This window comes from Candidatus Accumulibacter aalborgensis (genome assembly GCF_900089955.1).
GTDB lineage: Bacteria > Pseudomonadota > Gammaproteobacteria > Burkholderiales > Rhodocyclaceae > Accumulibacter > Accumulibacter aalborgensis.
Genome location: NZ_FLQX01000159.1, coordinates 1 through 57,671 on the forward strand (window position 1 = coordinate 1; position 57,671 = coordinate 57,671).

Below are 57,671 nucleotides of genomic sequence, written 5' to 3' on the forward strand. Positions count from 1 at the left end.
GCTACCCGCGATCTGACCGCTTCGGCGGCCAAAGCAGGCGTTACCGGCAAACGGGCCCGATTCCACTGGGTCATGCGTCAGGGCTGCGCGCGGGCGGTAAGGGTTTATCGCGAGGCTGATCTGGGCGACAATAGCGGCTTTCGTGCTGTCGGTTCCAGACCATCGGCGCGGGCTGGCCATGGCAATGGCGGATACCCGAGCGAGTATCAAGACAGCCTATCTGGAAACGGTCCCGCATAATCCGAATGGATGGACGCACCATGCTGCTGATGATCGATAACTACGACTCCTTTACCTACAATCTCGTCCAGTACTTTGGCGAACTGGGGCAGGAGGTCAGAGTGTTCCGCAATGATGCCATCACCGTCGCCGAGATCGCTCGCCTGAAGCCGGCCTTGCTGGTCATCTCACCCGGCCCCTGCGCGCCGGCACAGGCGGGCATCTCATTGGCGGCGATTCGCGAGTTTGCGGGCAGGATTCCGCTACTCGGAGTCTGCCTGGGCCATCAGGCGATCGGCGAGGCCTTCGGTGGCCGCGTCGTCCACGCCCGCAAGCTGATGCACGGCAAGGTGTCGCCGGTGCAGCACACCAACCAGGGAGTTTTCCGGGGGCTGCCCAATCCGCTGACTTGTACGCGTTACCATTCGCTGGCCGTCGAGCGCGACTCCTTGCCGGCATGCCTGGAGATCACCGCCTGGACCGATGATGGCGAGATCATGGCCTTGCGTCACCGTACGCTCGCTGTCGAGGGCCTTCAGTTCCATCCGGAATCTATCCTCACCGAATGCGGTCATGAGCTGTTGCAGAACTTCCTCGAGGAGCACGTCAAATGAAACCGCAGGACGCGCTGGCGCGGGTCATCGAACACCGCGAGATTTTTCATGACGAAATGGTTTCCCTGATGCGCCAGATCATGGGTGGCGAAGTGACGCCGGTGATGATCGCGGCGATCATCATTGGCCTGCGCGTCAAGAAGGAGACCATCGGCGAGATCGCCGCTGCGGCGCAGGTCATGCGCGAGCTGTCCACCAAGGTCGTGGTCAGCGACCGCGCGCACCTGGTCGACACCTGTGGCACCGGCGGTGATGGTGCGCAGACCTTCAACATCTCGACCGCTGCGATGTTTGTCGCCGCCGCTGCCGGAGCGCGTGTCGCCAAGCACGGTGGGCGCTCAGTATCTTCGCAATCGGGCAGCGCCGACGTTCTCGAAGCGCTTGGAGTCAATATCAACCTCACCCCGGAGCAGGTCGGACGGAGCGTGGACGAGGTCGGCATCGGCTTCATGTTTGCGCCCAATCACCACAGTGCGATGAAGCACGCCGCGCCGGTGCGCCGCGAACTGGGCGTTCGCACGCTGTTCAATATCCTCGGTCCGCTGACCAATCCGGCCAGCGCGGCCAATCAGGTGCTTGGCGTCTTCCATCCCGACCTGGTCGGCATCCAGGTGCGCGTCTTGCAGCGCTTGGGCAGCTCGCACGCACTGAGTGTTTTCGGCCGCGAAGGGCTCGACGAAATCTCGATCTCCGGCGATACCCTGGTCGGCGAGTTGAGGAATGGACGCGTCGCGGAATACACGCTCCACCCCGAGCAGTTCAACCTCGCAGTGCACGACCCACGGGTGTTGCGCGTCGCCAATGTCGAAGAATCGAAGGCCATGTTGCTGGCTGCACTGGAAAACCGGGGCGGCGCTGCGCGTGACATTGTCGCGCTCAACGCCGGCGCCAGCATCTACGTCAGCGGTCTGGCCGAAACCCTGGCCGATGGCGTCGATAATGCCTTCGAAGCGATCGCCTCGGGCGCTGCGCGCGCCAGGCTCGACGCGTTCGTGGCCTTTACACGCAGCTTTGTGGCTTGAGCGGTGGTTTCACCTTCGTTCGGGAGATAGCATATGGCATCGCTGCAGGTTGAAAAGCGCTTCGACGCGGCCGCGTATGTGGCCTGGGAGGAGACGCAGTCCGAGCGTCACGAATACCTCGCCGGCGACGTATTCGCCATGGTCGGCGTGCGCCAGGCGTACAATGTCGCGAGCGGAAATCTCTACAGCCGCTTGCGACGAGAACTCAAGGGCAGTCCGTGTCGTGTCTTCATCGAGTCGGTCAAGACGCACATTGAAGCTGCCGACTCCTTCTTCTATCCCGACGTCCTGGTCACCTGCGATCCGCGTGATCGCCTGACGCCGAACTACGTCAGCCATCCAGTGCTGGTCGCCGAAGTCCTCTCCGAATCGACTGCAGGATTCCATCGCGGCGGCAAGTTTGCTGCCTATCGCAAGCTCGACAGCCTGCAGGAGTATGTCTTGATCGACGTGGCGGCGCAGTGCATCGAGGTTTTTCGTCGCGATGCCGGGAATCATTGGGTGCTCTACGACTATGGCCCGGACGACGATGTCGAGTTCTCGTCTCTGGGGCTGCGCGTGCCGATTGAGGACCTGCTCGAAGACACCCGCGAAGACGGCACGGAGCAGCTTGTAGCAGCGGCTGAGCGGCCATGAGCGACATCCTGAAGCGGATTCTTGCCGTCAAGCGCGACGAAGTGGCTGCTTCCCAGGCCGCCGGCGCGCCTCTGGCCAGCGTGCGCGCAGCGGCCGAAAAGCAGCCTGCGGCACGCGATTTCCTCGGCGCACTGCAGAACACCATCGCCGCCGGGCGACCGGCGGTGATCGCCGAAATCAAGAAAGCCAGCCCGTCGAGGGGAGTCCTGCGCAGCGATTTTCGCCCAGCCGAAATCGCCGTCAGTTATGCGCGCCATGGCGCTGCGTGCCTGTCGGTGCTCACCGACCACCAGTTCTTCCAGGGGGCGCCGGCGTATCTGCAGGCAGCACGCGCCGCCTGTGCTCTGCCGGCGTTGCGCAAGGATTTCCTGGTCGACGCCTATCAGGTCCATGAAGCGCGCGCCATGGGTGCCGACGCCATCCTGCTGATCGCCGCGGCGCTCGACTTGCCGGCGATGCGCGACTTCGAAGCCATTGCCGATGCTCTTGGCATGGCCGTGCTGGTGGAAGTGCACAATGGCCACGAACTCGACCTCGCGCTGCAACTCGGCACACCGCTGGTCGGCATCAACAACCGTAACTTGCGCAGCTTCGAAGTCAGTCTGCAGACCACCCTCGAACTCCTGCCCTATATCCCGGCTGATCGCATCGTCGTCACCGAAAGCGGTATTCTCGCCACGCGGGACGTGCAGTTGATGCGCGACCGCGGCGTCAACGCCTTTCTCGTCGGCGAAGCCTTCATGCGCGCAGCGGAGCCGGGCGAGGCACTGGCCGAGCTGTTTCACTGACCTCCGAAGGGCGGTCGTACTTTCCGGGTCTTGAACAGGGATCGGTATAGCTTGGGTCTGTCGGTCGAGGCACTGTGGACCCTGCGCAACGGTTACGCGCAATGCACCCGTGCCGGGCTCGACGCGATCTCGGCATACGTAGCCTGGCGGAAGCCGGAGGAGGTCGATGCGCCGCGCGGCAAGCTGCGCGTTGGGGTCCATCGCAGAGATCAAAATGCACTATTCCGTGATCACTGAGCAGCAAGTCGCAGCCCGCTGGACAGTCCGCCTGAAAACCATGCGGCGCTGGCGGCACGACAAAGTTGGCCCGACGTGACACAAACTTTTGATACAGAGCGAGCCTCTCGCACAGCCAAGTTGCCGACGCGATCACTGAATCGATACGGCGCATCGGATACGGGAACTTCAAGAACCAGGTGGCCGAAGGTGACCGGCACGGCGCCTACTTTGACGTGTGGCGAGTTCCAGGGGGCTGAAATTTGCCTACCATCGACCTGCCGTCTTTGCAGAAAACAAAAAGCCAGATCATTTGACCTGGCTAACTGTTTGTTTTCCTGGTGGAGACAGGCGGGATCGAACCGCCGACCTTCTGATTGCGAATCTGAACTTCTAGGCATTTTTCGACGTTGAAGGGGATGCGCAGGAAGAAGAAAAAATAAACAAAAACAGTAAATTGATGCAAATAGGCGTGGCTTGACGTTGAATCGGATTGCCGTAAAATGGCTACATGGTGGCTACACGGAAAACCCGCTGCCACCTTCTGACTACAGCAAGGAGCCGACCAAATGAACCGCGAACGCCTGACGCCTGATCGAATTCGCCGCCTGACGCTACCCGAGGGCGCCGGGCAATCCTTCCTCTGGGACACCGACGCGCCCCGCCTTGCCGTTCGCGTGACCGCTGGCGCAAAGGCGTTCATCTTTGAATCCAAGCTGAACCGGCAAACTATCCGCGTGACCATCGGCGATGTTCGCACGTGGACACTCGCCGCCGCCCGCGACGAAGCGCGCCGGCTGCAAGCGATGACCGACCAAGGCACCGACCCGCGCCAGGAGAAGCGCGACCGCATCGCCGCTACCGAGGCCAAGCGCGCCGAAGACGAGGCCAAGCGGATCGAACTGGAGCGCACCGCCACGCCAGCAATGAAAGCCTGGCAGAAGTACATCGAAGCGCGCCGCCCGATCTGGAGTGCCCGCCACCTCCTCGAACACGAAGCCGTCATCAAGGAAGGAGGGAAGCGGCGCACCCAAGGACGCCGGCCCGGCGAGAGTGACAAGACGCTGCCGGGCATCCTGCGCCCGCTGCTGGTGCTTCCTCTTGAACAGATCGACGCCGACCGGGTACGCGTCTGGCTCAAGGACGAGGCGACGCACCGCCCGACCTATGCCCGCCTTTCCTTCGCCCTGATGCGCGCGTTCCTGAACTGGTGCAGCGACCGCCCCGAGTACCGCGATCAGGTACAGGCGGGCGCTTGCATCACCCGACTGGCAAAGGACGAACTGCCGAAGAAGATCGCCAAGGATGATTGCTTGCAGCGCGAGCAACTGCCGGCATGGTTCGCCGCCGTGCGCCAGATCGGTAACCCGGTCATCGCCGCCTATCTCCAAGCCGCCCTGCTGACTGGCGCGCGCCGCGAGGAAGTGGCCGGCATCCGGTGGGAAGACGTGGACTTCCAGTGGAAGGCCATGACGATCCGGGACAAGGTAGAAGGCACCCGGAATATCCCGCTGACACCCTACGTTGCCACGCTGCTGGCCGGCCTGCCGCGCCGTAACGATTGGGTATTCAGCAGCCCCGCCGCAGCATCTGGACGCCTGCAGGAGCCGCGCATCATGCACAACAAGGCCCTGACCGCTGCTGGCCTGCCTGCGCTGTCTATTCATGGCCTGCGCCGCTCGTTCGGCACCCTGGCCGAATGGGTAGAATGCCCCGCGGGAGTCTCGGCGCAAATCATGGGGCATAAGCCATCGGCGACCGCTGAGAAGCATTACCGCGTGCGCCCCCTCGATCTGCTGCGCCAGTGGCACACCAAGATTGAAGGCTGGATTCTCAACGAAGCCGGTATCGAGCAGCCTGCCGAAGATCGAGCGCCCGGCTTGCGAGTCGTCACCTGAACTGCGCTTTGCCCTCGTGCTGAACTTATGTAACATATACGTTACAAACCCATGTTTGAACTTCTCGATTATCAGACGGCAAGCGGACACGACCCGTTCAAGGAATGGCTGGCAGACCTTGCAGACAGGCAGGCGCGTGCAAAGGTGGCCGTCCGGGTGCAAAGGATGGCCGCCGGCAATTTCGGCGACCACAAGCCCTTGAGCGATGGCGTATGGGAATTGAGGATAGACCACGGCCCCGGCTACCGCGTGTATTACGCCCAAGCCGGCCAGCGAGTGCTGTTGTTGCTGATCGGTGGCGACAAGCGCCGCCAGCAAGCCGACATTGAAACCGCCGTCCGCTACTGGCAGGACTGGCAAAGGAGGAATGCACGATGAAAGCCGCTCGCTCCCACGATGACGCAATGGTGGAACTGCTGCGCGAAGACCCGGCTTTTGCCGATGAGTACCTCGCCGCAGCACTGGAGGAAGCAGAGGAACCCGGCGGCAGGCAAGCCCTGCTGCGCGCCTTGCGCCACGTCGCCCATGCCCAGGGAATGCAAGAGGTAGCGGCACGCGCCGGCCTGCGCCGTGAGAGCCTTTCCCGCGCCCTTTCGCCCAAGGGAAACCCGACACTCGAAACCTTGCTGGCCATTCTGTCGGCCGCCGGCCTGCGCCTGGCCGTGGCCCGACGAGAGGAACACCCGGCCTGACCAAGTTTCGCCGCGCCTATCTCGACGGGGAGAAAACCGGAATCCTTCACCGGCTGGCGCGGCACCCTACTTTGAAGATCGCAGAGAAGGAGCGACATGAACAATAGCCGTCGAAAAATCGACGCTTCCGATTTCAAAGAATTATGCAAGGTCAAGAACCTGACGAACTTCGGCGGGTTCCGCCTTGAGTGTGACGGCGTTTACCTGAACAGGCTTGACGACGCGACGTTGCAACTGCTGGGCGAGGAAGAAAAAAAGGCGGTCCAGGGATGGCACCCGACCGGCGGTTACCATGAGCCTGCGCTCCGCTTTCCTTGCGACGTGGACGAGTTTCTCAACTTTATTAATGAGTCTGGTTTTGCGGGCTGCATTCACGGCCCCACTCTCGTCGAATGGTTGCAACTAGCCGCCCCCGTCACAGACCCTTCTGGATCGCGAGAGGTAGCTCCGCCCGATGTAGAAATAATACGAAAGCGAAGCGCGCTCATTGCAGAGTTTGCGGGTATGTGGCCATCAATCGAGAACGACCTATACGAAGGTTCTGATAACGGCCTATCTGAGGCTGCCAGAACCAAGAAACACGGAATTTGGAATGTCTGCGAGGCGCTAAAGTGGGCAGTAGTGCAAGGGAAAATTCACCAAGAGAAAGCCGAGGCATTTGTTCAAGCCGAAGGGGATAGCGACCTATCCTTTTTCATCGGTGGCTTGCTCAAGCAAGGAAGAAAATAACCTTCCGGAATTACGGCAGTTCTTCGGCAGTTTTTCGCGCAATTTCGGAAGCCTGAATCTTCATTCGCCAGCGTTGATTAACCTAGCAAGTCGCGAGGAAATCAGGGCAGGTTCCTTTCAAGGAACAGCGAATGATGCAAATAACCCCCCAAGCCGCACCCAAGTCGAGCCGATCGGATTGGCAGAAAGCAGCGGAGTCAGTAGCCCGAAACTTCTCGACTGAAGAATTCGCCGCGCAGCTGAAAGTCAAGCCGCAGACCATCCGCGCCGCGTATTGCCGCGACGGCGTTTATCTCGGCGTGGCGCCGATCAAGTTGCCGAATCGCCGCCTGTTGTGGTCCGCTGACGAAGTTGCTGCCCTGATCGCTGGCCGGCCCGTGAAAGCCGACGCCGAGAAGATCGACGAGCACTTTGCACGCAAGGCCGCCGACGCATCGAAGGTTCTTCCGCACATCCGCGCCAAGGCCGAAGCGAAGGCTAAGCGCCTGGCCGCAGTGACCGCCGGTGAGGTGGCGTAATGACCGCAGCTTCCAATATCGTTGCTGTCGCCCACGGCGACCCCACCACCACATCCGTTCTCATCGCCGATCTTTTCGGCAGACCACACAAGAACGTCCTGCAATCGCTCGACGGACTGATCGTGGACGGCACGATAGATCGGCTAGATTTCAAGCCGATCTCCTACTTCGACGAGATGAACCGCGAGCAGCGCGCATATCAATTGAGCGAGCGCGCCGCGCTGATCTCCATGCCGTTCATTGGCGGAAAGAAATCACGCGAAGGCCAGCGCGTCCTGGTCGATGCATTCCTCGCCGCCCGCGACGAAATCAATCGCCTGCGCCGGATGCGCGCATCACCCGACTGGCAGCAGGCACGCATCGAAGGCCAGACCGCGAGGCGAGACGAAACCGACGCCATCAAGGCGTTCGTCGGCTACGCGCAGTCACAAGGCAGTCACAGCGCTGGCAAGTATTACCTCGCCATCACGAAAGCGACGAATCGAGCGTTGTTCTTCGTCAATGCAGCCGTCGGCAAGGATTTCAGGCAAGGACTTTCGGCGCAGCAATTAGCCGCGGTGGCGATGGCCGAGAGGATCTTGGAGCGCTCGCTGCTGGAGTCGATGAGCGCGAAGACCTACTACAAAGACGCCTACCGCGCCGCCGCCGAGCGCGTTCGCCAGTTCGCTACGCTGATCGGGCAGTCAGTACCGGGAAAAGCGCCGGCAATGCTGGAGGGCGGCAAATGAAAAACGCTCCCGATCGCAAAAAAGCAATCGAGAGCGCCTTGGAACCGCGCCCCGATTCTATCACCCCCGACACGCTGAAGGCCCGCCTTCAGGCCGGCGAGATCATCGCAGCACTCGACTACCCCGAAGCCGACCGCCCGCTGTTCTGGTCCGCCATCACCCTCGTTCTCGACGATCTGCCGCGCGTCCGCCAGGTCTGGCGCACGATCGCCGAGCAGCACGTCGACGGCATCCGGACTCGGCAGAGGATGTTCCGGATTTGTCCGCGCCAGCGAGGCGTTATTGACTCGACGTTGGCCGGGTGGATCGTCCTGGCCGTGACGTGCGCCGCGTTGCTGGCTGGAGGGTTGCCGGTATGAGCCGCTCGAACGAATGGGACGCCGCGCATCGCCTGGCCGGCGAGATTCCGACGTGCACAGGCCCCGCGAAGCATCGGGCAATCTCGGCACTGCTGGCCAAACTTCTCGACCTGCTGCGGACGGGGGCATCATGAACCGCGACCCTATCGCCGAACTCGAACGCGCCCGCTCTGCGCTTTGGAGTCTCGACGCCGGCACCGACCGCGAAACCTGGGTGAAGGTCGCCATGAGCGCGAAGGCTAACGGGCTGGCCTTCGAGGACTTCCACGAGTGGAGCGCGACCGCCGGCAACTACCGCAATGAGGCCGAATGCCGCTCTGTCTGGCAGAGCATCAAGGAGGGCGGCATCGGCGCCGGTTCGCTGTTCCATGCCGCTCGCGCCGCCGGCTGGACTGATGACGGAGAAGCGCCGGCCAGTCGCCCGCAATCGCACCAGGAACGGCCCCGGCAACCCGAGCAACCCAAGGCCCCGCCGCATGACCCGCGCGCCGTCTGGGACGCCTGTGAGCCGGCGACCGCCGACCAAGCGTACATCGCCCGCAAGGTGGGGCTGCCCGATGGCCTGCGCGTCTATCACGGTTCGCTGAAGATTGCCGGCATGGCCTGCGCCGGTTCGCTGGTGCTGCCGATCCGCACTCTGGCCGGCGAAGTCGTGGATCTTCAGCTCGTCATTCCCAAAGCCAACGTACTGCCGGGCAAGCAGGACAAGATGCTTTTGCCTGGCGTGCAGGTTTCACAGTGGCCGGACGCCTGCCTGACCATCGGCGGACCGCTCAAGCCCGAGAGCATCGTCTACATCGTTGAGGGAGTCGGGCAGGCATGGAGCGCGCATCAGGCGACGCGCCGGCCTGCGGTAGTGGCCTTCGGAGTCGGACGCATGGCATCGGTGGCCGCCGCCCTGCGCGAGCGTTACCCTGCCGCCCGGCTGGTGCTGGTGGCGGACGCCGGCAAGGAAAACCAGTGCGCCGCCATCGCCAAGTTCGTTTCTGGCGCCTGGGTGGAGATGCCCAAGGGCAGCCCGAGAAACTACGACTTGAACGACATCCACCAGGCCGAAGGACTCGCCGCCGTGCGTGATCTGCTGGAGGGCGTCAAGGAGCATCCGCAGCGCTTCAAATTTCAGGACGCCGAGCAGTTCGCCGAGCAGCCGCCCCTTGAATGGCTGGTGAAGGGATTGATCCCGCGCCGCGGTGTCGTGGCAGCCTACGGCCCGAGCGGATGCGGCAAGAGCTTTCTCGTTCTGGACCTGGTAGGCGCGATCGTCGAAGGCCGGGAATGGTTCGGCCGCCGCACGGTCCGCACGCCGGCGCTTTACATCTGTCTTGAGGGTTCAGCCGGGTTCGGCAAGCGGCTGGCCGCGTACCGGCGGGAAGTTGGCGGTCTGGCGGGAATGAAGGTACTCGCCGCGCAGTTCGTGCTGAACAGCCGGCAGGACGAGAACGACATCATCGACGCCATCGTCGGCCAAGGCATGAAGGGCGGAATCCTCGTCCTCGACACGCTGGCGCAGGCAACGCCCGGACTCGACGAGAACAGTGGCGAGGGCATGACCGCAATTATCGCCGCTTGCCAGCGGATTCAGAGAGCGACGGATACGGTGCTCCTGCTGATTCACCATTCCGGCAAGGATGTTGCCCGAGGGCTCAGGGGGCACAGTTCGTTAATCGGCGCCCTCGACGCCAGCATCGAAGTGTCAGGCGGGATCGACGGCGCCGCGCGCCAGTGGTCTGCGATCAAGGTCAAGGACGACGCGGCCGGCGAGGCGCATCCTTTCGACCTGCGCAGAGTGGTGCTGGGCACCGACGACGACGGCGACGATATCACCTCGTGCGTCGTCGATTTGGCAAGCCCTCCCGCCGAGGCATTCAAGAAAGCGCGCCTGCCCGGTGGCGGAAACATGAGGATCGCCTGGGACCGGCTCTGCGAGCTTTTGCGCACGGGCGGAATTTTCGGCAAAGCATCCGCGCCAGAAGGACGGCCATGCTTCAGCCTGGAAAGCGCTCTGACAGACATTGCCGGCCGCCTGACCTGCGACCAAAAGCGCCGCAGGGAACGTGCCGAGCAAGCGGTCACCTCGCTGGTCGCCCGCGGACTTGTGGTTCACGAGGAAGGTTGGCTATGGCTGCGCTGACCAACCCTTCCCGGCCTTTCCCGTTTCCCGCTCCCTGTATACAGGGAACGGGAAAAACGGGAAAACAAGAGGCCCCGAAATTCCCGCCACCGGGAAAAACGGGAAAAACGGGAAACCACGACAGAAGCATACTTTGGGTGCGCTGTATGGTTCTTTGGGACAACTTCGGCGATGGTGTGTGCAACGTTGAAGTGGTCCGGCATCCAGCGACCGTGAGGTATCAGCAAACCTTTTCAGATGGCGCCTGCTGGATAGATTGGTCGACCGGGAAGCGCCGACCAGCCGATCTGTTCGGAGCACTTCTGGCCCAAGGGTTCGCCAATGGTGCCGAGTTGCGCCGCACACTGGCGGAATTCGGCACAGTGACCGGTTGCGGATGGGCTGGCCGGATGCTGGCCGGGTTGAAAGCATGGGAGGGCGAAGCATGAGCGCCGCGACCTGCCACGAATGCGGTGACCGATTCGAGAAAGGCGCGCCGTGGAATAAACCTGCATGCTCTGCTGAAAGGAATCGAAGCGCGCCGAGCATGACGAGCTTCTGGAGTTGCGCGAGGAGGTCGCCGATCTGCGCCAGCGCCTGCGGGAAGCAACGGCCGCTTCAGCACCGGCAGCGATTCCAACCGAGATGCTGAAGCGCCTGATCAGCCTGGGCCATCCGGACAAGCACGGCAGCAGCGAGCCCAGCAACGTCGCCACCGCCGCCTGTCTGCTGCAGCAGCGCCAGGAGCGCCGATGACCCGCGCCGCCCGCCGCCCGCAGCAGGCCGCGTTGTTCCCCGACCTGCCGGCAGCGCCGCCGGCCTCTCGAGTCAATAACCGCCCCGAAGCCGCCGCCTTGGCCGAAGTGCTCCGGGCGTTACGCTGTAACCCGGCTGTGGCGTGGTGCGAACGGCAGAACAGCGGAGTCGCCGGCATCGGTGGCCGGTTCGTTCGCTTCGGCTGGCCGGGTTGCAGCGACATCATCGGCCAACTCAAGGGCGGTCGGCTGTTGGCGGTCGAGGTCAAGGGGCAGCACGGACGGCTACAGCCGGAGCAGCGGCAGTTCCTCGCCCTGGTGCACCGGTTCGGTGGCGTGGCCTTCCTGGCGCGTGACTGCCCACACGTACACCGATGGTTCAAATCCCTTCGTCTCCGCCAGGACACCGGCAGCAAACTGTCTGCACCAAAAACGAACACCCCGCACAACGCCTTGTTTTGCGGGGTTTTTCGTTTGAACCTCCTGACTTCGCTACCCCCACAAATGTCATATCTGACGAATTTTGGCGTCTTACGGGCCGTTTCTCTCGAAACCTCCTGACTTCGGGAATTTGGTACGGATTTTTCAAGCTGTTGTTTTTGCTTGAGAATTGCGGTGTGGTTGACGTGTTTCGCGATGGCGTGTGCTTTGGTTTCGTGAGGTACGCCATCGCGAAATTGCTGGTTGGTGAGGGGCAGTGGATAGCGCCGGGGCCATAGGCGCAATGCCTTAGCGAGGGTTCTCACAGACTCCACCAGGAAACGAAGGATGCGAATGGCGTTGGCCTGAGAAAGCGGGTACGGCAGGTTTGTCTGCTCAAATGCCTACTTTATCCAAGGAGCTCTCACGAAAAACTTGATCTCGATGTGCACCATGACGGCATATCAGCGTCAAGAGTCTGTTAGCCTTGTGGCCGATTCAGCCGGCCTCCCTCAACGAGCTTTCCTTCAATCGCCTTCGACGACGATCCATGACCCTCAAGACTCTTTGCAGTCCCCGTGCCTCGGTCTTTGCCGCTGACCGTCGGGCCACAGTTCTCAGCCTCGATACCTTCCTCAAAGCTCAGGTTCACGGTTCCGAATTCTTCGATGAGAACTACTTCACCAACGGCATGGTGACCCTGGTTGACCGTGCGTTTCGGCACCTTTCAGGCTCCGGGGCCGGTTCGTCGGTCTTTCTGCTGTCCCAGGCGATGGGGGGCGGCAAGACGCACAGCATGATCGGCCTTGGCTTGCTGGCGCGCGATCCACAGTTGCGCCGTCGCGTCCTGGGCGACCAGGACCCGGCTCCCAGGTTGGGACGCTGTCGTGTGGTGGGCTTCAATGGGCGCAACACCGACGCTGCCGGGGGAATCTGGGGTTCCATTGCCGAACAACTCGGCAAGGCGCTCCAATTTGCCCGCTATGTATCCCCGCTGCTCAGCGCCCCCGGCCCGGAAGCGTGGAAACAGTTGCTGGGCGGTGATCCATTGGTACTCTTCCTGGATGAGTTGCCGCCCTACCTCGAATACGCGGTGACGGTTCCGGTCGGCAATGGTGATCTGGCTGTGGTCACGACCACGGCACTCGGTAATCTTCTGGTCGCTGTAGCCGAGATGGACAACGTCTGCCTGGTTATCTCCGATCTTGCGGGAACCAATTTCAGTCTTGGCCAGGCGAGTTTGCAGGCGGCGTTCGAACGAGCCGTGCAAGGCATCACCGCAGAGTCTCGCCGTATCGCCGTCCCGATCACCCCGGTGAATCCAAATGGTGACGAGCTTTATCACATCCTTCGCAAGCGGCTATTTCAGAATGTCGCTCCTTCGGCGGAAATCGAGCGGGTTGCTGCTGCCTACCGGGAAGCGCTGCGCGAGGCGGTACGCATGAACCTGACTTCCACCACGCCGGAATCCCTCTATACCCGGGTGATCGATGCTTACCCGTTTCATCCCGATTTGCGTGAGCTTGTCGGCAAGTTCAAGGAGAACGAAGGTTTTCAGCAGACTCGTGGCGTTATCCGTCTGATGCAGATGGTGGTCTCCGATTTCTGGAATTCCGGGAAGGCTGCGGAAAAGGATCTGATCAGTCCCTACGATATCGATTTCAACGTCGACGAGATCGCTTCCGAGATTCGCACGATCAACCCTTCCCTGAGTGAAGCCATCGCGCACGACATCGCTCACGGTGGCGACTCCGAAGTTGAGCAGATCGACCTGGCCAATGGGAACGCCGACGCCTCCGAAGCCGCGCGAGTCATTCTTGTTGCCTCCCTCTCCAGCACGCCGGGCGCCATTCACGGGCTGCGCGAACATCAACTGGTCGATTGTCTCCAGCGGCCCGGCCGCGACCTCTCCACCTTCAAGGCCAACGTCCTCGACAAACTGGCGACGCGTGCCTGGTACCTCCACAATTCATCGGACGGCCGCCTGTTCTTCAAGAACCAGCAGAATCTAGCCGCCAAGCTGCGTTCAACGGCACTCTCGCTGCATGCCGAAACCGTTGACCGGATGCTTCGCGAACATCTGGAGTCCTGTTTTTCCGCTTCGCTCCGCGACTGTTACCAGATCATCAAAGTCCTGCCCCCGCCCGATGAAGTTCAGGTCGAGCAGGACAAGACCACTCTGGTCATCGTGAGGCCGGGTGGCCAGGCAAACCAGTTGCCCATCTCCGCTGACTGGCAGGCATGGTGGGGCCAGCAGCAGTACAAGAATCGCGTCCTCTTTCTCACCGGCTCGCGGGACACTTTCCAGAAGGTGCTCGATTCGGCGCGGCAGACGCGCGCGCTGCAAAGTATCGACGACGAACTCAGATCGGAGAATACGCCGGCGAACGATCCGCAGTGGCGGGCGCTCGATGTGCTCCGCGACCGCGTCGGTCTGCAATTCACCGCCGCCCTGAAGGAAGCCTTCGACCAGATCGTCTATCCCTCGATCGGCGCCGCATTGCGCGCCACAGGGACCGATCTGGCTTTCGCCGGCAACCAGAGTGGCGAAGCCACCATCCGCAAGACCCTTGAAGGCGCGCAGAAATTCACCACCAAGATCGACGACGAGAGCTTCCGCACGCGGGCGGAAGTCCGCCTGTTCGGTTCGGCACAGAGCAAAGTCGTTCTGTGGTCGGACTTCAAGCGTGCCGCGGCGGTCAACACCAACTGGCCTTTGCACAAAATCTCAGCGTTCGATGACCTCAAAGCGGAGTGTCTTCGCCGCGGCCTGTGGCGCGAAGAAGGCAATCACATCCGCCGCGGCCCGTTTCCCCCGCCGGTCCCCGAAGTTTCCGTTCGCGAACTCTCGGTGCAGGAAGACGGCGACGGCCACACCTACCTGAAAATCGAACCGCTGCATGCGCCGTCTCTCGTGTATGAGACCGGTGACTCGGACCCCACCAGCGCTTCCAGTCCGGTACCGACGCCAATGCGCTTTGCCGCAATCGGTCTGCGTTACCGTTTCCTCGCCTTCGATCCCGACGACATGGTCCGCGTCAGTGCGGTGAAGGAATGGACCGCGAAGCTGCGGCTCAAGTATCAGCTTCATAACCGCGGTAGTCATCACGAAGTCGAACTGCTGGCCCTGCCCAGAGCCAACGGGGTCACTATTCGCTACAGTACGGATGGTTCCTCGCCAGGCAGTGCGGGCGCGGCGACTTACGACGGCCCATTCCGCGTGCCGGGCAATTGCCGCGTGGTGTGCGCCATGGCGGTATCAGGGGCGTATGACCTGAACTCCGAGACGCTGCGCATCAACATCCCGCAGCGAGGAGCAGCGGTACGCCCGCCGATAGATCCCGGACTGCCGGCCCGCTGGATCCAGCAAACGAAGCTCGACGACGCCGGCGCGGTATGGGATTTCATCCAGCGACTGGCGTCCGCCAGCGGTGTCCGCGCCCATGACCTCAGCCTCACGGCAGAGAGCAGCGATGGCCAGCAGAACGTCGACTATTCGGGTGCGCTGGAGGACGGCTACGATGCGGCGGCAGCGAAATCGGTCGCCGAGAAGCTGCAGGAGATCGTCCAGGGCGGCAGCCTGCGCATGACGGCGGGCTCGCTCGCCTTTCCGACCGGGCAGGCGCTGCTCGACTGGCTGAAGACCACCAATCAGCCGTTCGACGTTGCCAGAGTGAGCCAATAACCGATGACCGGTGCTAGCGCATCATCCGCTCGTAAGGTCGTCGGTCTGGGCTTTCTCCCGGACGAAGCCCGCCACGGTTTCCTGATCGACATCCCGAGGGGCGGGGGCGCCAGTGAACTCGTCTGCATCAGCGAGTACCGCGGCAATGAGCTCGACCATCTCGGGGCGCGTGCCGTGGTCGCGCCGTCCCCCAACGACCCGTCGCTGCGCGTCGTCATCGACCGCGCGCGCTGGCTGGCGCTTGCCCCGGCCTTCTGGGAAGAGGCCAACCGCCGTCTGCGGGCCAACGGCCTGCCCGTCGCGAGGTTTCAGAAGAATTCCGTCAAGCCGGTGCCGGTGCATCCGTCGCTGGGCAAGGAACTCTGCATCCTCTGCTGGGCGGTCGAAGACGCCTCGCCCGATGACATCCCGAACGCGCTGCACAACTGGGAAGCGCTGGCCCCCGAAGAGCGCTGGTGGCTCTATACCATGACCGTCGCCACCACCGGTCAGGCGATGCAGAAGGGTGTCGGCTGGCGCAAGGCGCTGCGCGCCGCCATTGCGGACAACCCGTTCGTCAAAGGCGATGGCCTGTCGCCCAAGGCGCGCCGCGAGCTGCTCGGGCATTCCCAGCTTTCACTTTCCCTCTGAAATCCTTGATGACTCGCTGAAGCATTCCTCGATCTTCGGCTGACACTGCGACAAGAAGTAGCTATCATTGGTAATTACCTTTTTCGGAGCTTCACATGGATACCGCACGCCTTTTTCAATCGGGCCGCAGCCAGGCCGTTCGGCTACCCAAGGAATACCGGTTTGCCGGCACCGAAGTGGTGGTGCAGCATTTCGGCAATGGCGTCCTCCTGCTACCGGTGGATGACCCCTGGCAAACGCTGGAAACCGCGCTCTCGTCCTTCGAGCCTGGCTTTGTCATGACACGGGAGCAGCCGGCGGCGCAGGTTCGTGCCGAGATTACCGCATGATTCTGCTTGACACCAATATCTGCATTTACATCATCAACACCAGACCGCCCGAAGTGCTGGCGCGTTTTCATCAGTACCGACTGGGTGACATCGGGCTGTCGAGTGTGGTGGCTGCGGAACTTGCCTTTGGCGTTGCCAAAAGCGCCTCGGTGCGCAATCGCCAGGCGCTGGAAATGTTTCTGGCTCCGCTGGAAGTCCTCCCTTTTGATAGGGCGGCCATGTGGGCTTATGGTGATTTGCGCGCTGACCTGGAGCGCCGGGGGGAACCGATTGGCTCCCTGGACACCCTGATTGCTGCGCACGCACTGAGCGTCAATGCCGTGCTGGTCACCAACAACACTCGCGAGTTTTCCAAAGTCCGGGGCCTGCAACTGGAAAACTGGGCGGCTACCGAATGAGCACCTTCATTGAAACGCAGTTCCCCATCGCCCGCCTTTCGGCCGAGTCGTACAAGGAGCGCAAGGCAAATAATGGTCAGACGCTCACCCGTCTGGGTAAATGGTGGGGGCGCAAGCCGCTGATTCTCGTCCGGGCAGCCATTCTCGGCATGCTGATGCCGGCATCCAGCGATGCACGGAAAGACCGTGAGATCTTCCTCCGGATTCTCACCATGGACGACGAAGGCGTATGGGAGCGCCTCAAGGAAAAAGGGGCAGGTGTGCCGTGGCGCCACGAAGATCCCGACATAAGCCGGAGGAGCTTCGATGCGCTGTCCTACGCAGAGCGACTGCGTTACTGCGAACGGCCGGAGAACATCCCCGGTCCGACGCTGGCAGCCTGGAGGGAGATCAACGCCCACCTCGGCACCACCGCCACGAGCCTTGGCGAACTGGTCGAACAACTTGGTCAGCGTACGTTCGGCCACACGCCGCGCGTCGGAGACAGCTTCTGCGGCGGTGGCTCCATCCCTTTCGAGGCGGCGCGCATCGGATGCAATGCTTTCGGGTCCGACCTCAACCCCGTTGCCGGACTGCTCACCTGGGCCAGCCTCAACCTGCTCGGCGGTGGCAGGGAAGTGCAGGAAGATGTCATGCGCGTGCAGGCGGAGGCCCTGGCTGTTGCCGACCGCCAGGTTACGGAATGGGGCATCGAGCACAACGCACTGGGTGAACGGGCCGACGCCTACCTCTACTGCGTGGAGGTCAAGCCGGAGGGTTGCGATTACTTCATTCCGCTGGCGCCCAGTTGGCTCATTGGCGAGAAATCCAGGGTCGTGGCGCGCTGGATCCGTGTCGCCAACGCCGATTTTCTTGCGCCGGAGATCGCCGTGGTTTCAGATGCCGAACTGAAACGCTACAAGGAAAAGGAAGGGGCGACGGTGGCGGATAGCCGCGTCGTTGATCCCTTCGACGCCACCCGTACGTGGTCGGTGGAAGCCTTGCGCGGCCCGGAAGGTCTGCGACGCTGGAGCAACGACGACCTCGTGCCCCGCCCAGGTGATGTGTTTCAGGAACGGCTTTACTGCATTCGCTGGGTAAAGACGGTGATCAGGAATGGCCGGCCCAAAGAAATCCGCCGCTATGCCGCCCCCGATGCGGCCGACCTTGCCCGCGAAGCCAAAGTGCTCGAACTGCTGCGCGAACGATTTGCCGACTGGCAACGCGAGGGCTTCATCCCGTCCAGGGCGATTCCTGAAAGTGGCGCAGAAACCGACCGCCTTTTCCGCGAACGCGGCTGGACCCACTGGCATCACCTCTTCACGCCGCGGCAGTTGTTGACGCATGGATTGCTGGGGGAATCTAGCCAACGCCTAGCTGTCTCGAAGCAAGCTTGCGTCGCATGCCTGCTTGGCCTTGGACGCATGGCGGACTGGAACGCTCGGCTCAGTGCCTGGATGTTTCACGCCGGGAACGAGAAGGGTAATCAAGTATTCTATAACCAAGCTTTGAACTGTCATTTCAACTACGCTACAAGAGCGCTTAGCAAGTTGGGGGATACTTTTTCGATCCTTGCTGACGCCAGCGAAAACAACGTCGGTCTGCTTGGAAAGTTAACGCAAGCAGACGCCCGCGACCTCCGAGAAACCTGCGACCTGTGGATCACCGATCCGCCCTACGCCGACGCAGTCAATTACCACGAACTCGGCGACTTCTTCCTTGCCTGGTACGACAAGCAACTGGCCAGAGCCTTCCCCGAATGGACGCCCGATGCCCGCGCCGAACTCGCCGTGCGTGGTGATGGGGAGGACTTTCGTCGCTCAATGGTCGAAATTTACCGCAAACTCGCCCGCCACATGCCGGACAACGGCTTGCAGATGGTCATGTTCACCCATCAGAACCCGGCGGTCTGGGCCGATCTTGGCATGATCCTCTGGGCTGCTGGTCTCAAGGCTACCGCGGCCTGGACAATCAGCACCGAGACCGAAGCCGCCGGGATCAAGAAAGGCAACTACGTGCAAGGCACCGTCTGCCTGGTCCTGCGCAAGCGGATCGCCAGCGAGCCTGGTTTTCTCGACGAGGTCTATCCAATGGTCGAGGACGAAGTGAAACGCCAGATCGCGTCGATGCTGGCCCTCGACGAAGACGGCGAGCCCAACTTCAACGACGCCGACTACCAACTCGCGGCCTACGCCGCGGCGCTCAAGGTACTCACCCAATATGGCAACCTCGATGGCAAGGACGTGGAGCACGAAGTCTTTGCCGTGCGCGCCAGGAACGAGAAAAGCGACTTCCAGACCGTCATCGAGCGCGCTCTTGGCATCGCCTGCGACACCCTCGTCCCGCGCGGGCTGGACACCTCGTGGCGCGAGCTGTCGCTCGTCGAGCGCTACTATCTGCGGGCGCTGGACATCGAGAGCCGGGGAGAGCGCCGCAAGGGTATGTATGAAGAGCTGGCGCGCGGCTTCGGCGTCACCGACATCCGTCCCCTGCTGAAGAGCGACAAGGCCAACGGCACCCGTATGTTCACCCCCGCTGGCCTGGCAGCGAGCTTGCTTGCACCCGTCCTGGGAGCGGAGTCCAATCACGCGGCACTGCCGGCACGCCGTGGCCGCGTGGGTGCCGGCGCGCCCCACCCGTTTGCCGTTTCACCGCTGCGGCACCTGATGTTCGCCATCCGCGAAACCGCTGCCGCCGACAACAGCCCGGAGCCTGGCCGGCAATACCTACGCGATACCTTTGGGCAAGGCTACTGGGGCAAACGTGAAGGCTTCGTCGCGCTACTCGAATGGCTTGCTGCGCTGGCCCACGCCGAGGGAATGAACGAATGGACCGCCGACTCGGAAGCCGCCCGCATCCTTGCCGGACGCCTGCGTAATGACCACGCCTGATGTGACCCATCCCAGCCTGCTCAAAGGAGACCCACATGACGCAAGTAACCCTTGACCTGCCCGAATCGGCATTCGCCACCTTGCATCAAGCGCCCAAGGAATTTGCGCAGGAGATGCGCGTCGCCGCCGCCGTCAAATGGTATGAACTCGGCCGGCTTTCCCAAGGCCGCGCCGCCGAGATCGCGGGCCTGACTCGGGCGGGTTTCATTGATGCCCTCTCGCGCTATAAGGTCAGCCCTTTCCAATACACGGCGGAGGAAGTCAGCGAGGAACTGCGCGATGCGGATTGATGCGGTGGTGATCAACGCCTCACCGTTGATCACGCTGTTCCGTAGTGGCCAGGGTGGCTTGTTGCCGAGCTTGTTCAAGCACATCGTGGTGCCGGAAGCCGTATGGCGGGAAGTGGTCGTGCAGGGGCAGGGAGACCGCGCCGCGCGAGAGCTGAGTGAGCAATCCTGGCCAGTGCGTGCGGACGTTGTGAGTTCGCCTCGGGTTGCCGCATGGGATCTCGGCGCTGGCGAGACGGCGGTCTTGAGCCATGCGCTGGCAAACCCGCCGCTGCGCGCCGTGATTGATGATATGGACGCCCGGCGCTGTGCTCGGACGCTGGGAATTCCGATGCTGGGTACGGGCGGGTTGTTGGTACTCGCCAAACGTCGCGGTTTGCTGACTTCTGTCGGCGACGGAATCGAAAAACTGCGAAATTCGGGGTTGTGGCTTTCCGACGACATCGTTCGGATTCTGAAAACCCAGGCGGGCGAATAGGATGCGTCGACCTTGGCCTTCCATGACGGTTTGGCATTGACCTTCAGCCCTGCCTGTGCCAATGCTCACGCGCCATTCCAGCCGCCGTAGCCGGCTCGACCAGACGGTCCTGAACCAGCGTCTGGACGGGGCCGTTGCCTACGACCGCATCGCCGGTTACTTTCGCTCCAGCTTGTTCGAGGTGGCCGGGGAAGCCATCGCCAGTGTGGCGGGGCCGGTGCGCATCGTCTGCAACTCCGATCTCGATCCGCAAGACCTAATCACGGCGGCGGCGGCGCAAGCCGCGCTGCGCCGAAGCTGGTGTTCCGGCAAGCCAGAGGAAGCGCCACCCGCCGCACTGCCGCGTTACCGTGCCCTCTACGCAGCCCTGACCAGCAAGAAGGTTGAAGTGCGGGTGTTGCCCGATTCGGCGTTCGGCCTGATCCATGGCAAAGCCGGGGTCGTGCGGCGTGCTGACGGATCGGCGACGGCTTTCTTGGGCAGCGTCAACGAAAGTGCATCGGCTTGGAAGCTGAACTATGAGTTGCTGTGGGAAGACAGCGACCCGCAAACGATTGCGTGGGTGCAGGAGGAGTTCGATGCGCTGTGGAACGATGCCCGCGCCGTGGATCTCGCCTGTTGCCCGTTCATCGCGCAGGACGTACGGCGCATCATTGCACGGAAGGTCATCGAACCAGCGGACATCAAGGCTATCGCCGACCCCACCGGCGCCGCAGCCGCTGCTGCGGTGGAAACGCCGGTCTATCGTCGCGAACAAGGTCTCTGGCCGCACCAGAAGTATTTCGCCCACCTGGCCTTGGAACGGCACCGGCTAGGAGGTGCGCGTCTGGTTCTGGCCGATCAGGTCGGTCTGGGAAAAACCGTTCAGCTTGCGATGGCCGCGCTCCTGATGGCGCTCGACGAGCCTGACGGCGGCCCGATTCTGGTCCTTGCCCCCAAGCCGCTTCTTCAGCAGTGGCAGGATGAGTTGATGGAACTGCTCCTGCTGCCTTCGGCCCGCTGGAATGGCCGCGCCTGGGTTGACGAGAACGATCTGGAATACCCGTCTGAAGGGGCGAAGTCGCTCGGCAAATGCCCGCGTCGAATCGGTCTGGTTTCGCAGGGTCTGGTGGTGCGCGGTCTGCCGGAAGCGATCAATCAACTGCTCGGCCGGCGCTACACCTGTGTCATCGTCGATGAAGCCCACCGCGCTCGCCGCCGCAAGGTGCCGAAGGTAGACGCCGACGCCGATGAAGTCGACGAACGGGCCGACCCGAACAAGTTGATGGCGTTTCTGCGGCAGATCGGCCCGAAGACGAAAAGCATGCTGCTCGCCACCGCGACCCCGGTACAACTGCACCCGGTCGAGGCATGGGATCTGCTGCACGTTCTTTCCCACGGCAACGAGGGTGTGCTCGGCGGCTGGACGCATACCAGCCCCTGGTTTCAGCCGAGTCATTGCCTCGCCATCGCTACCGGCGATGCCGCAGTGCCAACGCGTGACGTGCGCGATGGCTGGCAATACGTTCGCGACCCGCTGCCGTCGCGGTTCGAAGATCCCGCATTCGACCGCATTCGCCGGAGCCTCGATGCCAGCGACACGCGCTGGCAATTCAGCCCCGAGAGTCTGGAAAAGCTGTCGCTCGCGATCCGCCGCGTCCAGCTTCAGAACCGCCTGCTCCCGCACTACGGCGAGAACTTCAATCCCTTGCTGCGCTGCATCGTGCGCCGAACCCGTGCCTATCTCGAAGCGACGATCAATCCGGCCACGGGCGCCTATCTCTTACCCAAGGTCGCGGTGAAGCTGTTTGGCGAGGAAGACCAGGGCGCTCTCGCTCTCGGTGGCTACCTGCGCGAAGCGTATCAGGAGGCGGAAGCGTTTTCGTTGCTCCTCCAGCAACGGGTCAAAGGGGCGGGTTTTTTCAAGACGCTGTTGTTGCGGCGCATGGGCAGCTCGATGGAAGCGGGGCGCCGCACCGTGAGCAAACTCCTTGGCGAAGAACCCGACACCCCCGATGACGAGGATGAAGATGATGCCGAAGAAGAAACGCCTGCTCAGGTTGGCCGACCACCTCAGGGCAGCAGCGATTTCAAGAACTTTACTGATGGGGAATTGAAATCGCTACGCCGCTGCCTCGACCTGCTGAAACAGGGCGGCAATAACGACCCGAAGTTGGAAGCACTGATCGGCTATCTTCGCGGTACCCATCCAGGTGTCACGCGTCGCTGGCTTGATCTCGGTTGCATCCTGTTCTCGCAGTATTACGACACGGTGCGCTGGATCGGCGATGAACTGGCAAGACGCGCCGAGTTTGCCGGGATGGAAATAGGGCTTTACGCGGGAAGCAACCGCTCAGGCGTCTGGCGCGAAGGCAGGTTCCAGCGCTGCGGGCGAGAAGTACTCAAGGCGCGTGTCAGGGCCGGAGAACTCAAGCTGCTGCTGGGAACGGATGCGGCTTCCGAGGGCTTGAATCTGCAACGACTCGGGACGCTGATCAATATCGACCTGCCGTGGAACCCGACGCGCCTGGAGCAGCGGAAGGGCCGTATCCAGCGCATCGGCCAGGCCCGTAGCGAAATCTGGATCGCCAATCTGCGTTACCGCGACTCCGTGGAAGACCGAGTGCATCAGGTGTTGGCCGACCGGCTGGAATCCATCCATCAACTCTTCGGCCAGATCCCTGACACATTGGAAGATGTGTGGGTCAAGATTGCGCTGGATGAGGAACAGGAAGCCCAGCAGCTTATCGATCGAGCCGCGGCTACCCGCAATCCGTTTGATGCGAAATACAGCAAGGTTGAGGATGCCGATTGGGAAAGCTGCTCTTTGGTTCTTGATCCTCAAGCGGTGAAGGAGCAGCTTTGTCGGGGGTGGTGATCTTGTGGTTACCATGATAACTTTACAAGATTCCCGCCACCATCGATGCGCAAACTGCGCTCGCTACCCCGACCACTCTACCGGAACTGCTGCTATCAAGTCTTTCAACATCAGATACGCCGGCTGGTTGCGCGCCAGTGTAACTTCCACGAGGTCTGCTCGTCGGATATGTCCTCGCCTTGCGTGGGCAAGCTGGTGAGCGAGCGTAAGTGGCAGAACAACAGATGCGCGCGATGTTCGCAGAGAGGTGAGGAATTGCTCAACACCTTCTTAGTTTTTTCGCCTAGCATGCTCTATCTTTTCACCTGCGAAAGCTTGTGCCATGCCATTGTCTGATGAGATCGAAACCCGACGACGCGCCATAAAGACTGATTCATATGCCATGTCGATCGGGGAGATCATGAATCTCTACAGTTCGAAAGAGCTGAATATTAATCCAAACTTCCAACGAATGTTCCGCTGGAAGCCTGAGCAGAAAACGCGCTTTATCGAATCAATCCTACTTGGCATCCCCATACCCTCGATCTTCGTTTCTCAGGGTGAAGATGGTGTTTGGGATCTCATCGACGGACTCCAGCGGCTGTCCACAGTCTTCGAGTTCGCGGGTATGTTGGTAGGTCTTGACAAACAGAATGCTCCACCGTCCAGACTCACGAAGGCGAAGTACCTACCGTCCCTAGAGAACAAAGTTTGGCAGAACGTCGACGATGAGAAAGATCCAGATAGCCTAACGCTTCGGCAGCGCATCGACATCAAGCGCGCCAAGATAGACATCAACATCATCATGCGCGAGAGCGACAGCGCCGCTAAGTATGATTTGTTCGAGAGGATAAATACAGGTGGCAGCAGACTATCGGAGCAAGAGGTTCGGAACTGCCTCCTGATCATGGCTAACGTCAAGTTTTTCAATGCCTTTGAAAAATTTGCCGAAAACCCTGACTTCGAAGAATGCATCGCTATCACGGACCGCGCGAAGGAGGAGCGTTACGACTTGGAACTCGTAGCACGCTTTATCACCCTTCGTACGGCCGACATGCAAGTGGTACGGAGTCAGATGTTTGACGTGGGCAACTTCCTCTCTGAGTCACTCGTCGAGATCGCCACAAGTACAATGGATCTCGCGCAGGAGCGCGAGGTGTTCGACCGTACCTTCAAGCTCATCAATGCGGCATTGGGAGCGAACGCCTTCCGCAGATACGATGCAGTTAAGGGTCGATTCCTGGGCATGTCGCAGGTCTCCGCTTTCGAGGCCATTGCTATCGGTCTCGGGCACAATATTTCTGCGTGGAACCCTGACGATCCCAATGAATATATCGAGTTTAAGCAACGCGTCGAAAGTATGTGGGAGAAGCAGGAGTTCAAGAACAAGCAGGGATCTGGAGTGCGCGGCACGGACCGCATCGTGAACATCATCCCGTTCGCTCGAACCCATTTCCAGCGATGACCAAGTATGTGACTGCGGAGCAGTGTCTGGACGCCATCCAGTCAGACAGCGCATGGCGAAAGAAAGAGATTTCTTCATTCAAGCAACGAGTGGCAGGATCCGATGGTGAGGCGCGCGCGATTATGATGCGCGCGGGGATCTTGATCCTGTATGCGCATTGGGAAGGGTTTGTAAAGTTTTCCTCAGAAACCTACATTACCCACATTAACGAAAGAATCGCTCGCTTTAACGCTCCCCTGAACGAGCACTACCAGACACTGCGCATGTGGCGCTGCATTCAGCGCAAAGGGGATTATCCTCACTCGAAAACGCCGGTGGGCTTTCTAGACGTGATGCAAGCCTGGAAAAGCAGGCCGGACAAGAAACTTTCGGATGATATGATCGACGCAGAGTCAAATCTGAATTCTATCGTGCTCAGAAAGATTCTCCGCATTATCGACATTCCCTTTGGCGACTTTGAGTCGAAGCAGAATCTGATTGACGAGAAACTGCTCGGGCGCCGGAATCCCATCGCGCACGGCGAGAAAATGGTAATTAATTTTGACGAATACAACGAAGCCGACCGAGAAGTTCGCATGCTTCTCGAAACCTTCCAGCAGAAAATCGAGGGTTGCATCCAGAATAGTTCTTTCGTAGAAAAGTAAGGCCCCGCGACACAGGGAAGGACCGAAGGAACTGCCCAAGGCTGGCGTATTGAGCGAGAAGGGCCAGAATAGAGACATCTACCGTAATTTCATGTCAAGGAAATATCCAAGGCAGGAAAAGGTCATATGGGTCGTCTCTATTAGGCAATGAATTGCTCTTTTATGATGTACCCATTGGGATTTCGAGCGTCAAGCATTTCTTTAGCCAGCTATCCGAACCGACGGCAGGATTATCTCACCATCCCAAACACCGTCCGCTGCCCCGCCCACTCCACCGGAAACGGCGCCATCAGATCCTTCAAGGTCAGGGATGCCGGCTGCTTGCCCGCCAGGATCGCTTCCACGATGTCCGGTGCCAGCAGCGCCAGCCGCACCACACGGCTGACGAACGACGCACCGATCTTCTCCGCCCTAGCGATCTCTTCCAGGCACCCGTAGGTCCCGTTCTCCAGCAACTTCTGCCACCGAAAAGCCCGAGCAATCGCCTTGATCATCGTGTTGTCGATGGTCGCCATCGGCGCCGGGCTGCCCTCGATTGCCACTGAGCACCGCGCGCAGGTGCTACCCTTGTGGAAACCTTGCTATGCCCGACTCCCTGCGAGGAAAGCGCGACATCCTAAAATAGGATGCGGCGCGCAAGAAAGGGAGGGAGTGGAACCGAGCGACCCGCGTTCGGGCGGACCTTCCCGGAGCCCTTGAGGTAAGTCGTTGATTAATTGAAAGAAATCCGAAAATCGGCAAAAATGTAGGCATGTAAATAGAATAATAGTGCTTGACAAACAATTGGATAAGTGCTTTTATTGTCGGCATGTACATCGCCCGCGTCCCCAACCGCAAATCCAGGCCGGCCATCCTGCTTCGCGAGTCCTATCGCGAGGGCGGCAAAGTCTGCACACGAACCATCGCCAATCTGACGAACTGGGCACCGGAACGAGTCGTGGCCATGGAACGTCTGGTGAAGGGCGAATTCGACGACTGGTCGGGAGAGATGACCAGCGGCGAGATTTTTGGGGTGCTGTTGGCCCTCAAGCAGTTGGCCGACCAAGTGGGCATCACGCGGGTGCTGGGTAGCGCTGCGGAAAGCAAGCTCAACCTGTTCCTGATTCTCGCGCGTATCGCGCATGGGGGGTCGCGGTTGTCGGCGGTACGCTGGGCGAAACAGCACACGGTGGCCGATGTGTTGGGGGTGGAGGGCTTTGATGAGGACGACCTCTATGCCGCGCTGGACTGGCTGGCGAGCCAGCAGGAGCGCATCGAGCGAGAACTGTACCAGGCCTACGTCAAGGAGCAGGGCCAACCACCGGTCCTGGTGCTGTACGACGTGACCTCCAGCTATTTCGAAGGGGAATGCAACGAGCTGGGGCAATACGGCTACAACCGCGACGGCAAGCGCGGCAAGCAGCAAATTGTCATCGGTTTGTTGACCGCCGAGGACGGCGAGCCTCTCGCGGTGCGCGTCTTCGAAGGCAACACCGCGGACCCGACGACGGTGGCCAGCCAGATCACGATCCTGAAGGAGCAGTTCGGGATTGCCGAGGTGGTGATGGTGGGCGATCGGGGAATGATCAAGGCCAAGGGGAAGGCCGCGCTGTCGGCGGAGGGCTTCCGTTATATCACGGCCTTGACTGACGCTCAGATACGCACCTTCCTCAAGGAGGGCGTGTTGCAGACGGATCTGTTCGATACCCATCTGTGCGAGGTGGAGCACGACGACAAGCGCCTGATCGTGCGCCGGAACGAAACCGTGCGGGTGCGCGAGAGGCGGCGGCGAGAGGACAAGTTGGCGCAGTTGCAAGCGAAGATCGCCGAACGTAACGCCTTCGTCAAGAACTCCAGGCGCGCCAGCGCGGCGGCAGGCCTGGCCACCTTGCAGCGCTGGGCCAAGAGCCACAAGCTCAGCGCGTTTGTCACCCTGACGCTGAAAGAACGCGCCATTGTCTGTACCCTCGACGAGGAGGCCAAAGCGCAAGACGCCCTGCTCGACGGCTGCTATCTGCTGGAAACCGATGTGCCGCTGACCTTGATGGACGCGAAGACGGTCGATGCGCGTTATCGCGATCTGCAAAAAGTCGAGCGCAACTTCCGTACCGTGAAAACCACCTTCCTGGAGATTCGCCCGATCTTCCTGCGCAAGGCCGAGCGGACCAAGGCGCATGTCTTCGTGGCGATGCTCGCCTTGAAGATCACGCGGCGGTTTGAAGCCGATCTGCACCGGACCTTCGGCAGCACCGAAGACGACCCCGCAGCCATCACTCCGGACGACGCCCTGGTGGCGCTCGGACGATTGACCTATCTCTACAGCACCGACCGCAACGGTCAGCGTCACCCTCACCTGCCACGCCCGGACGAACAACAGGCCAAAATCCTCGAGGCCATCGGCCTGTCCTTCCCGCTCAAGCCAAAAGCCGACAAGCGTGCCGTGTAGGCAGACGCCGCTTTTGCAGCATTGGCTATTTTTTTAACAAAAACAGATAGTTCTAGCATAACTGCGCTTGCTGGCTGGGGGAAGATCCGTCGGGGGGCACGATGGCGCCGACCAAACCGAATTGTTTAGGTCTTTTAGGTCCGGCATATGGGGTATTGGAAAAAATACAGGCCCTCGAATGAGCCTGAAGGGCTTGACCTGCACCTGTGCCCCGAGTCCATGAACCTGCGCGGCTTCGATGACCAGGGCGGCGGCTGCCTGACTGCGGGATGGAGCGACTGACGACCAAGGCGGTGCTGTCGTACCTGAACGTCGGCGCTCCCCTATTCCGCAGGCCGGCGGCGGGGGCCACTGAAACAGTCGGCGAGGCGTCCGGCGATGGTTGCAGGCAGGTATCCACTGACGGGTGTTGCCGGCGGTGCAAACCCGCACAAATTTGGCGGCAGAAATGCTCAGTTTGCATGGCAGTAAGCGCGATACTGCCGCACTTACTGCCACGCATCAGCATATCGCCCCTACGCCGCGTAAAGGGTGCGCTACGCCAGGCTGCATAAGGCCGCAGCCTGCCCTTGACCCGGCTACGGGACGCCGCTTCCGTGCAGCGCAAAAGCAATTCTTGCGCCTGGGAAAAGTTCGACGCCAGAATTCCACGTTTTTTGACCGCCACCGACAACGGGCCATGGTCGCGGACGGCGCGATGGTGTCCGTCACTGCCGCGCTTTCCGGGCCGATGTTTTCCAGCCTACGGGGCCGGAGTGAGCCGGGGGTATGGGGATCAGCCGGTCAGCTTGATCGTTCGCTGTGGCGCGTTCCTGTGGCCTTGTTGGGGGCATCCGGGCCGCTGCACAGGGCAAGGGTATCGGAATATAGGATGAAATAGGATGCCATTTGGGACAACCCCTCGATGGGCGAGGATGGTGAGGTTTTGGCTAGGGCGCGGGCAGGCGATAGCAACGTTTCAGCAAGGGTGCGGGGGTTACCGCGTAACCGGCAACACGACCAGACCGACCCGGCACCGCGCCGGGTTTTTCTTTGGCGACGTTGAAGCGGATTGCCCGTATTTGGCTACATGGTGGCTACATGAAGGCCAGACAACAAAAAGGCCACCCTAAAGAGTGGCCTAAGTGCTTGATTTCTTGGTGGAGACAGGCGGGATCGAACCGCCGACCTTCTGATTGCGAACCAGACGCTCTCCCAGCTGAGCTATGCCCCCCAAACCGCATGGATTCTACGCGTCGTGCGTTCACGCGTCAATCCCGAGGGTCGGGCGCATGTCTGCCCGCCGCTCGAAAGGCCTGGGCTACTTCTTCGCCTTGGCGTGCGCCGGTACGACAGAGACGGCAACGGCTTCGGCAAAAACGCCCTCGACCTGGTCACCCTTCTTGATCAGCTTGAGTTGCTCGAGGTCGTTGATCTTCAAACGAACGATCCTCGTTGCACCACGCAAGGTGATGGTCTGATGCTTGAGGTCAACCTGCTGCACATCAGCGACGAAGGTCACTTCTTTCACTTCGTAACCAGCAGGCTTTTCACCCTTCGCTGCGGAGCCCGTCTCCGAGCTGTCGATCCGCTCGCGAAGTGCGCCGCCGCCCTTCTTGAGCGTCATCACCAGTCCCTGGGTATAGGTGACGACGAGATTGTCGCCGACCTTGATCTGGTCGAAATTCTTGACTTTGTCGCTGGCAACGACCTTCGTCGTCTCGCCCTTGGCATTCCTGAGGACCACGCTACGCGTCGCCTTGTCGATCGAGTCGACCACCAGGGTGCCCCGGGCTTGGATCATGCCGGCAAACTTGCCGGGGGCGACTGCGGTCAGGCCTTCGCTCATCGGGGCTTGTTGTGCCGATGCGGCAAGTGGCAAGAGGACAAGCGCTGCGGTTGCAAGCGCGATACGAATACGCATGGGTAACTCCGATCTAGAGGGTTTTGGCTACAGGATGTGGATTGACGGCGAGGAAGAAAAGGCATTGGTCATGGCCGAGTGTTCCTCGGTTGCTGCGGGGAGACTTTACTCGCTTTTGGCAGAAACCCTCGCCTTGAAGGTTGCTCCGGCGGCAAACTTTGGCACGGTCGTCTCGGGGATCTGGATTTTTTCGCCGGTTTTCGGATTCTTTCCTTCGCGGGACGCGCGTGCGCTGGCCTTGAAGGAGCCGAACCCGACCAGGGTCACGGTTTCACCCTGAGCCACACGGTCAACGATCGTCTCGATGACTGCGTCCAGTGCTTTTGCCGAGGCGGCCTTGGAGAGTTCGCTGCGGGCGGCGATCGCGTCGATCATTTCAGACTTGTTCATGGTAGCTCCTATGGTGGTTGAAGGCCTTCCTCGATCTGAATTCGGGCATTTCGAGGGCGTATAGGGAAAGGGGCGATGATGCCTGTAAAAAGCTGGATTCTGTCATGGATTTCCTCGTCGCCAAACAACTTTTTGCCCTTGGTGGGCTTCGCGTACCCAGCCTGGTCGCCATCCAGGGGTGTTCAGCCGTCGGGGCCGGTTTTCTCCCGCGGCGAGAGGACGGCAGCCTGTGCTCCGCCCTGGCGTGCCAGCAGAGGAGCCAGGAAGCGTCCGCTGTGACTTTCCGCCACTTCCGCGATTCGTTCCGGGGTTCCGGCGGCCAGGATGCGGCCGCCGCCAGCGCCACCCTCGGGCCCAAGGTCCAGCAGCCAGTCAGCCGTCTTGATGACGTCAAGATTGTGTTCGATCACCACCACGGTATTGCCGTGGTCGGCGAGACGGTGCAGTACGGTGAGCAGCATCTCGATATCCTGGAAATGCAGTCCGGTCGTCGGCTCGTCGAGGATGTACAGTGTTCTGCCGGTGTCGCGTTTCGACAGTTCGAGTGCCAGCTTGACGCGCTGTGCTTCGCCACCCGAGAGGGTGGTCGCCGCCTGGCCAAGTGTGATGTAGCTTAGGCCCACGTCCACCAGTGTCTGCAGCTTGCGCGCCACGACCGGCACGGGGTCGAAGAATTGACGTGCGAGCTCGACGGTCATCTGCAGAATCTCGTGAATGTTCTTGCTCTTGTACTGGACTTCGAGAGTCTCCCGGTTGTAACGCTTGCCGTGGCAAACGTCGCAGGGTACGTAGATATCGGGCAGAAAGTGCATCTCGACCTTGATCACGCCGTCGCCCTGGCAGGCCTCGCAGCGACCCCCCTTGACGTTGAACGAGAAGCGGCCGGGGCCGTAGCCGCGTGAGCGGGATTCGGGAACGCCCGAGAACAATTCACGGATCGGCGTCAGCAGCCCGGTGTAAGTGGCCGGATTGGAGCGCGGCGTGCGGCCGATCGGGCTCTGGTCGACGTTGATCACCTTGTCGAAGTGATCGAGGCCGACGATCCGGTCGTGCTCGGCGGCCTCGGCGCTTGCCCCGTAGAGGTGCCTGGCCGCCGCCGTATAGAGCGTGTCGTTGATCAGCGTTGACTTGCCCGATCCGGAAACGCCGGTGACGCAGGTCAACAGCCCGAGCGGGATGTCGACCGAGACGTTCCTCAGGTTATTGCCGCGCGCGCCCATGATCCGCAGCCATCGTTCGGGGCTCGGCTGGCGTCTCTCGCTGCGCATGCCGATGCGCCGGCGGCCGGCCAGGTAGTCGCCGGTCAGCGAAGCGGGGTTGTCGATGATCGCCTCGCAGGTGCCCTCGGCGACGATGAAGCCGCCGTGAACGCCGGCGCCGGGGCCGATGTCGACCACGTAATCGGCGCTGCGTATGGCTTCCTCGTCGTGTTCGACGACGATCACGGTATTGCCGATGTCGCGCAGTTGTTTCAGCGTCTGCAGCAGCCGCTCGTTGTCGCGCTGATGCAGACCGATAGACGGCTCGTCGAGCACGTACATGACGCCGGTCAGCCCCGAGCCGATCTGCGAGGCCAGACGGATGCGCTGCGCCTCGCCGCCGGACAGCGTTTCCGCCGAGCGGTCGAGTGACAGGTAGTCGAGGCCGACGTTGATCAGGAACTGCAGGCGGCTGACGATTTCCTTGAGCACCTTCTCGGCGACCTGCGCCTTGTTGCCGGGGAGTCGCAGCGCGAGAAAATAATCGCGTGCTTCGGCGAGTGGCTGACGACTGATTTCGTGCAGCGTGCGCGCCTCTGCACGCGTGCCGACGCGCACATTGCGTGCCTCTTCGCGCAGGCGACTGCCGTGGCAGGACGGGCAGGTCTTGTTGCTGATCAGACGGGCCAGTTCCTCGCGAACGGCGTTCGAGTCGGTTTCCTTGTAGCGACGTTCGAGATTGACGACGATGCCTTCGAAAGCATGCTGGCGAACGGTAGCCCGGCCACGTTCGTTGGCATAGCTGAAGGCTAGCTCCTCGCGCCCGGAACCGTAGAGGACGATGTGCCGGACGCTGTCCGGGAGTTCGCTGAATGGGGTGTCAAGTGCGAAGCCGTAGTGCGCTGCCAGCGAGCAAAGCATTTGAAAGTAGAAGGGGTTGCGCCGGTCCCAGCCGCGGATCGCGCCGGCAGCCAGCGAAAGCTCCGGCCGCGCGACGATGCGCTTCGGGTCGAAGAACTGGATCACGCCGAGACCGTCGCATTTCTGGCAGGCACCCATCGGACTGTTGAAGGAAAAAATCCGCGGCTCCAGCTCCTGTATCGAGTACGAGCATACCGGGCAGGCAAACCTGGCGGAAAAGAAATGCTCGCGCTCGCTGTCCATTTCGCAGGCGATGGCGCGCCCGTCGGCGTGGCGCAGCGCCGTTTCGAACGATTCGGCGAGGCGTTGGCGCAGGTCTTCGCGCACTTTCAGCCGGTCAACGACGACGTCGATGGTGTGCTTGTGCGTCTTGGCAAGCTTCGGCAGAGCGTCGATCTCATGGACCTGGCCGTCGACCCGCAATCTGGCAAAACCCTGCGCCCGAAGTTCGGCAAAGAGGTCGATCTGCTCGCCCTTGCGGTTGGCGACCACGGGCGCCAGAATCATCAGCCGGGTGCCTTCCGGCAGCGCCAGGACATGATCGACCATCTGCGAAACCGTCTGCGCTTCAAGTGCCTGTTGGTGTTCAGGGCAGTACGGTGTGCCTGCGCGCGCGAAAAGCAGGCGCAGGTAATCGTGGATTTCGGTGACCGTACCGACGGTCGACCGCGGGTTGTGGCTGGTCGCCTTCTGCTCAATGGAAATGGCTGGTGACAGCCCCTCGATCAAATCGACGTCAGGCTTCTCCATGCGCTGCAGGAACTGCCGGGCGTAGGCGGACAAGGACTCGACATAGCGGCGCTGCCCCTCGGCGTACAGCGTGTCGAAGGCGAGTGAAGACTTGCCGGAACCTGAAAGGCCGGTGATCACGATCAGCCGGTTGCGCGGCAGGTCGAGATCGATGTTCTTCAGATTGTGCGTGCGCGCACCGCGGATGCGTATGGTTCGTATCTCTTCCATTGGCTGCAGGCCAGGGGGCCTTGGGCAAACCTGCTAATATACGCAATTCCGCAGTCCGCTACCAAATTCCATGTCCGACTCAAGCACCGACCGTATGAGCAGCGAAGAAAAACGCTCAGGAATCGGCCTGTCCGCCGTATTTGCCTTGCGCATGCTGGGCCTGTTCCTGATCCTGCCGGTCTTTTCGATCTATGCCAGGGAATTGCCATCCGGCAATGATGTGGCGCTGGTCGGGATCGCGCTGGGTGCCTACGGATTGACCCAAGCCTGCCTGCAGATTGCCTACGGCGCCGCTTCGGATCGTTTTGGCAGGAAGCCGGTGATCGTTTTCGGGCTCGTTCTGTTTATCGCCGGCAGCTTCGTTGCCGCCTTTGCCGACGACATCTACGTCGTCATCGCCGGTCGTGTGCTGCAGGGTGCCGGAGCCATTTCGGCGGCGGTCACCGCGCTCGCCGCCGACCTCACGCGCGAGCAACACCTGACCAAGGTGATGGCGATGATCGGCTCGTCGATCGGTCTGGTTTTTGCCATCTCGATGGTCGGCGCGCCGCTGCTCTATGTCACCATCGGCATGCCCGGAATCTTCGCGCTGACCGGGGTGCTGGCCATGCTGGCCATCTTCGTCGTGCTCAAGGTCGTCCCGGCAGCACCCGCGGTTCCGCGCCAACCCACCTGGCGGAGCTTTGTCGAAGTCCTGTCGGATCGCCAGTTGCTGCGCCTGAACTTCGGTGTCTTTGCCCTGCACCTGATGCTGACCGCGATGTGGGTCTTGCTGCCGGCACAACTGATCAGCACCGGCGGTCTGCCGGTCGCCGAACACTGGAAGGTCTACCTGCCTGCACTACTGCTGTCGTTCGTCATCATGGTGCCAGCGATCGTTCTTGCCGAGCGATTTGCGCGCATGAAACTGGTCTTCAATGCCGCCATCGTCGTCCTGCTGGTCGTTCAGGCCGGTTTCGGCCTGTTTTCCGCCGGGCTCTACGCGCTGTCCTTGTGGCTGATGCTGTTCTTCGTTGCCTTCAACATCCTCGAAGCGACGCAACCATCGCTGATTTCACGGATGGCCCCAGCGCACGCCAAGGGCGCAGCACTCGGCGTGTACAACACGACGCAAGCGCTGGGACTCTTTCTTGGCGGCGTATTCGGTGGCGTGCTGGCCAAGTATGCCGGCCCGGGTGCCGTCTGGGCCGGCGGCGCCGTGCTGACCATCGTCTGGCTGATGCTGGGGCTGACGATGACCATGCCGCCCCTGCGAAGCCGGCAACAGAAGGCATAAGCCCCTTATAATCGCGCTCATCTCTTCTCGCATACCATTAAGGGAGGCAACATGGCTTCGGTCAATAAAGTGATTCTCGTCGGCAACCTCGGTGCTGACCCGGAAACCCGCTACCTGCCGAGCGGCGACGCCGTCTGCAACATCAGGATGGCGACCACCGATCGTATTCGCGACAAGGCGTCGGGCGAGTACAAGGAGAGTACCGAGTGGCACCGGGTCGTCTTCTTCGGCAAACTGGCCGAAACCGCTGGCCAATACCTGAAGAAAGGACGTCAGGTCTACGTCGAAGGGCGCATCAGGACCAACAAGTGGCAGGACAAGGACGGTAACGAACGCTATACCACCGAAATCATCGGCAACGAAATGAAGATGCTCGGCAGCCGTGAGGGGATGGGCTCGCCGGCCAGCGGCGAAAGCGAATACGGAGGCAGCATGCCGTCGTCGTCGGCCGGGTCCGGAACCGGCGCCGCGCGCCCGGCACCGGCCAAGAAGACGCCGAGTTTCGACGACATGGACGACGATATTCCGTTCTAACGTGGTGAGGAGGCGATGATGAACTGGCCAATTTTTCTCCGGGGCTGGATTTTTCGCTGTATCAGCCTCTGTTTGATCGGTGTTTCGCTCGGTGTCGGCGCGAAGCCCTTGCCAGAAGACCCCTTGCAACGGCGCTGCTGGCTGAAATATACCGTGGAGAGAACCTCGCTCAGCCTGGTTCCTGACTCGACCCCGGTGACATTTTCCAACCTGGCCAACGGCTATACGGTGCGCAGCCCCTTGTGGGTCGAGTTTGGCATTCGCGGCATGGGAGTGATGCCGGCCGGCAACCAGAAGGACAACACCGGCCATCATCACCTGTTGATCGATACGCCGTTGCCGGCGGCTGTTGCTGATCCGCTTCCCTTCTCGGATACGCATCGGCATTTTGGTAAAGGACAGACCGGTACGGTGCTCGATTTGTCGCCTGGGGAACACACGCTACGCCTGCTGTTTGCCGACCATCAGCACCGCCCGTATTTCGTTTTCAGCCCGGAAATAAAAATCACCGTTGCCGGCAAGCGTGACCAGGCGCCGGCACCGCAGATCGACGCCGATCGCTTCGACAACACCTGCAGCAAGTGGTATCAGGACGAAATCACGACCCCGCCAGGCACCGGCAAGGCTGTTTATGTAAAGAACATCCGCAGCGGCGAGCCGGTAGGGACACCGCTGCTGGTGAAACTGGGCGTCATTGGTTTCGGCGTTGCGCCGGCCGGGAGTCCGGTCAAGGACGCCGGCTATTTTGTCCTGAATGTGAGCAAGAACAAGGTTCCCGTGAGCACCGTTGCGCTCAAGGATGGCGAGACGGAAACCGTCGTCGATCTGCCTCTGGGTGACTACGAGCTTGAAGTCGTTTTTATGGCGGTGGATGGCAAGCGCTTGTTGAAAGACGAATTGGCGATCTCGGTAGTCAGGAAACAAAGGGAAACCGTCGGGAACAGTCGCAGCAAGGCGCCGAAATGAGCGCAGCAGCGTGGTCCTGGGTGGCTTGGCTCGTGCCGCCGGCGAGGCGTTTCCGTTGCACGCGCTTGGCATTGCGCTTCTGCGCCCGCTCGGCGGCTGCGGCGGTGTCGCAACGGGTTTCGGCGATTTCGGAAAGGGTGCTATAGTCCTTGAAGACTTCCTTCAGGCCGAGCGATTCGTGGATCGGGGGGACGAAGAATCTTTCGCGCAGTCGAAATTTTTTTGGCATTCGCCCGCGACCGGGGGGTGTCTAAACTTCAGTTAAATGGAATTGGCAATGGCACTTGACCCGGTCATCCTGTCGCGAATTCAGTTCGCGTTTGTCATCAGCTTCCACATCATCTTCCCGGCCTTCACCATCGGGCTGGCGGCGTGGTTGGCGACCATCGAAGGCGCGCGGCTATTTACCGGCAACACCCTGTACCGGCGCGTGTTCGACTTCTGGCTCAAGGTCTTCGCGGTATCCTTCGGCATGGGCGTGGTCACCGGCATCGTCATGGCCTTCCAGTTCGGCACCAACTGGAGCGTGCTGGCGGCGAAGACCGGTTCGATCCAGGGGCCGCTGCTCGGCTACGAAGGTTTCACCGCCTTCCTGCTCGAAGCCACCTTCTTCGGCGTGATGCTGCTCGGGCGTGAGCGTGTGTCGCCGCGCTTCTACTTCTTCGCCTGCTGCATGGTCTCGCTGGGCACCATGTTCTCGTCGTTCTGGATTCTGGCCAACAACAGCTGGATGCAGGTGCCGCTGGGCCACACCATCGTCGAAGGCAAGATCATTCCCGCCGACTGGCAGCAGATCGTGCTCGGCCCAGTGATGATGGTGCGCTGGCCGCACATGCTGCTCGCCGCCTTCCTGACCACCGGAATGTGCGTCGCTGCCTCCGGCGCCTGGTACACACTGCGCGACGTGCATCGCGATGAAGGCCGGGTGATGCTGCATTGGGGTCTCGCGCTGGTGGCGCTGATCATTCCGGTGCAACTGTATTTCGGGCACCTGACCGGTCTCTATGTTCTGAAGCACCAGCCGGCCAAGTTCGCCGCCATCGAGGCGCGCTGGGAAAACGAGCAACCGGCCAGCGAGGTGCTGCTTGCCATTCCCGACGAAGCCAGTGAGCGCAACCTGTTCGCCATCACCGTTCCCAAGCTCGGCAGCATGATCGCCTCGGGCAACTGGACCGCGGCCGAAGTCGGGCTTGAATCCTTCCCCAAGGAAGATCGTCCGCCGGTGGTGATCCCGTTCTTCGGTTTTCGCATCATGGTCGGCATGGGCCTGGTGATGCTCGCCGTGTCGTGGTTCGGCAACCTTCTGCGCTGGCGCGGAACGCTCGAAACGAAGCGCTGGTTTCTTTGGGGCACCTTCCTGTCGTTCCCGAGCGGCTTCGTCGCCGTGCTCACCGGCTGGTTCACCGCCGAGGTCGGCCGCCAGCCCTGGGTGGTCTATGGCTTGCTGCGCACCAAGGACGCGGTCACCCCGTCGCTGACCACCGGTGACGTGGCGTTCTCGCTGGCCGGCTATATGGTGGTCTATGCGGTGGTATACAGTTTCGGGCTGCACTACATCTACTGCTTGCTGCGTGACGGCCCCGGCGCGGACGCCAAGCCAGGCAGCGGCGTCACCGGCGCCACCGGCAAGCGGCCACTGGCCTTTGCCGGCCATCCCGACACCGCCACCGGCGGCAGCCGGAGACAAGAGCCATGAGCGAGCTGCAAGCCAGCGACCTGGCGCTGTTCTGGGCCGGCGTGATCGCCTTGGCGATCATGGTCTATGTGATCCTCGACGGCTTCGACCTGGGCGTCGGAATTCTGTTTGGTAGCACCGCCGACGAGGCCAAGCGCGTGTCGATGATGAACACCATCGCGCCGTTCTGGGACGGCAACGAGACCTGGCTGGTGATCGTCGGCGCCGGCCTTTTCGCGACCTTCCCGACGGTCTATGCGGTCTTCCTGAGCGCCTTCTACATCCCGGTGCTGTTGCTGCTTTTCGGTCTGATCTTCCGCGGCGTCGCCTTCGAGTTCCGCTACCGTAGCCAGCGCATGCGCTGGCTGTGGGACTGGGGTTTCTTCATCGGCTCGGTCGTTGTCGCCTTCGTGCAGGGCGCGGCCGTGGGCGCGATGATGCGCGGTATCCGCGTCGCCGACGGTCAATATGTCGGCGGCTCGTTCGACTGGCTGCACCCGTTCGCGGTGCTCACCGGCGTCGGCCTGGTTTTTGGCTATGCGCTGCTCGGCGCCGGCTGGCTCGTCCTCAAGAGCGACGGCGCGCTGCGCGACTGGGCCTATACGCGCATCGGCTGGCTGGTGGCAATCGTCTTCGTGATCATCGCCGCGGCCTTCGCCACCGTGCTGAGTGTCGATACCGGTGCACTGGCACAGGGCCACCTGGCCGATCGAGCCTGGGGCTGGGTCTTTCCGCTGCTCGGCGTGGCCGCATTAATGTCGGCGGCATGGGCTGCGCGGGCGCGGCGCGACGCCTTGCCGTTTGCGTGCACCGCTCTGTTTTTCGTCGCCGCGTTCCTCACCCTGGGGGTGATGTTCTGGCCGTACATGGTGCCCTATGCCCTTACCGTGGCTAACGCCGCCGCACCGGACGTCTCGCTGCGCTTCCTGTTCTATGGCGGCGTAGTGGTGCTGCCGGTGGTCGCCATCTACACCATCGGCGTGTACTGGGTGTTCCGCGGCAAGGTGCGCGGCGGCTACGGTTGATCGGGAAAGCGGACCATGATCCAGACTGATCCACCGCCAGGAGCGACAACAATGCCCGCTGAAAAGCAACGCCTTGCCGACGACAAGGCGGGCCGGACCGACTGGCGTCACTGGGGTCCCTACGTTTCCGAGCGGCAATGGGGTACCGTCCGCGAAGATTACAGTCCCGACGGCAACGCATGGAGCTACCTGCCGCACGAGCATGCGCGCAGCCGGGCCTATCGCTGGGGCGAGGATGGCATTGCCGGCTTCAGCGACGACCGGCAATATCTCTGTTTCTCGCTGGCCCTGTGGAACGGCCACGACCCGCTGCTCAAAGAACGACTGTTCGGCCTGACCAACAGCGAGGGCAATCACGGCGAGGACGTCAAGGAGCTGTACTACTACCTCGACGCGACGCCGACGCATTCCTACCTGAAGATGCTGTACAAGTATCCGCAGGCGGAATTCCCTTACGCCCGCCTGCTGCAGGAGAACCAGCAGCGCGGCGCGGAGCAAGCCGAGTTCGAGTTGCTCGACACCGGTTTGTTTGACGACGATGCGTACTTCGACGTCTTTGTCGAATACGCGAAGGCCGCCGCCGACGACATCCTGATACAGGTGAGCGTGCACAATCGCGGCGCCGAGACGGCGCCGCTGTCGCTGCTGCCGCAACTGTGCTGCCGCAATACCTGGTCATGGCGCGCGAAGCCCGAGAAGCCCACGCTCTCGGCCGCTTCCGGCGGCGTCAATATCGACCATCCGGAGCTGGGCAAATACCGCCTGGACTGCGAGGCTGATGGCGATGGCGTACCCACTCTGCTCTTTTGCGAGAACGAAACCAATGCCCGGCGGCACTTTGACCAGCCCGACGCGACAGGGTTTTTCAAGGACGCCTTTCACGAGTACGTCGTCGAGGGCAACACGTCGGCGGTCAATCCCGCACAAACCGGAAGCAAGGCGGGCGCGCTTTACTCGCTGAGCGTGCCAGCGGGCGGCAGCGTGCGTGTGCGGCTGCGACTAGCCCGTACCGCAACAGCCGGGAAACCCGCGCAGCCCTTTGCCAACTTCGATGCGCTATTCGCCCGCCGCCACAGCGAAGCAGATCATTTCTATGCCGACTTGCAGCGCGAGATCGCCGATGCCGACGAGCGCCTGGTACAGCGCCAGGCCTTCGCCGGGATGATCTGGAGCAAGCAGTTCTTTCACTACGATGTCCACAAGTGGCTTGACGGCGACTCCGGCGAGCCGCAGCCTCCGGCGGCGCGAAAACGGGGCCGCAATCGCGACTGGAAGCATTTCGCCGCCGCCGAGGTGTTGTCGATGCCGGACAAGTGGGAGTATCCGTGGTTCGCCGCCTGGGACCTCGCATTCCACTGCCTGCCGCTGGCGGTGATCGACGCCGAGTTCGCCAAGTCGCAACTGATTTTGTTGACCCGCGAGTGGTACATGCATCCCAACGGTCAGCTACCTGCGTACGAGTGGGAGTTCAGCGACGTTAATCCGCCGGTGCACGCCTGGGCGGCATTTCGCGTCTTCCAGATCGATCGCCGGCAGCGCCGCGAGGCGGACCATGGTGACCCATCCGATCCCGGCGACCTGGTGTTTCTCGAACGCGTCTTTCAGAAGCTGCTGCTCAACTTCACTTGGTGGGTCAATCGCAAGGACGAACAGGGACGCAACATTTTCCAGGGTGGCTTCCTCGGACTCGATAACATTGGCTGCTTCGACCGCAGCAAGCCCTTGCCGACCGGCGGCTTCATCAACCAGGCAGACGGGACCAGCTGGATGGCGATGTTCTGCCTCAACCTGTTGCGCATCGCGGTCGAGCTGGCGGTCCATAACCACGTCTACGAAGACCTCGCGAGCAAGTTCTTCGAGCATTTCCTCGCTATCGCGGGCGCCATCAACGGCGTTGAAGACGAATCGTCAGGCCTCTGGGACGAGACCGACCAGTTTTACTATGACCACCTGAGTCTTCCCGACGGACGCAGCATCCCCTTGCGTGTGCATTCCATCGTCGGCCTGATTCCGCTGTTTGCCGTGCAGCCTGCGGACGTCGAACTGGTCGCGCAACTGCCCGAATTCTCCGTACGCATGCAATGGTACCTGGAGCATCGTCCGGCACTGGCCGCCCTGATCTCGAACTGGCGTGTCCCTGGCTGCGCCAATCGCATTCTGCTTTCGCTGCTGCGCGGCCACCGCACCAAGGCCTTGCTGCGTCGGATGCTCAACGAGAGTGACTTCCTTTCTCCCTACGGCGTGCGCGCGCTTTCGAAGTTCCACGAGCGCGAACCCTTCCGCGTCGACGTCGGCGGTGCGAACTACGAGGTCGACTACTGGCCGGGCGAGTCGCGCAGCGGTCTGTTCGGAGGCAACTCGAATTGGCGCGGACCCGTCTGGATGCCGATCAACTATCTGATCATCGAGTCGCTGCAGCAGTTTCACCACTACTACGGCGATGATTTCAAGGTCGAGTGTCCGACCGGGTCCGGGAAGTTTATGACGCTCAAGCAGGTGGCGGATGAATTGAGCCGTCGCCTGACATGCCTGTTCCTCAAGGGCGAAGATGGTCAGCGACCGGTGCTCAAATCGCATCCCAAGCTGGCGACCGACCCGCATTTTCGCGACTACATCCTGTTTCACGAGTATTTTCATGGCGACAATGGCTGCGGTCTGGGTGCGTCGCACCAGACTGGCTGGACGGGCCTGGTTGCGAAACTTCTGCAACCCGGCAGCGGGCCGGCGGAGCAACTGCCGGCCGCCCAAGCAACAGCAAAGCCGGCGCTGCCGAGCGAGGACAAGCCATGAGCAACGACTACGACGTTATCATCATCGGCAGTGGCGCGGGCGGCGGCACGCTGGCGCTCAAGCTCGCGCCATCGGGTAAACGAGTTCTCATCCTTGAACGGGGTGACTATCTGCCGCGCGAAAAACAGAACTGGGACGTGAACGAGGTCTTTGTCAGGAGCCGTTACGTTTCCAGCGACACGTGGCATGACCTGAACGACAAGCCGTTCCAGCCGGGAGTCCATTATTTCGTCGGCGGCGCGACCAAGATGTACGGTGCGGCGCTGTTCCGCCTGCGTGAGAACGACTTCACCGCGCACCGAACGGCCGACGGCATGACTGCCGATTGGCCGATCGGCTACCGGGAGTTTGAGCCGTATTACACGCAGGCCGAGCAGCTGTATCAGGTGCACGGCCAACGGGGCGACGATCCGACCGATCCGCCGGCCAGCGCGCCTTACCCGTTTCCGCCGGTCAGCCACGAGCCGCGCATCGCGGAAATCGCCGATGGCCTGCGCCGCGCCGGTTATCACCCGTCGTATGCGCCGAGCGCGATCATGCTCGACGAGGCCGACCGGCCGAACAGCCGCTGCATTCGTTGTGACTCCTGCGATGGCTACCCCTGCCTGGTTCACGCCAAGGCCGATGCCGAGATCATCGCCGTTCGTCCCGCGCTGAAGTATCCGAACGTGACGCTGCTGACCAAGGCGCACGTCCACCGCCTGGAGACCAGCGCCAGCGGCCGCGAGGTCAGCAAGGTGATCGTCGATCGCGACGGCCGGCGCGAGGAATTCACCGCCGGCTTAGTCGTCGTTTCCTGCGGCGCGGCCAACTCGGCGCGGCTGCTGTTGATGTCGGCTGACAGCAAACATCCGCGCGGCCTGGCCAACGGCTCGGATAGGGTCGGCCGTCATTACATGTTTCACAACGCCATTGCGCTGGTCGCGCTTTCCCGGCGCGAGAACACCACCGAGTTCCAGAAAACGCTGACCGTCAACGATTTCTATCTCGGCGCCACCGACTACGAGTTTCCTCTCGGCAACATCCAGATGCTCGGCAAGTCCAAGGGGCCGATGTTCCGGGACGACGCACATGGTTTCGCGCCGGGTTTCACGCTCGATCAGATGGCCAAACACGCGGTGGACTTCTGGCTGACCAGCGAAGACCTGGGCCTGCCACAGAACCGCGTGACGCTGACTGCACAGGGCGAGATCAAGCTGCATTACGAGTTCAGCAACCTCGAACCACTCGATCGTTTGCGCCACAAGCTGCAGTCCATGCTCGAGCACATGGACATGCACCCGCACCTTGTCCCGAACAATCTCTACCTCGGGAAACACATCCCGATCGCCGGTGTTGCCCATCAGGCGGGTACCTGCCGGTTCGGTGCCGACCCCGCCACCTCGGTGCTCGACGTGAACTGCAAAGCGCACGAAGTCGATAACCTCTATGTCGTGGACACCAGCTTCTTTCCCAGCATCGGCGCCGTCAATCCGTCGCTGACGGCGATCGCCAACGCGTTGCGCGTCGGCGACCACCTGCTCGAGCGCCTGCGCTGAGGTACGACTGCGATGGTACAACGCAGCGAAATCGCGGCCGTCTATCTGGCGGGCGTCGTGCAGGGCGTCGCGCTGGTGACCTTCCCGGCGGCCAGCGCGGTGTTCACCGGCGCCGGTGAATACGGGCTGTCGAGTACCGAGTACGGCGGCATGTTCGTGCCGCAGGCGATCACCGCCATTAGCGCCTCGCTGCTCGGTGCCGGCCTGGCGCGCCGGCTCGGCGCCAAGCGCATTTACCTGCTTGGCCTGGTCGCCAACTTGCTGGCGATGTCACTGCTGATCGTCAGCAGCCTGGTCATGCGCCAGCACGCCCTGGCCTACGGCCTGCTCTTGGCCGCGACGGCGTCTCTGGGTGTGGGCTTCGGGTTTACGGTGCCGACGCTGAACACCTTTGCCGCGGCCTTTTTTCCACAACGAGTCGACCGAGCTGTGCTCGGACTGAACGCGCTGCTCGGGCTGGGTACCGCGCTGGCGCCCCTGTTCGTCGCGCTATTCGTCGGGCTGGGAATCTGGTGGGGCCTGCCGGTACTGGTTACGGCTTTGATCGTCGGGCTGTTGCTTTTCAGTCGGCGCTTGCCCTTAAGCGAGGGTGCACCGGCGCTCGCCGAGGGCGGGCAGGAGGCGCGAAACGGGCTGCCGGCGCGCTTCTGGCTGTTCGCTGCCTTCGCACTCGTGTACGGTATCTGCGAAACGATCAATGCCAACTGGGCGACGGTGTATATGACCCGCGAGCTTGGCGCGAGCGCGACCATGGCGTCGCTCGCGCTGACCGTATTCTGGGGCTCGGTAACCGTCGGGCGCATGATTATCGCGGCCATCGAGAAGTACCTGTCGCCGCAGCGAACGTGCCAACTCCTGCCCTGGCTGGTCGCTGGCGCACTGGCCGGCACCGCCTTGCTGCCGAAGGGCGACCCGCTGTTGGGCATTGCGATTTTCGCGCTTGCCGGCCTTGGCTGCTCGGCGCTGTTGCCGCTGGCGATCAGCTTCGGCCAGCAGCAACTGCCGACCATCGCCAGTTCGGTGGCCGGCGGGCTGATTGCTTTCTACCAGATCGGTTACGGGATCGCGGCATTCGGCGTCGGACCGCTGCAAACCCGGGCCGGCCTCGACCTGAACGTCATCTATGGCACGACGACGTTGGTCGCGCTGAGCATGGCGGTGCTGGCTGTCTTTGTCGTCCGGAGCCCGCAACGCTTGCCGACCGGGCCGTAAAACGTCGAGCGCGCTGCTCATGGAATTCCGGATTTCGACACTTCGTACAAACAATGACCATCATCAGAAAAGGAAGACGAGCATGAACCTCAAAGGAAAAGTCGCCATAGTCACTGGCGGCAACAGCGGTATCGGCATGGCCATCGTCCTCGAACTCGCTCGCCAGGGCGCCAACATCGTCATCGACTACGTGGCCAATCCGGAGGCCACCGACGCGCTGGAGGAGCAGGTCCGCGCCCTCGGTGACCAGGCCATCGGCGTGCACGCCGACGTCAGTCAGGTGGCCGAGCTGGAAACGCTGATCGCCGCCGCAGTCAAGGCCTTCGGTCGCGTCGACATCATGGTCAATAATGCCGGCATCGAGACGCGCACTTCAGTGCTCGAAACGACGGAAGAGCAGTACGAAAAGGTGCTTTCGATCAATCTGAAGAGCGCCTTTTTCGGCACCCAACTCGCCGCGCGGCAGATGATCAAACAGGGCGGCGGCGGCAGCATCATCAACATCACTTCCGTTCACGAAGACTGGCCGATGCCCAATAACACGCCCTACTGCGTTTCCAAAGGCGGCATGCGCATGCTCACGCGCACGGCGGCGGTCGAACTCGCGCCGCACAACATCCGGGTCGTCGGTGTTGGCCCCGGCGCAATCGCCACGCCGATCAATACCGCCACGATGAACGATCCCGCACTGCTCAAGAAACTCGACGATGCAATTCCCATGGGGCGTATGGCGCAGCCCGCCGAGATCGGCACCGTCGTAGCCTTCCTTGCCAGCGAAGGAGCCAGCTATATCACGGCGACCACCATTTTCGCCGACGGCGGCATCATGCAAGGAAGCCCCGGGCTGTGATGGCAAGCGGGGCAGGGCTGGATCTGCCGGTGGCTGCCGGGAGGAAGCGTATTCTCATTCTCGGCGGTGGATTTGCTGGCGCCTACGCGGCCTTGCATCTCGAAAAGCAGCTCGGCGGCGCGCCGGACTTCGAAGTGGCGGTGGTGTCAAAAGAGAATTTTGTACTCTTCACCCCCATGCTGCACGAGGTGGCAGGTAGCGATCTGGGGGTGACCGACATCGTGCAGCCACTCCGCAAAATGTTGCGTCATACGCGCATTGCGATTGCCAATATCGAGGCCATCGACCCGACAAGAAAACAGGTGCGTGTTCGCCACCCCGATCTGCCGGAAGCGTATGACGTAGTTTATGATCATCTCGTGCTGGCGCTCGGGGCAGTGACGAACTTTTATCACACACCCGGTCTCGAGGAGCACGCTTTCACGATGAAGACTCTGGGCGACGCGATCCGCGTACGCAACGGCGTCATCAATGCACTTGAGTTGGCGGACAATCAGTCTGATGAAACCCGGCGTCGAACAACGCTGACAGCGGTAGTGGCGGGTGGTGGATTCGCCGGGACGGAAACCGTCGGCGCCATCAATGATTTCATGCGCGAAGGATTGCAACTGTATCCCCATCTCACGGAAGACATGATCCGCGTGGTGCTGGTGCATCCCGGTGCCGTCATCCTGCCGGAATTGGGTGAAAGTCTTGGGCGTTATGCGCAAAAAAAACTCGGCGAACGAGGCGTGGAGATTCTGCTGAACAGCAAAGTTTCCAGTTTTGACGGCGAAACGGTGACCTTGGGCGATGGCACGACGATCAGCTCGCGCATGCTGATCTGGACAGCCGGCACTACCCCGGCACCGTTGATCGCCAACCTGCCCTGTGCGCTTGAGCGGGGGCGCGTGGTGGTCAATGAGTATCTGGAAGTGCCGGACTTTCCGGGCGTCTGGGCGCTCGGTGATTGTGCGCTCGTGCCCGACCCATTGCATCCCGGCAAGTTTTATCCGCCGACCGCGCAGCACGCCGTTCGTCAAGCCGATGTGCTCGCGAAGAACGTCGTGGCGACCTTGCGCGGCGAACAGCGGCAGCCTTTCAAATTCAAGGTCATCGGCTTGCTGGCGTCAATCGGGCGACGTTGCGGTGTCGCGGAAATTCTGGGAATGAGATTCTCGGGAATCATCGCCTGGTGGCTATGGCGCGGGATCTACCTCAGCAAGCTTCCCGGGTTTCCCAAAAAAGTCCGCGTGGCACTCGACTGGACGCTCGATTTATTCTTCTCGAAGAATATCGTCCAGTTGCCAACGCTGACTTCGCCAACAATTTCGGTAACGGAAAAGACATCGGCTGCCACGAGATCTTCGGCCCCGGAGGCGAAAGCGTCGCCGAAATCCTGAGCGGAACAAATTTCGATAGCGAATTCTTGAATCAGCGCTGCCGGAACCACCGCCGCAGCGGGGCAGCAAGATCCGGGTCCTGGGGAAGGTCCTGGCGGCCAAGGGTATTCAACCCGCACTGGCCGAAATATGTCATGACTGTAGCCCCCGCAGGGCTGGCGTCCCCGTTCAGCCACGAATCTTCCTCTTCAAGGCTCCGAACAAGCCGCCTTTCAGTTGCGGTTGCGCTCCCGGTTCTGCCTCGGCGAGGGTTTGCGGCGCGGCTACGGCTGCCGTGCCGGTCGAGGCACTCTGGGCCTTGTCTTTCGCCATCTGCCGTTCCTCGCAAACGGCTGCCAGTTGGGCAAGGGTCTGGAACATGATTTCGCGCGGGTTGAGGACGATGCCGTAAGCGGACTTGAGGCGAGCGATGACGTCCATCAGCAGCAGCGAGTCGCCGCCCAGATCGAAGAAGTTGTCCTGCACCTCGATGTCACTGACACCCAGCGCGCTTCTCCAGATGCCGGCAATCGCGGCCTGCATTTCGCTGGCGTAGGCGACGCCGGGTGCGATGCCCGTGGTCGCCTGCGGGCTGGACGCGGCGCGCGGTTTGCGCTTGACCCACTGGGCGATGCGGGTGGATAGATCGGTGGTGGACACGATGATCTGTTGTCCCGCGTCGGCGGCGAGCATCCGGCGAAAGGCATCGACACCCTCCTCGGATGACAGGGCAAGATCGCTGACGATCGCTCCCATGCTGCGCTGGTCGGTGCGGGTGGCCGCCGGGATCCACGCGTCCCAGCCGATGGTCAACCACGCCGGACCGGGCTGGCCGGATTGATGGGCTTGATGGGATTGGTGGGCAGCGTAGGCGTCCAGGTAAGCGTTGGCGGCCGCGTAGGCGGCGTAGCCCAGGCCGCCCAGTACTGACGAAATGGACGACAGGAGAACGTAGAAGTCGGGCGGCTCGGCACGCAGCAGGTCGTGGAGGACCAGCAGCCCTTCCACTTTTGGCCGGAAGTGTTCGCCGCAGTGCTCCGGCCGGGTGTCCTGAACGGCGAGGAAAGCTTCCTCGGCGATGATGCCGGCGCCGTGGATGACCCCGTCGATACGCCCGAAGCGGCTCCTGGCCTGGTTGACCGCCCTGGCCATGGCGCCGGCATCGGCAACGTCGGCGGCGACGACCAGCACTTTCGCGCCAAGGGCCTGCAATGCGCGCACGCGGGCGATTCGCTGGCTGCCGGGGTCACTGCTGGCGTGCGTGGCGATCCAGTGATCCCACTCGCCGGGATCGGGCAGGGCGCTGCGGCCGGTCAGGATCAGGCGGGCTTGCACGCTGCGGGCGAGTTCCTCGGCGAGGGCGTAGCCGATCGCACCGAGGCCGCCGGTGATGAGGTAGACGCCCTGCTGGCGCAAGCGACCCGGGGTGCCAGCCAAAGGTTCCAGGTGCAGCGGACGGTAGTCCTGAACCCAGCGTATGTTGTCGCGGTAGGCGACCATCGCATCGGCGGCATCGCTGCCCATCTCGATCCGGATCTGGTGACCGAGCCACTGCTCGGCCGCAGAACCGGCGGCGGGTGGCAGCAGGTCGAAGCAGCGGGTGTCGAGAGACGCGTATTCCTGCGCGATGACGATGCACGCAGCGATCAGTGTGCTCCGTTCGGGGAGAGGCAGTTCGGTCGCTGTCAGCGCGTGGATGGCGGTGCCGAGCACGCCGATCCGCAACGGTTCGCTATGGTTGCGGCTGCCCAGCGCCTGCGCCAGGTAGAGCAGGCTGTTGAAACCGAGATCCTGGGCGCGGGCAAAGTCTTCCGGATTCGGAGAGTGGTCGGGTGGCGGCGTCAGGTTCCAGGTATGCAGCGCGCTGTGCGGCAGCTTGCCGGCGCCAGCCAGGGCCTCGACCAGGGCGTCGTAGTCGGCACGCCGGGCCGGGTTGACGGTGAAGCAGCGCGCGCTGCTCCAGCCCGCCTGGCTGCCTGGCAGGACGCGGATCACGTTGTCGCCGGCCTGCTCCAGCTCGCCGGCCAGGTATTCGCCAAAGCCATCGCCAAGAGTGAACACCAGCCACGGCCCGCTGGCTGCCGGGCCACCGTCGCGCAGCGGGGTCTGCTGCCAGAACGGCTGATAGAACCAGTCGGCCAGGGGGCGTTTGCTGGCTGCGGCGCGGGGCGCGGGGCGATCATCGGTGACCGCCTGGGCCAGCAGTCGGCCAGGCTCGACCCAGTGCCGCTGACGTTCGAAGGGATAGCCCGGCAGGGGCACGCGGCGGCGTTTTTCATCGGCGTAGAAACCGGCCCAGTCCACCGTCACACCGGCCAGCCAGAGCTTGCCGAGGGTGGCCAGGAGCATGGCCTGGTCGGGTTCCTCTTGCTGCGGGTGGCGCATCGACCACAGCGCGCCCTTGGCGCCGGACGTCGCGCTACAGAGTTGGGCGAGGGTGCCGAGAGTCCGGCCGGGGCCGACCTCGAGCAACAGCGGGTCGCCGTCGGCGATGACGGTGGCGATGCCGTCGGCAAAGCGCACGGTACGGCGCAGGTGCTGGACGTAATAGGCAGGATCAGTGGCCTGGGCGGCAGTGAGCCAGGTTCCGCTGAGGTTGGAGACGACCGGGATGCGCGGCGCTTGCAGCCGAATCGCGGCGACCTCAGCGGCGAAGCGCGCCAGTATCGGGTCCATCATTGCCGAATGGAAGGCGTGCGAGGTATGCAGCGGCTGACATTGCCGTCCCTCGGCGGCCAACTGTCGCTGCCAGGCGGCGACGGCTTCCGTCGGTCCGGAAAGCACACAGCGACCCGGTGCGTTCACTCCGGCCAGCGCCAGGCCACGCGCGTCCAGGTCGGCGAGGACGCTTTCCGGCTGGTCTACGGCGAGCATACTGCCGGGAGGCATCTCCTGCATCAGACGGCCGCGGGCAGCCACCAGGCGGAGGGCGTCGGCGAGGCTGAGCACGTCGGCCAGGCACAGGGCAGCGTATTCGCCGATGCTGTGGCCGATCATCGCCGTCGGTCGGACACCCCAGCTCATCCACAGGCGGGCGAGCGAGTATTCAATGACGAACAGCGCCGGCTGGACGATCCACGTCTGCTGCAAGGGTTCGGCGTCGGCGTCGGCGTCGGGAGCTGACCACATCAGGTGGCGCAGGTCGTGTCCCAGGTGCGGAGCGAGAAGTTCGACGCAGAGGTCCACCTCGGCGCGAAACACGGGCTCGGAGTCGTACAGCTCGCGCCCCATGCCGAGATACTGGGCGCCCTGACCGGGGAACATGAAAACCACCGGTCGGTCGTTCAGTTCGCAGACCGACCCGGCGCTCCGCTGGGAGTCAGCGGTCAGCAGCGTCCGGGTCAGGCTGCTCTGCTCGGCGCACACCCATATCCGCCGCTGCGCAAAGCGTTGGCGACCGGTCTGCAAGGTGAAGACGATGTCGGCGAGCGTCTGCTCCGGATCGTGGCTGAGGTGAGCGGCGAGCCGTTCGCGCATCCGTTCGAGGGCGGTTGCCGTGCGCGCCGACAGGACGATCAGTTGCCAGGGACGCGACGGCGCCGCAGCCGCGCGGGCCGGCGCCTCTTCAAGGACTACATGGGCGTTGCTGCCACCGAGCCCGAACGAACTGACGCCGGCCCGGCGCACCGCCTGCGTCCAGTCGGCAAGGGCGGCATTGACGTAGAACGGGCTGTGGGCAAAGTCGATTTCCGGATTGGGGCGGCGGTAGTGGAGCGACGGTGGGATGCGGCGGTGTTCCAGCATCAGCGTCGTCTTGATCAGCCCGGCGACGCCCGAGGCCACGTCCATGTGGCCGATGTTCGTCTTTACCGACCCGATGGCACAGTAGCCCTGGCGATCGGTAGTCTCCCGGAAGGCCTGGGTGAGGGCCTTGATCTCGATCGGGTCGCCGATCGGCGTGCCGGTGCCGTGTGTTTCGATGTAGCCGATCTCGTCGGCGTCCACCGCGGCCATGGCCAGGGCTTCAGCCACCACCGCCGCTTGTCCGTACACGCTGGGAGCGGTGTAGCCGACCTTGGCGCTGCCGTCGTTGTTCACCGCCGAACCCTTGATCACCGAGTGGATGTGGTCGCCATCGGCGAGCGCGTCGGCCAGGCGCTTGAGGACGACGATGCCGACACCGCTGCCGAGCACCGTCCCGCGGGCGTCAGCGTCGAAGGCCCGGCAGTGCCCGTCGGCAGAATTGACGCCGCCTTCCTGGTAGCGGTAGCCGACCCGGTGCGGTACGGCAACGGAAATGCCGCCGGCCAGCGCCAGGTTGCACTCGCCGTTGAGCAGGCTCTGGCAGGCCACATGCACTGCCACCAGCGAGGTGGAGCAGGCCGATTGAATGTTGATGCTCGGGCCGGTGAGGTTGAGCTTGTAGGAGACACGAGTAGTCAGGTAGTCCTTGTCGTTGCCGATCTGGATCTGGAAATCGAACAGGGCAGGGGCGACGTCGGGGCGGCTGGCGAGGTTGTAGATCAGGTAGCCGTTCATCGCCGAGCCGGCAAAGACGCCGATCGCCCGGCCGTGCGAGGCGGGGGTGTAGCCGGCCCGTTCGAGGGCTTCCCAGGCGCACTCGAGAAAGATACGTTGCTGCGGTTCGATCAGGCTGGCTTCGCGCGGGCTGTAGCCGAAGAAGGTGGCGTCAAAGCAGTCGATCGGGTCGATGACCGCGCCGGCGCGGACGTAGGCGGGATCGGCGAGGAGGGCAGGATCGACGTGGGCGGCGAGGAGCTCGGCTTCGGAAAAGAAGCTGATCGATTCGACGCCCTGTTCGAGGTTGCGCCAGAAGGCGGTAACGTCGTCGGCGCCGGGGAAGCGGCAGCTCATGCCGACGATGGCGATAGCGGCCTCGTTTCGGGCGGGATCGGGCGGGTTCATGCGGGTAACGGCCGGCGGACGCGAATCGCCTGGCGCTGCGCGGCTCGGTCCCTTCCGGCCTGGGCCGAGGAAGGGGCAGCAGCGGAAGAAGCGGCAGAAGCGGCAGAAGCGGCAGATGACGCGCCGCTGGTCGGGGCGAGCGAAAGCGCCAGGCTGCTCACCGTCGGGTGCTGATACATTTGCACGATCGGGATGGCGCGCTGCAGGTGCTCGCACAGGCGGCGATTCACTTCGACCAGGCGCAGGGAGGTGCCGCCAAGGTCGAAGAAGTTGTCGTTCTTGCCGACCCGGGGCAACTGCAGCACTGCTTGCCAGATGGCCGCGATGGCTTGCTCGGTTGCGTCGGTCGGGGCGACGTAGGGCGTATCGAGGGCCGCGAGACCGGCCACCGGAGCGGGCAGCGAGAGTCGGTCTACCTTGCCGCTGGGCGTCATCGGCAGTTCGGCGAGGATGGTGCAACTCGCCGGCACCATGTAGTCCGGCAAGCGTTCCCTCAACCAGGACTGGAGGGAAGCGGTCGTTGGCGGTGGGATCTGCCGCGCGACGACGTAAGCCGCGAGGGTGAGTTCTCCCGATTCGCCAGCGGGACGGGCGACGACCACTGCCGCGACGATCTCGGGGTGGCTGCGCAGGACGGTGCCGACTTCGTCCGGCTCGACGCGGAAGCCGCGGATCTTGACCTGGTGGTCGGCGCGACCGAGATAATCGATCAGTCCGTTCGCTCGGTAGCGGGCCAGGTCACCTGTGCGGTAGATGCGGGCCCCCGGCCGGTCCACGAAGGGGTTGGGAATGAACTTCTCGGCGCTCAGTTCAGGGCGTCCGAGGTAGCCGCGGGCAAGTCCGGCGCCACCGACGTAGAGTTCGCCGACGACGCCGACCGGCACCGGCTGGCGGTGGGCGTCGAGGACGTAGGCCTGCACATTGGCGAGGGGGCGGCCGATGGGCACCAGGGTGTCCGTTGCAGTGAGCCGGCCGGCGTCGAAGAAACAGGCGTCGAAGGCCTCCGACAGTCCGTAGAGGTTGAGCAGCAGACGCCCCGGCATGGCCTGGGCAAAGCGCCGCGCAAGTTCCACCGTCAGCGGCTCGCCGCCGATGCACCACTCGCGCAGCAGCGGCAACTGGGCGGCGAGGTCGTTGTGCCTGTTGTGCGCTGCGAGCGTCTCGTGCACCTCGTGCGCGTCGAGCAGCATGCGCAGCAGCGACGGGACGAGCATCATCCGGCTGACCCCGTACTCCGCCAACAGGGCCACGAGAGCGTGCGGGTCGAGCAGCGTGGCCTGCGGTACGACGACGCTGGGCACGCCGCGCAACAGCGGGCCGAGAAGTTCCCACAGGGAATCGACGAAGTTGAGTGCGGTCTTGCACGCCGACACGTCGCCAGCGGCAAAGGGATATTCCCGCCACATCCACGCCAGGCGGTTGAGCAGTTGGCGCTGCTCGATCAGCACGCCCTTTGGCCGTCCGGTAGAGCCCGAGGTGAACACCACGTAGGCCAGACTGCTGGCGCCGGCGCGGCTGGCCGGCCGAGTCGCGGGTTGCGCGGCGATCGCCGGCCAGTCGCGGTCGAGGCACAGCGTGCGGGCGTCGTGGGCGGGCAGCCGATCGAGCCAGCAGGTCTTGGTGAGGAGCTGGCCGACGGCGCTGTCGGCGAGCATTGCGCTCAGGCGCTGGGCCGGGTAAGTGGGGTCGAGGGGGACATAGCAGGCACCCGCCTTGAGGATGGCGAGGACAGCGACGAACAGCTCCGGCGAGCGCTCCAGCGCCACGCCGACCATCGTCTCGTGCCCGACACCGATCCTGACGAGGTGATGGGCGAGCCGGTTGGCCTGCTCATCGAGTTCACGGTAGCTCAGTCCGCCACCGGGGTCGAGGACTGCCGGTGCGTCCGGACTGCGATCCGCCTGTTGCTCGAAGAGACGCGCCAGGGACGAGTCAGCGGGATACTCGCCGTCGGTCGCGTTCCACTCATGCACCGTCCGCTGCCATTCGGCATTGGTGAGCAGGCGCAGCGTGGCCGCGGGTTTGCGGGTGTCTTCGGCCAGGTCGCCAAGCAGGCTCAGGTAGTGGTCAGCCATGCGCCGGACGGTGGCTTCGTTGAACAGCGCCGGATCATAGATCAGGCGGGCGCTGAGAGCGTCACCACCATCGCCGCCGCCGCTATCGTCGACGCGCAGGCACAGGTCGTGCGGCGAAGTGTCGAGATCGACGGCGAAGGGGCGCAGCGCGCTCGGGCCGGCGCGCAAGGAGCGCGGCTCCGGTGCCTTGCGGTAGTCGAAGAGGACCTGGCAGATCGGCGCGTAGCTTGTATCGTGGTGCTCTGCAAGCGCTTCGATGAGCCGCTCGAAGGGCATCGCGGCGTGGGTGTGGGCATCTTCCAGGGCCGCGTTGGCGAGGCCAAGAAGGGCGTCGCTATGCACGTCGGCGGCGAGATCCAGGCGCAGCGCGAGGGTGTTGTCGAGTGCTCCGACGAGACTGGAAAAGCGCGCTTCGCTGCGGTAGCTGCTGCGCAGGCCAACGATGAGGTCGCTCTGGCCGCTGTGGCGCTGAAGCAGGGCGGCAAGCGCGGCGAGGAGGACGCTCTGGAGATGGTCTCCGCGTTTTGCGGCCAGGCCACGCAGGCGCGCGACGAGGTCGATCGGCAGCGTCAAACGCAGGCTGGCGCCTGCGTAGCGCTGGCTTGCCGGCCGCGCGTGGTCGGCCGGCAGTTCGAGCACGGCTGCGGCACCGGCGAGACGTTCCCGCCAGTGGGCAAGGAGCGCGGGCGGCTGGTGGCGTTGCCAGGCGACGAAATCGGCGAAACTGCCCGTGCCGGGGGCGACGGGCTGGTCGCCGTCAAGCTGACCGGCGATCTCTGCGATGAGCAAGCCGAGGGATTCCTCGTCGCACACGTAGCGGTGCGCGCAGAGCAGGAGCAGGTGCTCGTCATCAGCGAGACGCAGCAGCCGTGCCCATAGCAGGGGGCCGCGGCCCGGGTCGATGCGAGCGCCGGCAGTGTCGGCGATCCAGCGCGCCGTCGCTGCTTCATGGGCGGGGGTGCCGCGTCGCTCGGTGAGCGTGTCTACGCTCAGTGCGGCGGGCGCGGCCACGGCATCGGCCGCCGGGCCGAATCCGCAGCGGAGCGCGTCATGACGGGCAAAGACTCGGGCCAGGGCGTTGCGCAGAGTTTCGACATCGAGGACGCTGCCGGCGATGCGCGCGCCCATCGCGACCCGGAGCCAGACCTGGCCGGGATAGGCCAACTCCAGGAACCACGTTCGTTCCTGGCCGCAGCTCCGGACAGGAGCCGGCGAAGGATGTAAAGGATGGGCAGCGGGCGGCGCAGCGGTGAGCACGGGAGGCAGGTGGTCGCTGATCACCGGTCGCCGGTCGCCGGTAGACCGCGGCGCGTCTGTGGATGCGTTCAACATGATCCCTCCTGGGTCTTTGTGGGTTGTCGAAGCATGCCGCCGCTGGCCGCGAGGCTTGCGCCACCGACCTGAAAGCAGCGGACTTGCGCGCGGCTGATGAGCGTGAGGGCCGGGATAGCGGCAGCGATGACGTGGTCGGCGTCCGGACAGGCGGAAAACAGCGTCCAGCGACCTCCCGCTCTGGCCACCGCTCCGGCCACTGTTGCGTTCCCGATCGCTCCCTTCCGAAGGCTGACCGAGACGCTCTCCGGCGCGGTGGCAAGGCCCGTCCCGAGGCTCTTGAGAACAGCTTCCTTGCCCGCCCAGAGGCGGAAGAAATCCCGCTCCTGCTGCTGCGCCGGCCGGCTCGCCAGCCAGTCCCGTTCGACGCTGCTCAGACAGTGGGCGATGAGCGCGTCCCGGTCGGGAAGGGGGCGGATGCGCTCGATGTCCACGCCCACCGGCAACCCTCGGGTCACGCCGATGAGCGCGAGGTCGTGGCACCGGGAAAAGTTGAAGTACAGCCCTTCGGTGTGGCACAGCTCGGGTTTGCCGTAGTCGTTGGCGACGAAGGCGAGGCTTGCCGGTGGGCGGCCGAGGTAATTCCCGAGCACGAGCCGCAGCAGGCCGCGACCGTGGATCTGGCGTCGGCGATCGACGGGGAATACGAGACGTGCGGCGCGTGCGCGCTCGGCCGGGTCGGGGAGCGCTTCCACCGTCCGTCGCAGATCGTCGTCGGGAACTGGCAAAGGGCATAGCCAGAGGTGAATTTCGTTGCCGGAGAGGTCCGGCACGCTGCTCCCCCCACCGAGCAGAGGCGTCGGGCGTTCCGGCGCGACAGGAAAGCGCGCTTCAGCCGGCGAAGCGTGCATCGGCCCAGCGGCGCAGAACGGCCACCAGTGCGTCACGGCTTTGGCGCGGGGTGAAGGTGTGATCTGCCGCGGCCAAGTGGACCTCGGTGAAGTTCCGGTGCGCAGCGATCTTCTTCATCTCCTTGCCGAACATCATTTGCATGTAATCGATGGCCGGGTCACTTTCGGAATAGACCATCAGCAACGCGGTGCCGCGGCCGAGTACCGCGTCGAAGGCGTCGCGCAATTCCCTCGCCGCAGCGGGTACTTGTTCATGGGCGATGAAGCGGCGCATGAGCGGTCGCCCGATGACTCCCAGGAGTTCGAGAGGCTTTACCTGGCCGCTGACCAGCTTGCGCCAGCTAGCCGGGTTGAAAAGCGCGCTCTTCCAGAGGTAGTGCGCCGAGGTGGTTGCGCCAAGAGCACTATCGACGGCGGCTTCGAGGGCATCGCCGGCGTCGTCGGTAACCCCATGCAGGGCGCGGCCGTTGATCAGCACCGCACCGACTACCGTCGGCTGGTCGCGGGCGGTGAGGAAGGAGATGTCGGCGCCGGAGCAGATGCCGCACAGAATGAAACGGGTCGCGCCGCTCTCCCTGCCGACGGTGGCCATGGCGGCAGAGGTTTCGCTGATCGCGGCCTGCTCGAAGCCAAGGGCGTCGCTGCGCGGGCTGCTGTCGCCGATCGACGAGAGGTCGAAGCGCAGCACCGGATAGTCCGCGGCCGCCAGTTGGCGCGCCAGGTTCACGTACAGGCGGTTGGGTCCGACACGATGGACCACCCCCGAATTCACCAGAACGATCGCGGGACGCCTGCCGCGCGTGGCGGCGGGAGTGTAAATTCCGATCAGGCTGTCGTCGTCGCCAAAGCAGAGGACGCTCTCGTTCATGGTGTCCCTGTCTGCGCCCATGCGATCATTGCTTGCAGGACGCGGGCAGGGGGCATCAGGACGTCGCCCAGATCGGGCGCTTCCGACCAGAACTCGGGCCAGAGCACATGTTGCCGTTCCGCAGTCAGGCCGAGGGCGGCGAGCCGCTCGCCGAAGGCATCGGGGTCAGGCTGCGGGCTGCTGCTCATCAGCAGGGCGCGCGGGGCTGGCGCGCGCGACAGCTTGCCGAGGTCGATGGCGCGCAGGCCGGCTTCAAGCCGCGGCGAGAGAAGGAAACCGACGATTTCGCGGGTCCCGTCTGCCGGCGGGGGAGGGTCCGTCCGCCAGAGCTGCAGGCGCCGCCAGCGTTGGTGGGCGCTGATCAGGGTGTCGACGTAGCGATTGCCGTCCACCACCGGGTCCCACAGGATGAGGCCGTCCACATCCTGGTGCTGCGCCGCATGCAGGGTGGCCAGGCTGGCGCCGACGCGGAAGCCGGCAAGGCAGACCCGCGTGCCGGCGGTGACCTTGCCGAAGGTGCTCACCGCTGTCGCGATGTCGTCGAGCCACTGCTCCACACTGCCTTCGTCGTCGCCACCGGCCGAATCGCCGCTGCCGAAGTAGTCGAAGCGCAGAACCGGGAAGCCGGCGCGTGACAGGCGAACAGCCCATTGCCGGAAGCTGCGGTGGGCAAAGATGTATTCGCGGCCAAATGGCGGGCAGAGAACGAAACCTAAGGGGCGGACTGTTGCCCCCTGCGGCGTGTGGACGCGGTAAAAGAGCTGCCGGTCGGTTGCCCCCATGTAACCGGCAGCCCCCGGCTCTCGCCTGGCGCTAGCCAGCGAAGTTCTGCTCGGCGAAGCCCCAGTTGGCCAGGTTGGAGAGGAAGGTCTCGACATACTTCGGGCGCAGGTTGCGATAGTCGACGTAGTAGGCGTGCTCCCAGACATCGATGCACAGCAACGCCTGGTCGCCGGTGGTCAGCGGGGTGCCCGCGGCACCCATATTGACGATGTCCACCGAGCCGTCTGCTTTCTTGACCAGCCAGGTCCACGCCGAGCCAAAGTTGCCCACTGCGGAAGCCTGGAAGGCCTTGCTGAACTCGGCGAACGAACCCCAGCGGGCATCGATTGCCGCCGCCAGCGCGCCACCGGGAGCACCGCCGCCATTTACGGTCAGGCAATTCCAGAAGAAGCTGTGGTTCCACACCTGCGCCGAGTTGTTGTACACGCCGCCCGCCGGCGCCTTCCTGATGATCGACTCAAGGTCGAGCGCTTCGTATTCGGTCCCCTTGATCAGGTTGTTCAGGTTGGTGACGTAGGCCTGATGGTGCTTGCCATGGTGGTATT

47 protein-coding genes and 1 tRNA gene (1 of these 48 running past the window's edge) are annotated in these 57,671 nt (G+C 62.8%); 37 read left to right on the plus strand and 11 right to left on the minus strand.

The features are described 5' to 3' along the window. Positions 1 to 260: 260 nt before the first annotated feature. From ACCAA_RS20130 to ACCAA_RS20255, 26 genes are all read left to right on the plus strand, one after another. Positions 261 to 833, plus strand: a complete 573-nt coding sequence (locus ACCAA_RS20130) for an aminodeoxychorismate/anthranilate synthase component II (protein ID WP_186409034.1) — start codon at positions 261 to 263, stop codon at positions 831 to 833. Continuing rightward, complete coding sequence (trpD, locus tag ACCAA_RS20135) at positions 830 to 1,855, plus strand: anthranilate phosphoribosyltransferase (RefSeq protein WP_186409035.1); 1,026 nt, start codon at positions 830 to 832, stop codon at positions 1,853 to 1,855. The genes ACCAA_RS20130 and trpD overlap by 4 nt, the downstream gene beginning before the upstream one ends. Positions 1,856 to 1,888: 33 nt before the next feature. Then, positions 1,889 to 2,491: a Uma2 family endonuclease gene (locus tag ACCAA_RS20140; protein ID WP_186409036.1), complete on the plus strand. Its 603-nt coding sequence runs from the start codon at positions 1,889 to 1,891 to the stop codon at positions 2,489 to 2,491. Continuing rightward, positions 2,488 to 3,279 (plus strand): indole-3-glycerol phosphate synthase TrpC, encoded by a 792-nt coding sequence (trpC, locus tag ACCAA_RS20145; protein WP_186409037.1) that lies wholly within the window; start codon positions 2,488 to 2,490, stop codon positions 3,277 to 3,279. The genes ACCAA_RS20140 and trpC overlap by 4 nt, the downstream gene beginning before the upstream one ends. Positions 3,280 to 4,064: 785 nt before the next feature. Then, the gene (locus ACCAA_RS20150; RefSeq protein ID WP_186409038.1) at positions 4,065 to 5,393 is read left to right on the plus strand and encodes a tyrosine-type recombinase/integrase; all 1,329 of its coding nucleotides are present in this window, start codon (positions 4,065 to 4,067) and stop codon (positions 5,391 to 5,393) included. Between the two features lie 51 nt (positions 5,394 to 5,444). Beyond that, entirely contained in the window at positions 5,445 to 5,771 is a 327-nt protein-coding gene (locus tag ACCAA_RS20155; RefSeq protein ID WP_186409039.1) for a type II toxin-antitoxin system RelE/ParE family toxin, read from the plus strand. Further along, positions 5,768 to 6,085 carry an addiction module antidote protein gene (locus tag ACCAA_RS20160; RefSeq protein ID WP_186409040.1) on the plus strand — a complete coding sequence of 106 codons (318 nt, stop codon included), beginning with the start codon at positions 5,768 to 5,770 and terminating at the stop codon, positions 6,083 to 6,085. Before ACCAA_RS20155 ends, ACCAA_RS20160 begins: the two co-directional genes overlap by 4 nt. A 96-nt stretch (positions 6,086 to 6,181) precedes the next feature. After that, positions 6,182 to 6,814 (plus strand): hypothetical protein, encoded by a 633-nt coding sequence (locus tag ACCAA_RS20165; RefSeq protein ID WP_186409041.1) that lies wholly within the window; start codon positions 6,182 to 6,184, stop codon positions 6,812 to 6,814. A 131-nt stretch (positions 6,815 to 6,945) separates the two neighbouring features. Next, positions 6,946 to 7,332: a helix-turn-helix transcriptional regulator gene (locus tag ACCAA_RS22320; protein ID WP_245754703.1), complete on the plus strand. Its 387-nt coding sequence runs from the start codon at positions 6,946 to 6,948 to the stop codon at positions 7,330 to 7,332. Further along, complete coding sequence (locus ACCAA_RS20175) at positions 7,332 to 8,060, plus strand: Rha family transcriptional regulator (RefSeq protein WP_186409042.1); 729 nt, start codon at positions 7,332 to 7,334, stop codon at positions 8,058 to 8,060. Before ACCAA_RS22320 ends, ACCAA_RS20175 begins: the two co-directional genes overlap by 1 nt. Further along, a complete protein-coding gene (locus tag ACCAA_RS20180) occupies positions 8,057 to 8,419 on the plus strand; it encodes a hypothetical protein (protein ID WP_186409043.1) in 363 nt (120 codons plus the stop codon). Before ACCAA_RS20175 ends, ACCAA_RS20180 begins: the two co-directional genes overlap by 4 nt. Next, positions 8,416 to 8,553: a hypothetical protein gene (locus tag ACCAA_RS20185; protein WP_186409044.1), complete on the plus strand. Its 138-nt coding sequence runs from the start codon at positions 8,416 to 8,418 to the stop codon at positions 8,551 to 8,553. The genes ACCAA_RS20180 and ACCAA_RS20185 overlap by 4 nt, the downstream gene beginning before the upstream one ends. After that, positions 8,550 to 10,550 (plus strand): AAA family ATPase, encoded by a 2,001-nt coding sequence (locus ACCAA_RS20190; protein ID WP_186409045.1) that lies wholly within the window; start codon positions 8,550 to 8,552, stop codon positions 10,548 to 10,550. The genes ACCAA_RS20185 and ACCAA_RS20190 overlap by 4 nt, the downstream gene beginning before the upstream one ends. Continuing rightward, positions 10,538 to 10,978, plus strand: coding sequence for a hypothetical protein (locus ACCAA_RS20195; protein ID WP_186409046.1), 441 nt, complete (start codon positions 10,538 to 10,540; stop codon positions 10,976 to 10,978). Before ACCAA_RS20190 ends, ACCAA_RS20195 begins: the two co-directional genes overlap by 13 nt. 115 nt (positions 10,979 to 11,093) lie before the next feature. Beyond that, positions 11,094 to 11,285, plus strand: coding sequence for a hypothetical protein (locus ACCAA_RS20200; protein WP_186409047.1), 192 nt, complete (start codon positions 11,094 to 11,096; stop codon positions 11,283 to 11,285). Continuing rightward, entirely contained in the window at positions 11,282 to 11,845 is a 564-nt protein-coding gene (locus tag ACCAA_RS20205) for a VRR-NUC domain-containing protein (RefSeq protein ID WP_186409048.1), read from the plus strand. Before ACCAA_RS20200 ends, ACCAA_RS20205 begins: the two co-directional genes overlap by 4 nt. A gap of 409 nt (positions 11,846 to 12,254) precedes the next feature. Further along, positions 12,255 to 15,389 (plus strand): DUF499 domain-containing protein, encoded by a 3,135-nt coding sequence (locus tag ACCAA_RS20210; protein WP_186409049.1) that lies wholly within the window; start codon positions 12,255 to 12,257, stop codon positions 15,387 to 15,389. Positions 15,390 to 15,392: 3 nt separating this feature from the next. Beyond that, positions 15,393 to 16,019 carry a DUF3780 domain-containing protein gene (locus ACCAA_RS20215; protein WP_186409050.1) on the plus strand — a complete coding sequence of 209 codons (627 nt, stop codon included), beginning with the start codon at positions 15,393 to 15,395 and terminating at the stop codon, positions 16,017 to 16,019. A 95-nt stretch (positions 16,020 to 16,114) separates the two neighbouring features. After that, entirely contained in the window at positions 16,115 to 16,348 is a 234-nt protein-coding gene (locus ACCAA_RS20220; protein ID WP_186409051.1) for an antitoxin, read from the plus strand. Continuing rightward, entirely contained in the window at positions 16,345 to 16,746 is a 402-nt protein-coding gene (gene vapC, locus ACCAA_RS20225) for a type II toxin-antitoxin system tRNA(fMet)-specific endonuclease VapC (RefSeq protein WP_186409052.1), read from the plus strand. The genes ACCAA_RS20220 and vapC overlap by 4 nt, the downstream gene beginning before the upstream one ends. Then, the gene (locus ACCAA_RS20230) at positions 16,743 to 19,616 is read left to right on the plus strand and encodes an anti-phage-associated DUF1156 domain-containing protein (RefSeq protein WP_186409053.1); all 2,874 of its coding nucleotides are present in this window, start codon (positions 16,743 to 16,745) and stop codon (positions 19,614 to 19,616) included. Before vapC ends, ACCAA_RS20230 begins: the two co-directional genes overlap by 4 nt. A gap of 35 nt (positions 19,617 to 19,651) precedes the next feature. Then, complete coding sequence (locus tag ACCAA_RS20235; protein WP_186409054.1) at positions 19,652 to 19,906, plus strand: UPF0175 family protein; 255 nt, start codon at positions 19,652 to 19,654, stop codon at positions 19,904 to 19,906. Next, complete coding sequence (locus ACCAA_RS20240; protein WP_186409055.1) at positions 19,896 to 20,381, plus strand: PIN domain-containing protein; 486 nt, start codon at positions 19,896 to 19,898, stop codon at positions 20,379 to 20,381. Before ACCAA_RS20235 ends, ACCAA_RS20240 begins: the two co-directional genes overlap by 11 nt. Positions 20,382 to 20,442: 61 nt before the next feature. Then, positions 20,443 to 23,238 carry a phospholipase D-like domain-containing anti-phage protein gene (locus ACCAA_RS20245; protein WP_186409056.1) on the plus strand — a complete coding sequence of 932 codons (2,796 nt, stop codon included), beginning with the start codon at positions 20,443 to 20,445 and terminating at the stop codon, positions 23,236 to 23,238. A gap of 400 nt (positions 23,239 to 23,638) precedes the next feature. Beyond that, the gene (locus tag ACCAA_RS20250; RefSeq protein ID WP_186409057.1) at positions 23,639 to 24,682 is read left to right on the plus strand and encodes a DUF262 domain-containing protein; all 1,044 of its coding nucleotides are present in this window, start codon (positions 23,639 to 23,641) and stop codon (positions 24,680 to 24,682) included. After that, the gene (locus ACCAA_RS20255) at positions 24,679 to 25,326 is read left to right on the plus strand and encodes an MAE_28990/MAE_18760 family HEPN-like nuclease (protein ID WP_186409058.1); all 648 of its coding nucleotides are present in this window, start codon (positions 24,679 to 24,681) and stop codon (positions 25,324 to 25,326) included. Before ACCAA_RS20250 ends, ACCAA_RS20255 begins: the two co-directional genes overlap by 4 nt. Positions 25,327 to 25,556: 230 nt before the next feature. On the opposite strand, the gene ACCAA_RS20260 is transcribed toward ACCAA_RS20255, so the two are convergent. Beyond that, a complete protein-coding gene (locus ACCAA_RS20260; protein ID WP_245754704.1) occupies positions 25,557 to 25,841 on the minus strand; it encodes a hypothetical protein in 285 nt (94 codons plus the stop codon). A 293-nt stretch (positions 25,842 to 26,134) separates the two neighbouring features. Here ACCAA_RS20260 and ACCAA_RS20265 point away from each other — a divergent pair, with 293 nt between their 5' ends. After that, positions 26,135 to 27,751 carry an IS1634 family transposase gene (locus tag ACCAA_RS20265; RefSeq protein ID WP_425394508.1) on the plus strand — a complete coding sequence of 539 codons (1,617 nt, stop codon included), beginning with the start codon at positions 26,135 to 26,137 and terminating at the stop codon, positions 27,749 to 27,751. Between the two features lie 1,137 nt (positions 27,752 to 28,888). On the opposite strand, the gene ACCAA_RS20270 is transcribed toward ACCAA_RS20265, so the two are convergent. From ACCAA_RS20270 to uvrA, 4 genes are all read right to left on the minus strand, one after another. Further along, positions 28,889 to 28,964 (minus strand) — tRNA-Ala (locus ACCAA_RS20270). Between the two features lie 87 nt (positions 28,965 to 29,051). Further along, complete coding sequence (locus ACCAA_RS20275) at positions 29,052 to 29,654, minus strand: hypothetical protein (RefSeq protein WP_186409060.1); 603 nt, start codon at positions 29,652 to 29,654, stop codon at positions 29,052 to 29,054. 105 nt (positions 29,655 to 29,759) lie between these two features. Next, positions 29,760 to 30,056, minus strand: a complete 297-nt coding sequence (locus tag ACCAA_RS20280) for an HU family DNA-binding protein (protein WP_281193224.1) — start codon at positions 30,054 to 30,056, stop codon at positions 29,760 to 29,762. 170 nt (positions 30,057 to 30,226) lie between these two features. After that, positions 30,227 to 33,115 carry an excinuclease ABC subunit UvrA gene (gene uvrA / locus ACCAA_RS20285; protein ID WP_425394509.1) on the minus strand — a complete coding sequence of 963 codons (2,889 nt, stop codon included), beginning with the start codon at positions 33,113 to 33,115 and terminating at the stop codon, positions 30,227 to 30,229. Between the two features lie 103 nt (positions 33,116 to 33,218). On the opposite strand from uvrA, the gene ACCAA_RS20290 reads away from it, so the two are divergent. From ACCAA_RS20290 to ACCAA_RS20335, 10 genes are all read left to right on the plus strand, one after another. Next, positions 33,219 to 34,400 (plus strand): MFS transporter, encoded by a 1,182-nt coding sequence (locus tag ACCAA_RS20290; protein WP_245754705.1) that lies wholly within the window; start codon positions 33,219 to 33,221, stop codon positions 34,398 to 34,400. 51 nt (positions 34,401 to 34,451) lie between these two features. Beyond that, entirely contained in the window at positions 34,452 to 34,934 is a 483-nt protein-coding gene (gene ssb, locus ACCAA_RS20295; protein ID WP_186409064.1) for a single-stranded DNA-binding protein, read from the plus strand. Positions 34,935 to 34,952: 18 nt separating this feature from the next. Next, positions 34,953 to 35,900, plus strand: a complete 948-nt coding sequence (locus ACCAA_RS20300; RefSeq protein WP_186409065.1) for a DUF4399 domain-containing protein — start codon at positions 34,953 to 34,955, stop codon at positions 35,898 to 35,900. Positions 35,901 to 36,177: 277 nt separating this feature from the next. Further along, a complete protein-coding gene (locus ACCAA_RS20305) occupies positions 36,178 to 37,596 on the plus strand; it encodes a cytochrome ubiquinol oxidase subunit I (RefSeq protein ID WP_186409066.1) in 1,419 nt (472 codons plus the stop codon). After that, complete coding sequence (gene cydB, locus ACCAA_RS20310) at positions 37,593 to 38,600, plus strand: cytochrome d ubiquinol oxidase subunit II (protein WP_186409067.1); 1,008 nt, start codon at positions 37,593 to 37,595, stop codon at positions 38,598 to 38,600. Before ACCAA_RS20305 ends, cydB begins: the two co-directional genes overlap by 4 nt. A 51-nt stretch (positions 38,601 to 38,651) precedes the next feature. After that, entirely contained in the window at positions 38,652 to 41,390 is a 2,739-nt protein-coding gene (locus ACCAA_RS20315) for an MGH1-like glycoside hydrolase domain-containing protein (RefSeq protein WP_186409068.1), read from the plus strand. Continuing rightward, positions 41,387 to 42,928 carry a GMC oxidoreductase gene (locus ACCAA_RS20320; RefSeq protein WP_186409069.1) on the plus strand — a complete coding sequence of 514 codons (1,542 nt, stop codon included), beginning with the start codon at positions 41,387 to 41,389 and terminating at the stop codon, positions 42,926 to 42,928. The genes ACCAA_RS20315 and ACCAA_RS20320 overlap by 4 nt, the downstream gene beginning before the upstream one ends. 12 nt (positions 42,929 to 42,940) lie before the next feature. Beyond that, a complete protein-coding gene (locus ACCAA_RS20325) occupies positions 42,941 to 44,140 on the plus strand; it encodes an MFS transporter (RefSeq protein ID WP_186409070.1) in 1,200 nt (399 codons plus the stop codon). 82 nt (positions 44,141 to 44,222) lie between these two features. Next, the gene (locus ACCAA_RS20330; RefSeq protein WP_186409071.1) at positions 44,223 to 44,990 is read left to right on the plus strand and encodes an SDR family NAD(P)-dependent oxidoreductase; all 768 of its coding nucleotides are present in this window, start codon (positions 44,223 to 44,225) and stop codon (positions 44,988 to 44,990) included. Continuing rightward, positions 44,990 to 46,372: an NAD(P)/FAD-dependent oxidoreductase gene (locus tag ACCAA_RS20335; protein ID WP_186409072.1), complete on the plus strand. Its 1,383-nt coding sequence runs from the start codon at positions 44,990 to 44,992 to the stop codon at positions 46,370 to 46,372. Before ACCAA_RS20330 ends, ACCAA_RS20335 begins: the two co-directional genes overlap by 1 nt. 168 nt (positions 46,373 to 46,540) lie before the next feature. Here ACCAA_RS20335 and ACCAA_RS20340 read toward each other — a convergent pair whose 3' ends face one another. The 6 genes in view from ACCAA_RS20340 to ACCAA_RS20365 are tightly spaced (at most 31 nt apart) and all read right to left on the minus strand, a layout consistent with a single transcriptional unit that may run on beyond the window. Beyond that, positions 46,541 to 51,217, minus strand: coding sequence for a type I polyketide synthase (locus ACCAA_RS20340; RefSeq protein WP_186409073.1), 4,677 nt, complete (start codon positions 51,215 to 51,217; stop codon positions 46,541 to 46,543). Continuing rightward, positions 51,214 to 54,624 (minus strand): non-ribosomal peptide synthetase, encoded by a 3,411-nt coding sequence (locus ACCAA_RS20345; protein ID WP_186409074.1) that lies wholly within the window; start codon positions 54,622 to 54,624, stop codon positions 51,214 to 51,216. The genes ACCAA_RS20340 and ACCAA_RS20345 overlap by 4 nt, the downstream gene beginning before the upstream one ends. Continuing rightward, on the minus strand, positions 54,618 to 55,475 hold the full coding sequence (locus ACCAA_RS20350; protein WP_186409075.1) for a 4'-phosphopantetheinyl transferase family protein: 858 nt from the start codon (positions 55,473 to 55,475) through the stop codon (positions 54,618 to 54,620). The genes ACCAA_RS20345 and ACCAA_RS20350 overlap by 7 nt, the downstream gene beginning before the upstream one ends. Next, the gene (locus tag ACCAA_RS20355) at positions 55,456 to 56,343 is read right to left on the minus strand and encodes an alpha/beta fold hydrolase (protein WP_186409076.1); all 888 of its coding nucleotides are present in this window, start codon (positions 56,341 to 56,343) and stop codon (positions 55,456 to 55,458) included. Before ACCAA_RS20355 ends, ACCAA_RS20350 begins: the two co-directional genes overlap by 20 nt. Further along, a complete protein-coding gene (locus ACCAA_RS20360) occupies positions 56,340 to 57,125 on the minus strand; it encodes a serine aminopeptidase domain-containing protein (protein ID WP_186409077.1) in 786 nt (261 codons plus the stop codon). Before ACCAA_RS20360 ends, ACCAA_RS20355 begins: the two co-directional genes overlap by 4 nt. Before the next feature lie 31 nt (positions 57,126 to 57,156). Beyond that, positions 57,157 to 57,671, minus strand: the 3' portion of a protein-coding gene (locus tag ACCAA_RS20365; RefSeq protein ID WP_186409078.1) for a Fe-Mn family superoxide dismutase. Its footprint extends 73 nt past the window's final position; the window shows 515 of its 588 coding nt (coding positions 74-588); its start codon lies off the right edge, out of view; the stop codon is at positions 57,157 to 57,159.

Bases quoted from the DNA above. Each gene is read 5' to 3' on its own strand.
- ACCAA_RS20130 (WP_186409034.1), top strand. From the start codon at position 261: ATGCTGCTGATGATCGATAACTACGACTCCTTTACCTACAATCTCGTC.
- trpD (WP_186409035.1), top strand. From the start codon at position 830: ATGAAACCGCAGGACGCGCTGGCGCGGGTCATCGAACACCGCGAGATT.
- ACCAA_RS20140 (WP_186409036.1), top strand. From the start codon at position 1,889: ATGGCATCGCTGCAGGTTGAAAAGCGCTTCGACGCGGCCGCGTATGTG.
- trpC (WP_186409037.1), top strand. From the start codon at position 2,488: ATGAGCGACATCCTGAAGCGGATTCTTGCCGTCAAGCGCGACGAAGTG.
- ACCAA_RS20150 (WP_186409038.1), top strand. From the start codon at position 4,065: ATGAACCGCGAACGCCTGACGCCTGATCGAATTCGCCGCCTGACGCTA.
- ACCAA_RS20155 (WP_186409039.1), top strand. From the start codon at position 5,445: ATGTTTGAACTTCTCGATTATCAGACGGCAAGCGGACACGACCCGTTC.
- ACCAA_RS20160 (WP_186409040.1), top strand. From the start codon at position 5,768: ATGAAAGCCGCTCGCTCCCACGATGACGCAATGGTGGAACTGCTGCGC.
- ACCAA_RS20165 (WP_186409041.1), top strand. From the start codon at position 6,182: ATGAACAATAGCCGTCGAAAAATCGACGCTTCCGATTTCAAAGAATTA.
- ACCAA_RS22320 (WP_245754703.1), top strand. From the start codon at position 6,946: ATGATGCAAATAACCCCCCAAGCCGCACCCAAGTCGAGCCGATCGGAT.
- ACCAA_RS20175 (WP_186409042.1), top strand. From the start codon at position 7,332: ATGACCGCAGCTTCCAATATCGTTGCTGTCGCCCACGGCGACCCCACC.
- ACCAA_RS20180 (WP_186409043.1), top strand. From the start codon at position 8,057: ATGAAAAACGCTCCCGATCGCAAAAAAGCAATCGAGAGCGCCTTGGAA.
- ACCAA_RS20185 (WP_186409044.1), top strand. From the start codon at position 8,416: ATGAGCCGCTCGAACGAATGGGACGCCGCGCATCGCCTGGCCGGCGAG.
- ACCAA_RS20190 (WP_186409045.1), top strand. From the start codon at position 8,550: ATGAACCGCGACCCTATCGCCGAACTCGAACGCGCCCGCTCTGCGCTT.
- ACCAA_RS20195 (WP_186409046.1), top strand. From the start codon at position 10,538: ATGGCTGCGCTGACCAACCCTTCCCGGCCTTTCCCGTTTCCCGCTCCC.
- ACCAA_RS20205 (WP_186409048.1), top strand. From the start codon at position 11,282: ATGACCCGCGCCGCCCGCCGCCCGCAGCAGGCCGCGTTGTTCCCCGAC.
- ACCAA_RS20210 (WP_186409049.1), top strand. From the start codon at position 12,255: ATGACCCTCAAGACTCTTTGCAGTCCCCGTGCCTCGGTCTTTGCCGCT.
- ACCAA_RS20215 (WP_186409050.1), top strand. From the start codon at position 15,393: ATGACCGGTGCTAGCGCATCATCCGCTCGTAAGGTCGTCGGTCTGGGC.
- ACCAA_RS20220 (WP_186409051.1), top strand. From the start codon at position 16,115: ATGGATACCGCACGCCTTTTTCAATCGGGCCGCAGCCAGGCCGTTCGG.
- vapC (WP_186409052.1), top strand. From the start codon at position 16,345: ATGATTCTGCTTGACACCAATATCTGCATTTACATCATCAACACCAGA.
- ACCAA_RS20230 (WP_186409053.1), top strand. From the start codon at position 16,743: ATGAGCACCTTCATTGAAACGCAGTTCCCCATCGCCCGCCTTTCGGCC.
- ACCAA_RS20235 (WP_186409054.1), top strand. From the start codon at position 19,652: ATGACGCAAGTAACCCTTGACCTGCCCGAATCGGCATTCGCCACCTTG.
- ACCAA_RS20240 (WP_186409055.1), top strand. From the start codon at position 19,896: ATGCGGATTGATGCGGTGGTGATCAACGCCTCACCGTTGATCACGCTG.
- ACCAA_RS20245 (WP_186409056.1), top strand. From the start codon at position 20,443: ATGCTCACGCGCCATTCCAGCCGCCGTAGCCGGCTCGACCAGACGGTC.
- ACCAA_RS20250 (WP_186409057.1), top strand. From the start codon at position 23,639: ATGAATCTCTACAGTTCGAAAGAGCTGAATATTAATCCAAACTTCCAA.
- ACCAA_RS20255 (WP_186409058.1), top strand. From the start codon at position 24,679: ATGACCAAGTATGTGACTGCGGAGCAGTGTCTGGACGCCATCCAGTCA.
- ACCAA_RS20260 (WP_245754704.1), bottom strand. From the start codon at position 25,841: ATGGCGACCATCGACAACACGATGATCAAGGCGATTGCTCGGGCTTTT.
- ACCAA_RS20265 (WP_425394508.1), top strand. From the start codon at position 26,135: ATGTACATCGCCCGCGTCCCCAACCGCAAATCCAGGCCGGCCATCCTG.
- ACCAA_RS20275 (WP_186409060.1), bottom strand. From the start codon at position 29,654: ATGCGTATTCGTATCGCGCTTGCAACCGCAGCGCTTGTCCTCTTGCCA.
- ACCAA_RS20290 (WP_245754705.1), top strand. From the start codon at position 33,219: ATGAGCAGCGAAGAAAAACGCTCAGGAATCGGCCTGTCCGCCGTATTT.
- ssb (WP_186409064.1), top strand. From the start codon at position 34,452: ATGGCTTCGGTCAATAAAGTGATTCTCGTCGGCAACCTCGGTGCTGAC.
- ACCAA_RS20300 (WP_186409065.1), top strand. From the start codon at position 34,953: ATGAACTGGCCAATTTTTCTCCGGGGCTGGATTTTTCGCTGTATCAGC.
- ACCAA_RS20305 (WP_186409066.1), top strand. From the start codon at position 36,178: ATGGCACTTGACCCGGTCATCCTGTCGCGAATTCAGTTCGCGTTTGTC.
- cydB (WP_186409067.1), top strand. From the start codon at position 37,593: ATGAGCGAGCTGCAAGCCAGCGACCTGGCGCTGTTCTGGGCCGGCGTG.
- ACCAA_RS20315 (WP_186409068.1), top strand. From the start codon at position 38,652: ATGCCCGCTGAAAAGCAACGCCTTGCCGACGACAAGGCGGGCCGGACC.
- ACCAA_RS20320 (WP_186409069.1), top strand. From the start codon at position 41,387: ATGAGCAACGACTACGACGTTATCATCATCGGCAGTGGCGCGGGCGGC.
- ACCAA_RS20325 (WP_186409070.1), top strand. From the start codon at position 42,941: ATGGTACAACGCAGCGAAATCGCGGCCGTCTATCTGGCGGGCGTCGTG.
- ACCAA_RS20330 (WP_186409071.1), top strand. From the start codon at position 44,223: ATGAACCTCAAAGGAAAAGTCGCCATAGTCACTGGCGGCAACAGCGGT.
- ACCAA_RS20335 (WP_186409072.1), top strand. From the start codon at position 44,990: ATGGCAAGCGGGGCAGGGCTGGATCTGCCGGTGGCTGCCGGGAGGAAG.
- ACCAA_RS20340 (WP_186409073.1), bottom strand. From the start codon at position 51,217: ATGAACCCGCCCGATCCCGCCCGAAACGAGGCCGCTATCGCCATCGTC.
- ACCAA_RS20345 (WP_186409074.1), bottom strand. From the start codon at position 54,624: ATGTTGAACGCATCCACAGACGCGCCGCGGTCTACCGGCGACCGGCGA.
- ACCAA_RS20350 (WP_186409075.1), bottom strand. From the start codon at position 55,475: ATGCACGCTTCGCCGGCTGAAGCGCGCTTTCCTGTCGCGCCGGAACGC.
- ACCAA_RS20355 (WP_186409076.1), bottom strand. From the start codon at position 56,343: ATGAACGAGAGCGTCCTCTGCTTTGGCGACGACGACAGCCTGATCGGA.
- ACCAA_RS20360 (WP_186409077.1), bottom strand. From the start codon at position 57,125: ATGGGGGCAACCGACCGGCAGCTCTTTTACCGCGTCCACACGCCGCAG.